The following is a 57,671-nucleotide window of genomic DNA, read 5'->3' as shown; positions in this document are numbered from 1 at the left end:
AGCTCGAACGGACCGAAGCGATTGTTCATGTTGGGCAGATCGATCGCTTGCTGCAGGCTCAATCCCCAGTCGAGGTGAGCGATCAGGGTTTTGGCGACATAACCGATGATCTGACTGCCACCTGGCGAGCCTATCGCCAGCACCGGCTGGTCATCTTTCAGCACTATGGTCGGCGCCATGGATGAACGCGGACGTTTGCCGGGTTCGACCCGGTTGGCAATCGGCATGCCATTGTCGTGGGTGCTGAATGAGAAGTCGGTCAGCTCATTGTTGAGCAGGAAACCGCGCACCATCAGGCGGGAGCCAAAACCGTTCTCTATGGTGGTGGTCATCGACAGCACGTTTCTGTCTTTATCGACAATCACCAGATGGCTGGTGGAAGGCAGTTCAAGCGCATTATCCTGACCGTAATTTACGGCGTGTGACCAGGGCGGCAGCCCCGCGCTGACTTCTTGCAATGCCTGACTGCTTTTCAGCAGGCCGGCACGCTGGCTGAGGTAATCTTTGTCTAGCAGCCCCGCGGTCGGCATAGGGACATAGTCGCTGTCCGCCATATAGCGGCCACGGTCAGCAAACGCCAACCGGGACGCATCGCCGATCAAATGCCAGCTCAGCGCTTTTTGCGGCCCCAGCTCTTTCATCGGAAAATGGCTCAGCATGCCCAGGATCTGACCCAGTGTCAGCGCCCCGGAACTGGGCGGCCCCATGCCACAGACTTCATACTGGCGATACGGCGCGCAGACTGCCGGACGTTCTTTGACCTGATAGGTAGCCAGATCCATGGTGTTGAGCACCCCGGGATTACCTTCGGCGCTGCGCACGGTTTTGACTATGTCTTTGGCAATATCACCGTGATAAAAGGCACTGGCGCCGCGCTCAGCAATTTGCTGCAGGGTATCGGTATAGGCCGGGTTTTTCAGCGTATCCCCGGCTTTCAGCGCCTGCCCGTTGGGGAAAAAGTAGGCTTTGGTGGCCGGCCAGCGCTGCAGGCGTTCGCTGTCTTGCTGAACCAGTTGCGCCAGTCGCGGACTGACGGTAAAGCCGTCGCGTGCCAGCGTTATCGCGGGTGCAAACAGATCTTTCCAGGGGAGCTTGCCCAAACGCTGGTGGGTATGCCACATCAGTTTGACCGTGCCCGGAGTGCCGACAGAGCGGCCACCGACCACGGCATCATAGAAAGACAAAGGCGTGCCTTTGTCGTCCTGGAATAATTGCGGCGTGACTTCGGCCGGGGCCGTTTCACGACCGTCGAAGGTGGTCAGGGCTGCTTCTTTGCTGTCCCAGTACACCAGAAATGCGCCCCCTCCCAAACCGGATGATTGCGGCTCGGTCAGGCCCAGCACCAGCTGCGCGGCAATCATGGCATCAATGGCATTACCGCCTTTGGCCAGAATGGCGGCCCCGGCATCACTGGCATACGGATTGGCGGTGGCAATCATCCACTCTTTGCCTGTGACCTGCGCGTTCCGCTGAAAGCCCGTTGCCCCTTCCGGGGCGATGAGATCTGTGGCTTGTTCGCTGTAGGCCGAGACGGAGAGCAATGCGCAGGTCAGAGCCAGCGCAAGGGAGGTCCTTTTCATGGCTTATCCTTCTGAAAATTGTTTTGAATCAGTCAATAAGATTAGGTGTTTTTAACACAGATTGCCCGCGAGTGTGAGCAATCTGTGTGCTGAGTAGCAAGGGGCGGGCAGTGTCAGGCGATTTGGGCTTTCTTGCGGCTCTGGCGGTGTCCCTTGATGCCATCGTAGCTGAACAACACCAGCGCGACCCAAATGCAGGCAAACGTCAGGCTCTTATCGGCACTGAATTCTTCACCGTACACGGCGACGGCCAGCAGGAACATCAGGCTGGGACCTATGTACTGGAAAAAGCCCAGCGTCGACAGCTTGAGTTTGGTGGCCGCGCCGGTAAAGCACAGCAAGGGCAAGGTGGTGACTATCCCTGCCGCCATCAGCAGTAAGTTGGTGTCTATGCTGTTCAGCGTCCAGTCTGAGGTCGGGCTGCTGGCGAACAGCCACACATAACCCAGTGCCAATGGCAGCAGAATACTGGTTTCCATCAACAGGCCGGTCTGGGCATCCAGATTGACTTTTTTACGCAGCAGGCCGTAGACGCCAAAACTGGCGGCCAGTACCAGCGCGACCCAGGGCAGAGAGCCGAAATGAATTAACTGCACCAGTACGCCGCCAGCGGCCAGTGCCACGGCCAGCCACTGCAGCGGGCGCAGGCGCTCGCCCAGAAACACCATGCCCAGCAGCACGTTCAGCAGCGGATTGATGAAATAGCCCAGGCTGGCATCCAGCATGTAGTTGCTGTTGACCGCCCAGATAAAGATCAGCCAGTTAGCACCTATGATGACAGAGCTGGCCAGCAGCATCAGCAGAACTTTAGGCTGTTTGAGTACCTGTCGGACTTTGCCCCAGCCCTTGCCAATAAAGATTAATCCCGCCAGAAAAAAGAAAGACCAAATAATGCGGTGGCTGAGGATTTCCATCGGACTGACGCTTTGCAGCATCTTAAAATAAATTGGTGCAATACCCCACATGGTGTAGGCGGCGATAGCCAGTATGACCCCACGTTGGATCGTTTTTGCTTGCTCGTCCATGCTATTCCAGTACGTTATGGTAAATATTGAGAGGAAGGTATGGGCATTGCGCTAGATATGCCCGAATGGGCAGTATAATGCCAGCCTGTTCAAAATGACCAGCGACTTCTTTTGCTGATCCGGTTGCGGTGAGGCTGGCGCTCCCATCCGGGATCTGAATGGTATAGAATAGCCGGCTGTGTCAATCAAGAGTGAAGTCATGTCCGCCTCAACCCCTGATCTCAGCCGTGCCGTTTCATCCGCCAACAGTGAGCAGATTCTGCAGCAAGTGTTTGGCTATCAATCTTTCCGGCCCGGCCAACAGGCGGTTATCGAAGCTGTGGCGTCAGGTCGTGATTGCCTGGTGATTTTACCGACCGGTGGCGGCAAGTCGCTCTGTTATCAGATTCCCGCTCTCGTACGCGAAGGGCTGACACTGGTCATTTCCCCGTTGATCTCACTGATGAAAGATCAGGTCGACCAATTGCAAGCCAATGGGGTAGCGGCAGGTTGCCTCAATTCAACCATGCCACCGGAAGCGATACAGGCTACCTGGCAGGGGATGGCAGACGGAACCTTGAAGCTGGTTTACGTGTCGCCGGAGCGGGTGGTGAGCCGGGATTTCATTGACCGGCTCAGTGGTTTGCCGGTCAGCCTGCTGGCCGTGGATGAAGCGCACTGTGTGTCCCAGTGGGGGCACGATTTTCGGCCTGAGTATGCGTCTTTGGGTATGCTCAAGCAACACTTCCCCGCCATGCCTGTCATTGCTCTGACCGCCACGGCCGATGACACCACCCGGCAGGACATCATAAGCCGGCTGGCGCTGGATGACCCTTTTACCCACCTGGGCAGCTTTGACCGCCCCAATATCCGCTATACCCTGCAGGAAAAGTACAAGCCGATGGCGCAACTGGTGCGCTTTTTAGCCAGCGTGCGGGGCCAGAGCGGTATTATTTACTGCAACAGCCGCAAAAAAGTGGAGCAGGTGGCGGAGAAGCTCGCTGAGCAGGGGGTACGTGCGGCGGCCTACCATGCCGGGCTGGAACACGACGAGCGAATCCGGGTGCAGGAAGGGTTCCAGCGCGATGACATTCAGGTTGTTGCCGCTACTGTGGCCTTCGGTATGGGGATCAACAAACCCAATGTCCGCTTCGTGGTGCATTTTGATATTCCGCGCAATATCGAATCTTATTACCAGGAAACCGGCCGTGCCGGGCGTGATGGCCTGCCTGCCGAAGCCGTGATGTTTTACGATCCGGCGGATCTGGCCTGGTTGCGCCGCTGTCTGGATGAGAAAGAGGAAGGCCCGCAAAAGCAGGTCGAAAGCCATAAGCTCAATGCCATGGGGGCGTTTGCCGAGGCGCAGACCTGTCGCCGCCAGGTGCTGTTGCATTACTTTGGCGAGCACAGTGAACACGCCTGCGGCAACTGCGATATCTGTATTGATCCGCCTCAGCATTTTGAGGCACTGGAAATGGCGCAGAAGGCGCTGTCCTGTGTCTACCGGGTGAATCAGCGCTTTGGGGTTCACCATGTGGTTGATGTACTGCGCGGCCTGCAAAACGCCAAAGTCAGGGAGCAGGGGCATGACAAGCTCAGCACCTACGGTATTGGCCGTGAGCACAGCCATGAATTCTGGGTCAGTATTGTGCGCCAGCTGATCCACCGCGGCTTCCTGACTCAGAACATAGTCAACAGTTCCACCCTGCAGCTGACCGAGAAAGCGCGCTCTGTGCTGCGCGGTGAGATCAGCCTCCAGCTCGCGGTACCGCGGATTGACAGCAGCTCGCGCGGCAATGCCCGTCAGGACAACCGGCTTAAACGCCAGTACGACAAGAAGCTGTTTTCTAAACTGCGGATGGTACGTAAAGCGATTGCCGACGAAGAATCGCTGCCGCCTTATGTGGTGTTCAATGATGCCAGCCTGATGGAAATGGCCGAGCGTTTACCGACTTCTGAAGGTGAATTGCTGGCCGTCAACGGTGTGGGTCAGCGGAAGCTGGAAAAATACGGCAAGGTCTTTTTATCGGTGATCGAAGAGCATTTGCTGGCTGCTGCTGAGTATCAAGCGGGCTGAGCCGGAGGCAAAAAAATACCGGACAATCGTCGATTATCCGGCAGAGAGTGTAGCAGAAACAAAATCCAGGATTTTGTTTACTACAAAACAGCTTGCGTATTGGGGTGAGAATGCAATTCATCACCTCAGTGTTACCCGGCTAGGCCTCCTGGCCGTCAAGGCAACCGGGCGATAAGACCACGAATCCCCGTTCATTGCTATGCCTTGCTTATGCTTTGATACGTTAATACACACTTACTTACACCATAACTGCCCGGCAGCACCGGAGACTGGAAGGACACCCAATGACTTATCCGACTGACATCCGTTTTGGCGTTCGCGAACTGGACAACGCGCAAGGCTGTTTGCATCTGCAGACCCCGGATTTTGACTACGACAGCTTTGCCGATGTCGCGCAGGCACTGGTCACTGTGCTGGGGGCGAGCGTGGTAGAAAAAGAGGCCAATGCCGATTTACATATCTGGCTGATCGATTTTGAAGGCTGCCGGATGATGCTGAAAGGCGAGCATTACAGTTCAGCGATGTGGCTGGAATTACTCAGCCGGGATGACGGCGACACGCTGGCTTTTCTGGCTGGTTGGCTCAAAAACTTGACTCAGTAATCAATTTTTAACAGCAAACGTTTGCCAAACCCTGTGGTGTCTTGGCAGTCGGATTGGTTACTGTATAATCAGCGCCTTTGGTGACAGCACTGTACATAAAATGTGCTGTTGGTGTGTTTGGGTTCCCTCGCCCCCATTTGACAAAAAGGTCTGTTGATGACGACTTCTCCTTTCTCGCCGGCCCAGCAGCGTCAGGCTCTGTGGATTCTGGTCTTGTTCCACCTGGTGATCATTGCCTCCAGCAACTATCTGGTTCAGATCCCCTTCACCCTGTTTGGTGTCCACACCACCTGGGGCGCTTTTACCTTCCCGTTTATTTTTCTGGCCACTGATCTGACGGTACGTATTTACGGCGCCGCCATGGCGCGTAAGATCATTACCCGGGTCATGCTGCCGGCTCTGGCGGTGTCTTATCTCCTCTCCGTGGTTTTCTATCAGGGCGCTTTTCAGGGGCTCGTGCCGTTGGGTGAGTTCAACCTCTTTGTGGCCCGGATCGCGATAGCCAGCTTTATGGCTTATCTGCTGGGGCAGATTCTGGATGTTTCTGTGTTTAATCGCCTGCGCCAGTGCAAGCAGTGGTGGATAGCGCCAACCTGCTCGACGGTATTCGGTAATGCCCTTGATACTATTGCTTTTTTCGCCATCGCCTTTTATCAGAGCCCGGATGCCTTCATGGCCGAACACTGGGTGGAAATTGCCCTGGTGGATTATGGCGTCAAACTGATCATCAGCCTGGGCCTGTTTGTGCCTATGTACGGCGTACTGCTCAATTATCTGGTGAAGCGTCTGACTGGTATTCGTTCCCAGCTTGAGCCCTCGCAGGGGCTGTCATAAACTCAAAGCCGGCAAGCGCCGGCTTTTTTGTCGGCGGCATCTGAGTTGGGGGCTGTGATGAAAATACGTGAAGCCAGTCTGGCTGAGGCGGCCAGCGTGCTGGCCAGAATCAAAGAATTTGATCACCCTGAGACAGAGCACAGTCTGGCAACCAGAGTGCGCGGACGTTGTCCTTTGATTCTGGTAGCGGAAAAAGAAGGAAAGCTGGTGGGCGTGAAAATTGGATACAGCCTGTCGGAAACCTGTTATTACAGCTGGCTTGGTGGCGTGGTCGCCGAAGGTCGTCACAATGGGGTGGCTCAGGCTCTGATGAGCACTCAGGAAGCCTGGGTAAAAGAGCAGGGCTATCTGGAGCTGAGAGTCAAATCCCGTAACCGTTACCCTTCGATGCTGAGATTGTTGTTGAGAAACGGTTATCAGATAGAGCATATGGAGAAGAAAGACGGCATAGAGGATTATCGGCTGCATTTCGTGAAAAGTTGGGATAAACAGGGTAAATGAAAATTATTCGCAAATAATGCTTGATCAATAAATGAGAATGGTTATTATTAACTTGCTTTCAGCGAGAAACGAACAGCAAGGCGTTTCTGGTCTGTCAGCACGACATTGCTCACATTGCTTCCAGTGTACTTTAGCGAAGGCAGATATTGAGTGTAGGGCTGAATATGTTGTCGACTTTTGCTTAGCGGTGCTTGTTTTCAAGCACCGCTTTTTCTTTTTTGTCTGCCAGAGAATGGGTAAAGCAAGCAATAAACAGGCGAAGGTATTGAATTTATTAATGAATGAAAATTATTATCAATTAACGCTTGCAAAGGTAATGAGAATGGTTATTATTAACTTGCACTCAGCGGGAAATAAGCAGTAACAGTTTCCGTATGAAGGCACGACATTGCTCACATTGCTTCCAGTAATACAGCTTGGTCAGGTTTTTGGTGTAGGGCTAAAAACAGTGACCACTTCTGCTGAGCGGCGCTTGTATAAAGCGCCGCTTTTTCTTTTTCAGGCCATTTTAACCAGTTGCTGTACCAGCTTGTTGATCCCGCTGGCAGCTTCTGAGATCGAGCCTGCCAGCATGTAAGCCGGAGTGCTTAACAGACAGCGTTCCTGATCCAGTACAAACTCATCGACAGGGCAGTCAATATGATCGCCGCCCATGGCGCGAAATGCACTGGCTACCTCTTTTTCATGCCCTATGGTGCCTTTTGCGCCCTTGCCATAAATCTGGGGGATCAATACCGGGGCAATACACAGATAAGCGGCCGGTTTCTGCGCCCGGGCAAATTCCTGGCAGGCACGCTTGACCTCGGGGTGGATCTGGCAGGATGCACCTTTGATGGCGAAGTCTGACAGGTTTTTCGCTGCCCCAAAGCCGCCCGGCAGCAGCAGGGCATCGAAGTCACGAGCGCTTAATTCAGCCACATCCTGGATCTGACCCCGGGCAATGCGCGCAGCTTCGATCAGTACATTGCGTGTTTCATTCATCGGCTCGCCGGTAATATGGTTAATCACATGGTGCTGATCCACGTTCGGGGCGAAACAGTGCCAGCTGGCACCTGCCTGCTCTATGGCATACAGCGCCAGCACAGCTTCATGGATCTCGCTGCCGTCAAAGACGCCGGAACCGCTTAATATCACTGCAACCTTTTTCATCTTGGCCTCCTTTTTGTTCAACCTTGGGGAATTTGGCATCGCTTTGACCGATTACACCGCCATCTGATAACTTTTTCCACACTTGATGATCTTTTCAGGATCAAGGGTTATTTTTGGTTATATGTTTTAAGTATATGATTTTTAAATTATTTAAATCATCTTTCTCAGGTTATTCAAAAAAAGATCATCAGGCTTATTCCAAAAACTCACAAACTTATCCACAGGTGGAGTAATCCAGGTAGGGAAAAACTTCTGTTAACACTCGGCACATCTCATGGCATCCTAAGACCCTGATCCTTTTATCTTCCAGATACAGACAATCCATTATGGCAACTATTCCAGAAAATCCACTGATCCTGATCGATGGTTCCTCGTATCTTTATCGCGCTTATCATGCCTCGCCCAATTTCACTAACTCAGATGGTGAACCAACCGGTGCTGTGTATGGCGTGGTAAATATGTTGCGTAGCATGCTGCGTCAATTTGCGACGGAACACATTGCTGTTGTCTTTGATGCCAAAGGCAAGACCTTCCGCGATGAGCTATATCCCGAGTATAAAGCGCATCGCCCGCCTATGCCGGATGATTTGCGTGCGCAGATAGAACCCTTGCACGCCATTATTAAAGCCATGGGTCTGCCACTGATATGCGAACCCGGGGTAGAGGCTGACGATGTCATCGGCACGCTGGCTTGTCAGGCTTCCCAGGCCGGGATGCCTGTGCTGATCAGCACAGGTGATAAAGACATGGCGCAGCTGGTGGATGAGAACGTTACCCTGATCAACACCATGACGGGTGTGGTGATGGATCCTGACGGGGTGCGGGAAAAGTTTGGTATCGGTCCGGAACTGATCATTGATTATCTGGCCCTGATGGGAGACAAGGTCGACAACATTCCCGGTGTGCCTGGCGTGGGTGACAAGACAGCAACGGCCCTGCTGACCGGGATTGGCGGCCTGAAAGATCTGTATGACAACCTGGATGCCATTGCGGCGCTGGGCTTTCGCGGCTCTAAAACCATGGCCAAGAAACTGGAAGAGAACCGCGAAGCGGCTTTGATGTCGTATGAGCTGGCAACCATCAAGCTGGATGTAGAACTCGAATTCGGTCCGCATGAGCTGCAAAAAGGCACCCCGGATATCGATGAGCTGACCCGGCTGTTCGGCAAACTGCAATTTCGTCGCTGGCTGGCAGAAATGCTCGACGGCAGCGATGGCCGCATTATTGCTGATGGCGCAGCCACCATTGCGACACAAGACAGTGAGCCGGCACAACCTGCAGCGCCAGCCCCTGTGATTGATCGTAGCGGTTATGAAGTGGTGCTGGATGAGGCCCGCTTTAGCGAGTGGCTGGCGATACTCAAGCAGTCTGATGTCTTTGCATTTGATACCGAAACGGACAACCTGGATTACATGGTCGCTAATTTGGTCGGGCTGTCTTTTGCGGCGGAAGAAGGCAAAGCGGCTTATGTGCCTGTGGCCCATGATTATCTGGATGCGCCGTCGCAGCTGGACCGCGACTGGGTGATCGCCCAGTTGAAACCTTTGCTGGAAGACCCGGAGCAGGCCAAAGTAGGCCAGAACCTGAAATATGACGCCAGCGTCCTGGCGCGTTATGGGGTTGCCATGCAGGGCATACGCTTCGACACCATGCTGGAGTCGTATGTGTACAACAGCGTGGTGGGCCGCCATGATATGGACAGCCTGTCTCTGCGTTATCTGGAACACAAAACCATCAGTTTCGAAGACATTGCCGGCAAAGGTAAGAAACAGCTGACTTTCAACCAGATCGATCTGGAGCAGGCCGGCCCTTATGCGGCGGAAGATGCGGATATCACCCTGCGTCTGCACAACCTGCTGATCGGCAAGCTCAATGCGGATCCTAAACTGAAAAGCGTGCTGGAAGACATCGAAATGCCGCTGGTGCCAGTACTGTCTCGCATGGAGCGCACTGGTGTGCTGCTCGATGCCGGTAAGCTGACCGCGCAGTCGCAGGAAATTGCGGTGCGGTTAGATGAGATCCAGGCGAAAGCCTACGAAGTGGCTGGTGAGGAGTTTAACCTCAGCTCGCCAAAACAGCTGCAGGCGATTCTGTTTGAGAAAATGGGCTTGCCTGTGATCAAGAAAACCCCTTCCGGTACCCCATCGACCAATGAAGAAGTGCTGCAGGAGCTGGCGCTGGATTACCCGCTGCCTAAGCTGCTGCTGGAACATCGCGGGCTGGCGAAACTCAAATCGACCTACACTGACAAACTGCCGCGCATGATTAACCCGGCCACAAAGCGGGTACATACGTCATACCATCAAGCCGTTGCGGCCACGGGACGTCTGTCGTCGACCGATCCGAATCTGCAAAACATTCCTATCCGCAACGAAGAAGGCCGCCGGATCCGCCAGGCCTTTACAGCACCGGAAGGCTACAAGATTCTGGCGGTCGACTACTCTCAGATTGAACTGAGGATTATGGCCCATCTGTCCGGCGACAAAGCGCTGCTCGATGCCTTCCGTCACGGCAAAGATATCCATGCCGCGACTGCGGCCGAGATCCTCGGCCTGCCAATTGAAGAGGTCAGCAGTGAGCAGCGCCGGCGTGCCAAAGCCATCAACTTTGGTTTGATTTACGGCATGAGTGCCTTTGGTCTGGCAAAACAGCTGGGGATGGGCCGGAACGAGGCGCAGCAATACATGAATGTGTACTTTGAGCGCTACCCGGGTGTGCTGGAATATATGGAAAGCACCCGTACCCAGGCCAGCGAGCAAGGGTATGTCGAAACTCTGTTTGGCCGTCGTCTCTATCTGCCGGACATTAAATCGCGCAATGCCATTCGCCGCAAAGCGGCGGAGCGGGCGGCGATCAATGCCCCGATGCAGGGCACGGCGGCGGATATCATCAAACGTGCCATGGTGGCCGTCGATAACTGGATTCAGACACAAGACAGCGAGCGTGTCCGTTTGCTGATGCAGGTACACGATGAGCTGGTGTTTGAAGTGAAAGAATCTGAGCTGGAGAGTGTGGCGAAATCGGTGTGCGAGCTGATGGAAGCCGCTGCCGAGCTGGATGTGCCACTTATCGCGGATGCAGGCAGCGGTGACAACTGGGATCAGGCGCATTAATCCTCCTCAGCGTGAACCGTGAAACATGTAATAAAATCGTCAAAAACCGGCCAGCAGGCCGGTTTTTTTCAATCTGAGTCAGGGTTTATCAAATTTTTGTATAATTTAATTACGTCTCATATGAAAAAAAACTACGAAAAGGGCTTTTTTTCTCTGCACACTTGATATACAGTTATCGGCGTAGGGTACAGAGGTAAGATGTTCTATCTTTCAGACCTTTTGTTTCACGTTATTGGATTTGGCTTTTTTTAGCCGCCCTGGTCATTTGGCCAGGGCGTTTTTATTTGTGGCCGGCCCAATCATTATCCGTTTTCATCTCCCGACTGTTGCTCATCCTCTCCCGCATAAGCTATCCCTCTGCTGGCAGTATTTGCTGATACTTTATGCATCTTTGCCCGGAATCGCGGCTAATCTGGCTCCTCAGCCCGGTGTCACAGATGTTGTGGTTTCTCTGCCGGATGACCCGACGGATAATAATTAGAGTAATTACTTTAATTATGTTAATGAGGCGTTTATAATGAAGCCTGCTTCTTGTTCATATTTGTCGGACTGAGTGAATACATCGCCAGCCGACCTATCCATGATCCGGCCACCCGTTTTTGGGTGGCTTTTTTTTGTCATTTTGCCATGTTTCTGTAATTTAGTTCCAAATTGAGCGGTTCAGGTAAATCAGGGGATGACTTAATTTGCAGAATGAAACAATTGGCTGAGCTTTTGGCCTGAGTCGGGCAAAAGTGAATGTTATGTCAGAGGGGAGCTATGGAAAATCAGGAATCAGAGGGGAACAAACGCCCAGATTTCGTATAAAAAACTTGCGTTGGCTGGTTAAATCATTAATCCTTTCTGAACAAATATAAAAACCTCCTATTTCTCTCCCGTTGCCCCATCGTTCCGGTGGGGACATTTTTATCTGGCGTTCGTCAATGGTCTGACCGGTGCGAAAGTGAGAAAAATGGCGGGTTGATGCCTGATCGGGCGATCAGGCATATTGATAGAGGTTATTCTGCGTCCGGCTCCATACCGTCCTGTTCAATATTCTCTGCCTCCAGCAAGGCCTGCTGACGGGCCAGTTCCGGGGCAAACCAGGTATCGAGTTTGCGGCGGACCTGATCAACACCTATGCCTTTCAGGGCAGAAAAATTCTCGACTTCCACATCGCCACCAAAGGCCAGCGCGGCTTCGCGAATTTTCAGCAACTGCGCTTTACGGGCACCGCTTTTGAGTTTGTCCGCTTTGGTCAGCAGGACCAGTACCGGCAAATGGCTTTCCACTGCCCAGTAAATCATTTGCTGGTCGAGATCTTTCATCGGATGGCGGATATCCATTAACACCACCAGTCCCTGCAGGCATTCGCGTTTTTGCAGGTATTCACCCAGTGCGGCCTGCCATTTCTTCTTCATCTCAAGCGGCACCTGAGCATAACCATAGCCTGGCAGGTCAATCAGGTTACAGCCGGTTCTGACTTCAAACATGTTGATCAACTGGGTACGACCTGGGGTCTTTGAGGTACGTGCCAGGCCTTTCTGATCAGTCAGACGATTTAAAGCACTTGATTTACCAGCATTAGATCGGCCAGCAAATGCAATCTCAACGCCTTTATCCAAAGGAAGGTGGCGGATGTCCGGAGCACTGGTAATAAAATGGGTTTGTCTGTAGTTGAGAGGGGAATTCACTGTTAACTCCGTCAAGTCTTCTGGTCGTCGACTAATTACTTTTATGCGAAAGTGTGTAAAATGTACCACTAACCCTGCTTGGTTAGTGGTGCATTGTATACCATGTTGCTAAGCAATACTTGTGGTACTGGAAGCTCAATAATTATAAACGGAATGTCATGAAGAAATTAGCATTGATATTTACACTTCTTGCCAGTTGCACAAGCTGGGCCCAGGGAGATGTTGAAGCTGGAAAAGCAAAAGCAGCGACATGTGCAGCATGCCATGGCGCTGATGGAAAAGGTATCACAGGACAATACCCCAACCTTGCGGGTCAGCACCCACGTTATCTGGAGAAGCAGCTGAAGGAATTCAAGCTGGCGATGACGACTGGTGGTGAACAAGGGCGTAATGATCCTGTGATGGGCGGCATGGCGATGCCATTGTCTGAACAAGACATGGCGGATCTGGCGGCTTACTTCAGTTCCCTGCCTGCGATTGAAGGCACTACCACTGAGAGCTCGATCGAAATCGGTCAGCAGCTTTATCGTGTGGGTGATGCCGACCGTGGAATTGCGGCCTGTACGGCGTGCCACGGTCCGCGGGGTAATGGCACCAGCCTGTCTGGTTTCCCGGATATTTCCGGACAGCCTGCGGAATACATCAAGAAACAGTTGACCATGTTCCGCGAAGGCCAGCGCAGCAATGATATGAACGCTATGATGCGTTCAGTTGCAGCGAAACTGAGTGATAAGGAAATCGACGCCTTGTCACAGTACGTTGGCGGTCTTCACTGATCACACACTCAGTATCGCAAGCTTCGCAGTGTAATAAAGGCAGCTCAGGCTGCCTTTTTTACTGGCTGGGATTCACCGCGCTGTCCGTTTCTCAATCGGCGCAGGTCTGCTATCATACGCGGCTTGATTTTGACCGCGCCGGAAATCCTGGCTCAAGGAGATGCTGATGACGGTTTGTACCTTATGCGACAGCGCAACCATTCAGGTTTATCATCAAGATAATCGGCGGGCCTATTTTCAATGCCGGGCCTGCAGTCTGGTGTTTGCGGACCCGGCCTCGCATCTGACACCTGAGCAGGAAAAAGCGGTCTACGATCAGCATGAAAACCATGTTGAAGATGAAGGGTATCGCCGTTTCCTCAGCCGGCTGGCCGCACCGCTTAGTGCGCGTTTGCCGCCAGGGCCGCTGGATGGCCTGGATTTCGGCTGCGGGCCTGGACCTGCTCTGGCAAGCATGCTTCGTGAGCAGGGACATCAGGTTGCTGTTTATGACCCCTATTTTGCCCCGGATACCGGTGCGCTGGCATCTCAGTATGACTTTGTCACCTGTACCGAGGCGATTGAACATTTTTATACCCCGGCCCGTGAATGGCAGTTGCTGCTGTCATTGGTCAAGCCGGGCGGCTGGCTGGGATTGATGACTAAGCTGGCAACCGATGCCGAGGCATTTAGCCGCTGGCATTACAAGAATGATCCCACCCACGTCAGCTTTTTCAGCCAAGAGACGTTCCGTTATCTGGCACAGCGAGATGGGCTGACGGTGGAATTTATTGGTAACGATGTAATTATGCTGAGGAAAAATCAGTCATGACCCGTAAGAAAAGAGGCCGTAAACCTGGCTCTGAAGGCCCGGCGCAGTTCGTAGAAAAGAGTGTCAGCCAGCAAGACCTGGATGGCCGTGCCCGTCAGAAAGCCCGTAAGCGTAAAGGCTTGAAAGCGGGCAGCCGCCACTCAGATGCTGATGCTCAGAATGCGCATCGTCAGGGGCAGGCGAAAGATCCTCGCCACGGCAGTAAAAAACCTGTGCCACTGATTGTTGAGCCAAAAGCCACCAAGCAGGCGCGCCGCATGAGTGCCGAGCAGGAACTGGCAATGCTGGAGAATGATCCGCAGCTGATGGCACTGTTGGACCGTCTCGATGCCGGCGAAAAACTGGGTGCCGGCCTGCAGAAGCAGGTTGACCAGAAACTGGACCGTATTGAGCAGCTGATGAAACAGCTGGGTCTGTACGAAGAAGAACAGGATGAAGCCGAGGATCAAATCGCCGCCGGGGATGCCCGCAGCGAAGAAGATCTGCTCGATGATTTTGAAAATACCCGTTGGGACGATTTCGATAAGGAGTAAGCCTTGCAGGATCTGAAACTCTGGTTGTTAGTGGCAGGAAGCCTGATTGTTGTGGCACTGGCGGCCTACGCCGGTTATCTGCTCTACCAGCTGTATTTACAAAAGCAGCGCCATAAGGCTTTTATAGCCCGCGCAGAGCAGCAACAGAGCGAGGCAATTGCGCAGCGAAATAGCAATATTCTGGAAAGTGTCTACATCATTGCGCAAGCCGGACGGCAGGAGCAGTGTGACATGTCGGAAATTGCCATTCGCCTGTACAAGCTGATGACAGTCCTGCAGGCCGAGCGCAGCGTCAACTTTTCCGCCCAGTATCCGGCTTTGTTTGAGCTGTATAAAGTGGTTGAAGAGATGCCGCGTGGTGATGAACGCAAAGCCCTGGCTAAGCAGGAGCGGATGAAAGACGATCTGCTGCGCATGAAAGCCGAGTCACGGCTGTTTGATGCGATACAGTCGGAACTGACTCAGATCCTGGCGCAAAAGGCCTGACCCAGAGCCTGCGAGTGAAATGAAAAACCCAGTGGCTGGCCACTGGGTTTTTTTGTATGCCGGTCGGCCTAATCCGAGCTGTTTTTGTTATCGATCAATAATCGGGCGGCGGCCTCATGCTAGCTTGGCGGATTGACTTGGCAGAACGTCTGTGAGGTAACGCCGCGATGACAGAGCAATCCATGATTTGGGATCAGGCACTGATCGAAAAATATAACTATTCAGGCCCCCGCTACACCTCGTATCCAACGGCCCTGGAGTTTCAGCCCGACTTTACCGCCGCGGCGTTTTCCGCCGCCTGCCAGCGTTATCCCGAGCGCCGTTTGTCGCTCTATATCCACATTCCGTTCTGTCACACCCTTTGCTATTACTGCGGCTGTAATAAAGTCATTACCCGGCATGCGCATAAGGCCGACATCTATCTGGCGGCACTGGACATTGAGATTCGCCAGCGTGCAGCGCTGATGCGTGGCCGGGAAGTCAGTCAGCTGCACCTGGGCGGCGGGACGCCCACTTTTCTGACCAAGCCGCAACTTACCCGGCTGATGGCACAGCTGCGCGCCTCCTTCACCCTGCTGCCGGATGCGGAAATCAGCATAGAAGTCGACCCGCGCCGGATAGCGCTGGATGTGCTGGATCATCTTCGGGCGGAAGGCTTTAACCGCCTGAGTATCGGTGTGCAGGATTTCGATAAAGAGGTTCAGCAGCTGGTTAACCGCGAGCAGGACAGAGATTTTATTGAAGCTTTGGTCAATCGAGCCAGGGAATTGGGTTTCCGCTCGACCAATCTGGATCTGATATACGGTTTGCCGAAACAGAACAATGCCCGTTTCGTTAACACTCTGGAGCAGGTGTTGGCGATGAAACCGGGGCGCTTGTCTGTGTTTAACTATGCCCACATGCCGTCACTGTTTGCCGCCCAGCGAAAAATCAAAGACGCCGATTTACCGGCGCCGTCAGAAAAGCTGGCGATGCTGCACAGCACCATTGAGACCCTGACCGCTGGCGGTTATCAGTTTATCGGTATGGACCATTTTGCCCTGCCGGAAGACGAACTGGCCGTGGCCCAGCGCGAAGGCAAGCTGCACCGCAATTTTCAGGGCTACACCACTCAGGGGGATTGCGATTTGCTGGGACTCGGGGTGTCTGCGATATCGATGATTGGCGACAGCTATGGCCAGAACCAGAAAGAGCTGAATGCTTACTATGCCGACATTGAATCGCACCAGCATGCTCTGTGGAAAGGGGTGAACCTGACCGCCGATGATCTGCTGCGCCGTGAGGTGATTAAAACCCTGATTTGTCAGTTTGAGTTATCGATAACGGATATTGAGCAGCGCTATGGCATTAGCTTTGCGGACTATTTTGCCCAAGACTTGTCGCTGCTGCAGATGTTTATCGATGACGGTCTGGTTGCTGTGACAGGTGAGCGGATTGCAGTCGCCGCCAAAGGACGGTTGCTGATCCGCAATATCTGTATGTGCTTTGATATCTATCTGCGCCAGCGCGCCCGCCAGCAGCAGTTTTCACGGGTGATCTGACCCTTGCGCTGATCAGGCTAACCCGAAAAAAAACGCCCTGCTTGCGATTTCAAGCGGGGCGTTTTTGTTGCGCAGGCGATGGCGGGATTAACGCTTGGCCGCCATCTCGCGCAGGGCGTTCTTCTCGCTGTCAGACAGGAAAGCCAGTTCCAGGCCGTTGATTTGCGCCTGGCGGATTTGCTCCGGCGTCAGACCTGCCTTAGGCGCAGCCACTTCGTACTCGTAAGGCAGCTCAATGCCTTCAACGGCCGGGTCATCGGTATTCAGACAGGCCAGAATGCCGTGATCGAGAAACTGCTTGAGCGGGTGACCGGCCAGGCTGGCGACAGTGCTGGTCTGGATATTCGAGGTCAGGCAGGACTCAATACCGATGTTGTGCTCAGCCAGATAATCCATCAGTCTGGCATCTTCCACCGCTTTCACACCGTGGCCGATACGCACTGCCCCCAGCTCCTCAATCGCTTGCCACATGCTTTCCGGGCCTGCGGCTTCACCGGCATGCACTGTGACCTGCAGGCCGGCATCGCGCACCTGTCTGAAGTGGCCGACAAACTGGTTACCCGGCTGGCCCAGTTCATCGCCGGCCAGATCAACGGCAACAAGGTGGTCTTTCTGGCTCAGCAGGGCGTCCAGCTCCTGCTGGCAGGCCTGGGTGCCGAAAGTCCGGCTCATGATACCGATCAGGTTCGCTTTGATACCAAAATCGCGACAACCGGCTTGAACGCCGTCGACAACGGCTTCGACCACGCCGGCGACTGGCAGGTTGTGTTTCATCGCCATGTAATAGGGTGAGAACCGCAGCTCAGCATAGTCAATTTGCGCGTTGAGGGCATCTTCGACATTTTCGTAGGCTACGCGGCGGCAGGCCTCCAGATCGCCCAGCACCGCGACGCCCCAGTCCAGTTTGGACAGGAAAGCCACCAGGCTGGGCTCGGCTTCCACGATTTGAACGTGCGGACGTAGTGACTCAAGGTCGTTGGCAGGCAGTGCCATGCCAAACTGCTGGCCCAGCTCAAGAATGGTCTGAATACGGATGTTACCGTCCAGGTGACGGTGCAAATCGGTCAGTGGCAGGTGTTTGCTAATCATGATCATGGTATCCCGGAAAAACTGTAGCCTCAGTATAAGCAAAGATATCAAGACAATCATTACACTCAGGGTGAGGATCTGGCCCGATCATCAAGATCGGGCTGATGTTTACTTCCGCTGTTGAAAAAATCACCAATCCTGCTCACCGACAGTGGCAGGGCTGTCAGTCACTGGCCATGTTGAGCTCTTTGAGTTTCCGGGTCAGGGTGTTGCGTCCCCAGCCGAGCAGCTTGGCGGCTTCCTGCTTGTGACCGTGGGTAAATTCCAGGGCGGTATCAAGCAGAATACGTTCAAATTCCGGCATGGCTTCCCCCAGCAGATTCTGGTTGCCCTGCTGCAATGCCTGGCGGGCCCAGTGCTGCAGCGATTGTTGCCAGTGCGGTTCGCTGCCGTCGCCTTTCGGCTGGCTGTCGACGGCGGTCAGTTCGGGCGGCAGATCCGACGGCAGGATTTCGTTGCCGCTGGCCATCACTGTCAGCCAGCGACAGGTATTTTCCAGCTGGCGAACATTACCCGGCCATGCCAGGCTGGTGAGCAGGGTTTCTGTGTCCGGGTGCAGGGATTTGATTTCCACTCCCAGTTCATCTGACGCCCGCTTTAAGAAATGGCGGGTCAGTTGCGGGATATCCTGTCGGCGGTCTTTCAGAGCGGGCAGATGCACCCGGATGACATTCAGGCGGTGGAACAGGTCTTCCCGGAAATCCCCTTTGGCCACCAGCCGTTCCAGATTCTGGTGCGTGGCGGCTATGATGCGGACATCGACATTGATGGGTGAATGCCCGCCAACGCGATAGAACTGACCGTCAGCCAGTACCCGTAGCAGCCGGGTCTGAATATCCAGTGGCATATCGCCGATTTCATCCAGAAACAGGGTGCCGCCATTGGCCTGCTCAAAACGGCCCTGGCGGATGTTGTTGGCGCCGGTAAACGCGCCTTTTTCATGGCCAAACAGCTCAGATTCAATCAGGTCTTTGGGAATGGCTGCCATGTTGAGGGCGATAAATTCGCTCTCCCGTCTCGGGCTGTGGCGGTGCAGTGCCTGAGCAACCAGCTCTTTACCTGTGCCGGATTCGCCATTGATCAGCACGGAAATCGAGGAACGGGACAGGCGGCCGATGGCACGAAACACTTCCTGCATTGCCGGTGCTTCGCCGATGATCTCCGGGGCCTGCTTGGTGATTTCCTCCGGCTGCTGCTGGCGCTTTTGCTCCTGGCTGTGGGTGACTGCCCGCTCCACCAGGCTCACGGCTTCGTCGATATCAAACGGCTTGGGCAGGTATTCAAACGCCCCTTCCTGATAGGCGTTAACGGCCGCATCCAGATCTGAGTGCGCCGTCATGATAATGACCGGCAGGGTGGGGTAATCATGATGCAGGTTGCGCAGCAGTGTCAGGCCATCTGTGCCCGGCATCCGGATATCAGATACCAGGACATCCGGCACGCTGCGCTCCAGTGCTTCTACGACGCTGTCGGCATCGGCGAAGGTTTCGCAGCGCAGTCCGGCTGCATTCAGGGTGCGCTCCAGTACCCAGCGTATGGAGCTGTCATCGTCGACAACCCAGATTAGTCCTTTGCTCATCGCATGCCCTCCGTTGTGTCCTTTGTGTGCATGCCGGGCGTGATGGCGGAAATGCTAACAGGCCCGGCTGCTTTGTTATTCTGTTGATTGAATCGGTAGATAAATGGAAAATTTTGTCTGCCCTGGCCAGCTCGACACTTCAATTTTGCCGTGGTGCTGATCAATTAAATTCTGGGCGATGGACAGGCCGAGTCCGTTACCGCCTTCGCGGCCCGTGACCATGGGATAAAACAGGGTGTCCTGTATGTCGGCCGGAATGCCGGGTCCGTTGTCTATGATGTCGATCTTGGCCGCGATTCTGTGTCGCTGACCGTGAATTAAAGCCTGGTGTGCGGTGCGTGTCTGCAGGGTGATTACCCCTTCGCCCGACTGCTGGCTCAGTGCCAGGGCGGCATTACTGACAATATTGAGGATGGCCTGCTCCAGCTGCTCCGGGTCCATGCTGAAATCCGGCAGACTGGGGTCATAATCGCGCTGGATGCGCAGCTGTTGCTCTCTGTGATCCAGCGACACCAGCTGGCGAACTTTTTCCAGTACCACATGGATATTGCCTACCGTTCTGATGCCGGGTTTTTGCGGCCCTAACAGGCGGTCGACCAGATTTCGCAACCGGTCGGCCTGTTCAATGATCATTTGGGTGTACTCGGTATAGCTGGGATCCGGCAGGGCTTTTTCCAGCAATTGCGCGGCCCCGCGTAATCCCCCCAGCGGGTTTTTGATCTCATGGGCCAGCCCGCGGACCAGCTCTTTGGCGGCTTGTTGCTGCGCGTGCTGGCTGATTTCCTGGCTGATCCGGCGCTGCTGATCTATGGGTTTGAGCTCGAGCAGAATCAGCACCTCTTTTTGCCAGCTTACCGGGCTGGCATTGATTTCCAGGGTATGGTGGCGGCCATCGATCACCAGGGTTACTTCGCCGTCGGTTAGTCCTTGTCCACTTTGCACTGTCGACTGAATCAGGCCCAGATCGAGCGAGCTGTGCTGGAGCAGATCCGGAAAGCGACTGCCCAGCAATCGCCGCTGGCTGCAGGACATCAATTGCTCTGCGGCCGGATTGACGTAGCGAATTTTCAGCAGCTCATCGAGCAGTATCACCGCAGTGACCAGGTTGTTCAGGATCAATGGCGTAAAAGCGGCAGTCACAGTCTCATCCTTGTGGTTATGGCCAGTGTGCCCGCTTGCGGAGCAAACACCTCTGGTGCATTGCACTGTTTTGGTGCATTACAGTGTAGCCCGTCTTTTGTTACTTGTGCAGCACTAAGTGAGCGAGTCCAGCCTTTTTAGGCTGTTGGTGACAGCAACCGCTTTGAGACTGACTTTTGGCAACGCATAAAGACGGTGAACGTTGAATAATGCAATAACCTTGCCGTCTTTTCCGGCCCAATCACCTCAGTGGGCCTGTAAAGCGTGCCGGCTGCGGGAAACGGGATGAGTCGTTTTGGTGAAAGTGGTTGCGCCAGCCTGGGTGCTGAGGTTTGCCCAGCCTTGGTGAGCCAGATAAAGAAAAGGCCTGCATGCGCAGGCCTTGAACAGTGAATCGCGGTGTTCAGACTTATACAGAGTAGTACAGGTCGAATTCCAGAGGGTGAGTCGCCATGTTGATGCGCTCAACATCTTTTGATTTCAGTGCGATGTAAGAATCGATGAAATCGTCAGAGAACACGCCGCCAGCGGTTAAGAACTCGCGGTCCTCATCCAGTGCTTTCAGTGCGATCTCCAGTGACTCTGCCACTTTTGGAATCTCTGCCGCTTCTTCTGCTGGCAGATCGTACAGGTCTTTGTCCATCGCTTCGCCTGGGTGGATCTTGTTCTTGATGCCGTCAAGACCAGCCATCAGCAGACAGGCAAATGCCAGGTACGGGTTAGCCGCTGGATCTGGGAAGCGAGCTTCGATACGGCGCGCTTTCGGGCTTGGTACCACAGGGATACGGATAGACGCAGAGCGGTTACGCGCTGAGTACGCCAGCATAACAGGGGCTTCGAAACCAGGAACCAGACGCTTGTACGAGTTGGTTGACGGGTTAGCGAACGCATTGATGGCGCGTGCGTGCTTGATGATACCGCCGATGTAGTACAGTGCCATTTCAGACAGGCCGCCGTACTTGTCGCCCGCAAACAGGTTCTGACCGTCTTTGGCCAGAGACTGGTGCACGTGCATGCCGCTGCCGTTGTCGCCAACCAGAGGCTTAGGCATGAAGGTTGCTGTTTTACCGAAAGCGTGCGCGACGTTATGAACCACGTATTTGTAGATCTGGATTTCGTCCGCTTTTGACGTCAGGGTGTTGAAACGGGTTGCGATTTCGTTCTGACCTGCAGTCGCCACTTCATGGTGGTGCGCTTCAACAACCAGACCCATTTCTTCCATGATCAGACACATGGCAGAACGGATATCTTGTGATGAGTCAACCGGTGCAACCGGGAAGTAACCGCCTTTCACGCCCGGACGGTGACCTTTGTTACCGCCTTCAACGGTAGAACCTGTGTTCCATGCCGCTTCGATATCGTCAACCTTGAAGAAAGAACCTGACATATCAGTGGCGAACTTCACGTCGTCGAACAGGAAGAACTCAGGCTCAGGACCTACCAGCACTGTGTCGGCGATGCCGGTGCTGCGCATGTACTCTTCCGCACGCTTGGCGATAGAGCGCGGGTCACGGTCATAGCCTTGCATGGTGGCAGGCTCAAGGATGTCACAGCGAATGTTCAGCGTGGCATCTTCGGTAAATGGGTCCAGCACAGCGGTAGATGCATCTGGCATCATCACCATGTCTGATTCGTTGATTCCTTTCCAGCCAGCGACCGAAGAACCATCAAACATCTTACCGTCTTCGAAGAAGTCTGCGTCAATCTGGTGAGCGGGGATAGAGATGTGTTGCTCTTTACCTTTGGTATCGGTAAAGCGTAGGTCAACAAATTTAACTTCGTTTTCCTGGATCAACGCGAGTACGTTTTCTACTGACATCTTAAGTAACCTCCGGTGTTAGATTTGGGCAACTGGCCGCAAAAAATTTTGGAAAGGAACAAGCATGTGCTCCGATACAGTAAGCTTTGCGAAATCCATGCCAACTTTTTAAATCCCCAAAATTGCCATATTTACGCCCTGTTATGGCGCTCAGTGCAAATAATCATGGGCTCCATTGCACTGATATGGTGATTTTGCGCACCACAATGGTGCAAGCGGGGATTATCTCCCTCTTTGTCACTCCGTTTCACCCGAATGCAAAGACATCGGCTATATTTAGCCCACGCTGATCAATTGTCAATCGTCTGCGCGACGGATTGCATTCACTTTATTGCACCAAAAAAAAGCCCGTTGCGCGCTCTTGTTTTTAATTGACTGTTTTTATTGGTTTTTTACGCTTTATTCTTGCTATTGCTATCAGTTTCGTTCCGACGTGATGATATAAATCACATATTTGCTGGGTTTTGACGTAAAATCTGGTAGATTATGAGCCGTTTTTTTAATCAGTGGCTGCCTGTTTTTCAGGGGGTCGCAACATCTGAGTGAATGCCAAATCCATGTCTAATCCACAGATCGATAAATTACGTAATATCGCAATCATTGCGCACGTAGACCACGGTAAAACCACCCTGGTTGATAAACTGCTGCAGCAATCAGGTACCTTGGACTCCCGTGGCGGCGTTGAAGAACGCGTGATGGACTCCAACGATATCGAGAAAGAGCGTGGCATTACCATCCTGGCGAAAAACACCGCCATCAACTGGAATGATTACCGCATCAATATCGTGGACACCCCAGGGCACGCCGACTTCGGTGGTGAAGTAGAGCGTATTATGTCGATGGTGGATTCTGTTCTGCTGATCGTTGACGCAGTTGACGGCCCGATGCCGCAAACTCGTTTCGTGACCCAGAAAGCGTTCGCTCACGGTTTGAAGCCAATTGTTGTTATCAACAAAATCGACCGTCCGGGCGCTCGTCCTGACTGGGTGATGGATCAAGTATTCGATCTGTTTGACAATCTGGGTGCGTCCGACGAACAGCTGGACTTCCAGGTGGTTTACGCATCAGCACTGAATGGCTGGGCAACACGCGAAGAAGGCGAGACTGGCGAGAACATGGAACCACTGTTCCAGGCAATCGTAGACAATGTTGCACCACCTGCGGTCGACGTTGACGGCCCGCTGCAGATGCAAATCTCTCAGCTGGACTACAGCTCTTACGTCGGCGTTATCGGTGTTGCCCGTGTGACCCGTGGTTCTGTAAAACCAAACCAGCAAGTGACCATTATTGGTGCAGACGGTAAAACCCGTAACGGTAAAGTCGGTACTGTCATGGGCTACCTGGGTCTGGAGCGCCACGATATCGATCGCGCGACTGCCGGTGATATCATCGCGATCACTGGTCTGGGTGAGCTGAAAATCTCTGACACCATCTGTGATGTCAACGCGGTTGAAGCACTGCCAGCGCTGAGCGTCGATGAGCCAACTGTAACCATGACTTTCCAGGTGAACACCTCTCCGTTTGCCGGTAAAGAAGGTAAGTTCGTGACCTCTCGTAACATTCTGGAGCGTCTGCAGAAAGAGCTGGTTCATAACGTTGCGCTGCGCGTTGAAGAAACAGAAGACCCGGACAAATTCCGCGTGTCAGGTCGTGGTGAACTGCACCTGTCGATTCTGATTGAAAACATGCGCCGTGAAGGCTTCGAGCTGGCGGTATCACGTCCTGAAGTTATCATCAAAGAAGAAAACGGCCAGTTGATGGAACCGTTTGAAACTGTGACCATTGATGTCATGGAAGAACACCAGGGCGGCATCATGGAGAAAATCGGCCTGCGTAAAGGTGAGCTGAAAGATATGGCGCCGGATGGTAAAGGTCGTGTGCGTATGGATTTCGTCATGCCATCACGTGGCCTGATCGGTTTCCAGACTGAGTTCATGACCCTGACCTCAGGCTCTGGTCTGATTTACCACACGTTTGATCATTACGGTCCGCACAAAGGTGGTGAGATCGGCCAGCGCGTCAATGGCGTGCTGATTGCAAACGCCGCGGGTAAAGCACTGACCAATGCCCTGTTTAACCTGCAGGAGCGTGGTCGTCTGTTCATCGGTCACGGTGTCGAAGTCTACGAAGGCATGGTGATCGGTATTCACAGCCGTGATAATGACCTGACGGTTAACGCCCTGAAAGGTAAGCAGCTGACCAACGTCCGTGCATCAGGAACCGATGATGCGCAGGTGCTGACCACGCCAATTAAGTACACCCTGGAGCAGGCGCTGGAATTTATCGATGACGATGAGCTGGTGGAAGTGACGCCGGAAAGCATTCGTATCCGTAAGAAACTGCTGACGGAAACGGATCGTAAGCGTGCGAGCCGTGGTGCGAAGTAACAACTGATTCTGTGCGCCCTTTGGGGGCACAGTGAAAAATCCCCCGTTCCGGTTATCCCGGCGGGGGATTTTTTTATTCAGGCCGACACCAGATTAACTGCGGTTCAGCTGGGCCACAAAGCGCTCAGACTCACTGATAGCGGCGCGCATATCGCTGATCGCCCGCTGGATATCGCGTTCAAGCGAGCGGAACTCGCCTTGCAGGGAGCCGATGGCCGCAGCATTGAGGTTGTGCTTCAGGTACAGGCTGTTATCCCGCAACGTATCCAGCACAGGTGCCATTTTGCCTTCTGCCCTGTGCATGGCAGCAATCATCTTGCTGTAAGAAGCGCGGGTGGCTTTGAGTTTGGCTTCGCTGTCGCGGCGCAGCGCTGAGCTGGAATACAGGCTCAGCTCCTCTTGCCATTCATCGAACAAGGCTTGTGAGACATTTTCAATCGCTGCGATGCGGTCGCTGACTTTATCGGCGGCATCGGCACTGGCTTCATACTGCGCATTCACCCGGTTGTAGGTCTCTTCCAGCGTACCACCTTCAAAGCGGGTTAGTGACTGTAACGCGGCCAGCGCTGAGGTAAACTGTTCCTGGGCGTCTTTCTGCGCCTCAGTGGCATCTTCGACGCGATCGATCATGATATCGCGTTTATGAACACCGACCGATTCCATGGCAGAATAGTAGGCGCTCTGGCAGCCCGACAGCAGTGTCAGGCTCAGTATCAGGGCAAAAGCATATGGCATAAAAGCTCCTGGCTGGCGACCTGGCTGGTTGTTATTCCCATCCGGACGCACTATGTTGTTGATATACCCCAATATCCATGACACGGCTGTTCAGAGCCAGAATGCGGCATATTTGAAAGGGCTGAGGTTAACTCTGTCGCGAGTAGGGTCGTTTCGTAGTTGAACGATAAACAACAAAGATTAATTCAATATGGCTGATATGAAAATAACGTCCAGGCCGGGTTTGCGCCAGGCGGTCACAGAACTTTGGCAATTCGTACAGTATTTGTACCGTCGCATCGATCATGATCGCCTGACCGTCACGGCCGGCTCTATGGCCTATGTGACGCTGCTGTCGCTGGTGCCCATGATCACTGTGGTGCTGTCAGCACTGTCGAGTTTTCCCGTGTTTGCCTCTCTGGGCGATCAGCTGCAGGCCTTTGTGTTTGAAAATTTTGTGCCGACAGCAGGGGACGTGGTGCAAAACTACCTCAATCAGTTTGTCGCTAACGCTGGCAAAATGACGGCTGTGGGGATCGGGGCCTTGTTTGTGGTCGCCATTCTGCTGATATCCGCCATTGATAAGTCACTGAATTATATTTTCCGGGTTCGCCAGCACCGCCGTGTGGTGATCTCCTTTTCGATTTACTGGATGGTACTGACCTTGGGCCCGATACTGGTCGGCTCCAGCCTGGCGATCAGCTCCTACCTGGCTTCACTGAATATCTTGGGCAGCGAAACCGTGAACGGCTTTGTACAGCAGCTGTTGCGTGGTCTGCCTGTTCTGATGTCCACCCTGGCCTTTCTGGGCCTGTATATGCTGGTGCCTAACACTAAAGTCCGGTTGCGTAATGCGCTGATAGGTGCTCTGATCGCCAGTGCCCTGTTTGAGCTGAGCAAAAAAGTCTTTGCGCTCTACATCACTAATTTCCCGTCTTACCAGCTGATATACGGCGCACTGGCTGTGGTACCTATTTTGTTTGTGTGGGTGTACCTGTGCTGGTGTATTGTGTTGCTGGGCGCAGAAATCACCGCCAGCTTGTGTGAAGAGCAGCATTGGCGTCAGCGGGCAAAAACACCGCACGGCTCAGGTGAGGGTGAAAAACAGCCTCTGGCCTCAGTGGATGCCGGGCATCAGGGAGCACAGGCATCCGGTGCTGAGCAAACGAAGAACAGCAATAAACCGTGAAGACGTACAAGGATACAAAATGATTGCGCTGATACAACGAGTGAGTGAAGCCAGTGTTGCCGTCGATGGCAAAGTGACCGGTGCTATTGGCAAGGGGTTACTGGTTTTACTCGGGGTAGAGAAAGGTGACGATGAAGCGAAAGCCCGCCGGCTGCGCGATAAAGTGCTGGGCTACCGGGTGTTTGAGGATGATGCCGGAAAAATGAACCTCAATGTGCAGCAGGCGGGGGGCAGTGTGCTGGTCGTCTCGCAGTTCACGCTGGCCGCCGATACCAACAGCGGTATGCGTCCGAGCTTTTCGACCGGGGCACACCCGGCGGACGCTGAGCGCTTGTACGATTACTTTGTGTCAGCCTGCCAGGAAAGCGCTGTCCGCACCGAAACGGGTATCTTTGCCGCCGATATGAAAGTGGCGCTTCTTAATGATGGTCCTGTCACTTTCTGGCTGCAGTGCTAGCCTTCATGCTATAGCGTGAACAAGGTGGTTATCTGAATAACCACGGCCGTTTGCGCAGGTAAGCAGACCAACAGGCGGAGCGTGTGAGTGCGCAAATGGAATTGAATGACTGGAGAAGGACGCTATGTTTCGATTGATCACCCCGCAAACTGAGGCGGAACTGGCCCGCTATTTTGACTTTCGCTGGCGGATGTTACGCCAGCCCTGGCATATGCCGGCGGGATCAGAACGCGATGCCTATGACGCCCTGAGCTGCCATCGAATGATAGTCGATGATGACGGTCAGCCGGTGGCGATTGGCCGGCTGTATATGACGCCGGAAAATGACGGTCAGATCCGCTATATGGCTGTCGATCCCAATTACCGCAATAAAGGCATGGGCGGCTTGCTGCTGATGGCGCTGGAATCGCTGGCCCGGCAGGAGGGTGCTAAGCGGCTGGTCTGTAATGCCCGCGAAGAAGCCATTCGCTTTTATCAGATCAACGGTTTTGCCAATCAGGGTGAGTTAAGCGAGGAACGCGGGCCGGTTCGTCATCAGCAGATGCTGAAATATCTGGATCCGTTAACTGAAGTGGTGCGCCATCCCGACTGGTGCCAGGAGCTGCAGGATGTCTGGCAGTCTCATATTCCGATCAGTGAAAAAATGGGCGTCAAAATCAGCCAGTACACAGGTTACCGGTTTGAAGTCAGTGCGGTACTGAACGCCAACCTCAACCCGAGGGCGACCATGTTTGCCGGCAGTATTTTTACCATGGCGACGCTGGCTGGCTGGGGATTCCTCTGGATGTTGCTGAAGGAGCGCCAGCTTCAGGCTGATATCATGCTGGTTGATAGCCGCATTCGTTACTCCGCGCCGGTGAAATCGCGCCCTCGCGCCGTCACGGGTGTGGAGACCCTTACCGGCGATCTGGACCGGATCGCCAATGGCCGTAAAGGGCGAATGGTGGTGGAAGTGCAGGTGTTCAGCGATGAATCCCATGCTGCAACCTTCACCGGAACCTATATGCTGTTTCGCTCGCAAGACAGCACGGATATGTCCTGCTGATGGTTATGCCAGCGTTTGCTGAGCTGTTGGCAGCCATTGCTGGCGTTGAGCTGGATTTCGCGTTCGGACGGGATCGCCAGATCCCACTCTCCCTGTAGCTCCGCTGTTAACTGCTGGCCTTGCAGGCTCAGCGGCTGTATGGCAATGCGTCCCCGATCAGCCCGCAACTTTAGCGGACTCAGCGTGACTGGCGAGCGGACTGGATTGTTACCACTACTGAGTGGGGTAACGGCCAGTGTTTCGCTATTCTGCCAGCTCTGCAGCAGCGAGGCTTCGCTCTGGGTCAGAGACTGTTGGCGGAATGCCGCGTTGAGATGACCATTCAAACTGTAAGCCAGCCCGCGGTGAAACTGCCCCAGACCACTTGCCTGGGCGCTGATATCCATCTTTCCCTGCAGCGGGAGCGGCAGTCCTAACCAGTGGTGCAGCATCTGTGACGGTAAACTGTCACCGGCCAGAGACAGTGTCCATGGCCAGCCTGCTTCGTTGAGCTGGATATCGGCGCTGCCTTCTAACAAACCTTCTTCAATTGGCAGATTTAACCGTGTGATTTGCCAGTGTCCTGCCTGGCTGCTCATGGTCAGCAGCGGATCGTGGATGGTGATTTGGCGAATATGGGTGAAACCGGCACTGGCATTGAGTTCACCTTGCCACAGTCCGGGTTGTCCCTGACGCAGCAACACCAGCCCTGTGCCGTCCAGATTGATATCGCTGATCTGAAAAGGCAGTGGCGCATAGGTGCCGGTCAGCTGACTGTAGCCGACAGAGAGCTGATCCACGGTCAGAGTATCCAGCTGGCGCCACCACTGATCGACCTGAGCCTGCAGAGGCGTTTGCGGGGCGCTGTCGTGCATCAGCCAGGCCTGAATGGCTTCGGGCAGTACCCAGCGAATACCCTTTAACTCCAGCTGATGCAGCAACATGGCTTCGGGCGTCAGGGTCGCCTCAGCGCGCAGGTAGCCTTCAAGCATACGGGCCGAAAAGCCGTTCAGGCTGATCTGCTCCGGGGTGAAGTGCAGCTCGGTAAGGGGAGAGTCCAGCAGCAGGTCATGCCAGCGCAGCGTATCGGCCCCCAGCGACAGACGGGCATCCTGCTGTTGCCACAGCGTGCCGGGCCAGCGCCAGTTTTCCAGGGCCAGATTCGCATGACTGGTACTGTATTCTTCGTGTTCCAGACTGCTGTCCAGGATATCCAGACGGCGTAAATCTACGCTCAGCCCGGACTCGTTCGCCTGTGCGCTCAGATCCAATAAGGTTTGGATCGGGAAATCTTGGTCTATCTTCAGGCCGCTGGCGCTGAGCTGGTGGATGATCAGGTTATGCTCGTCAGTCTGATATTCGGCCTGGCCGTGGAAGCGGGCACCTTGCCAGTTCAATGACAAACCATACACAGTCCAGGTTCGGGCATCGCGCTCCCCGTCAATAAGCACCTGCTGCAGTGAGTGATCGTGCCAGGTGGCCTGCTCGGCCGAAAGGCGGAAGTCCCCGTTGAAGTCTCCCCAGTCTTGTGCGCGGTTTTGCCAGTTGTCGAGTTCGAGGCGCGCGTTATCTAGCTGCAATCCGGGCACAGAAACAGTCAGTTTGGTCACAGCCAGCCGGCGGGCGTTGAGCTGCCCGTTTTCCAGCCCGATAACCGGTAGCCGGTCGAGATTAACGCCTTGGATTAACAGGCTGTCAAAATGCCAGCCCCGCTGGTAGAAAGAGGCGGGAGACAGCCAGAGATCAAGCTGCTCAGCGGCTAAGGCGGGCGCATCTTGCCTTTGCCAGCGTGGCTGGCTTAGTCGTAAATGCAGCGGGTCGCTCTGCAGTGAATATTGCACACCGGTAACCTGAGCGCCGCTGTAGCCGGCTCCCTTTAAAAAAGTGTTCACCAGGGCAGCGCTGTAGCGGGTATGCAGCAGGATGACAATAATGGTTGCTGCCATCAGCAGCAGAATCATCAGGGTAGCCAGTATTTTTGTGAAGAAACGCATGCCGAACTCCATATCAGCCGCCAAACCATGTTTAGGCCGCTGCCGGGCAATCGGGCGGTGATGAAAGTCTTGGGAAAAAGGCATGGTAAGGCCGGTGTCAAAAGAGTGAAGGAAATGCGACTACTTGGCAAGGAATGCGGCGGGTTTTTGTTGGCTATTTAGTGTTTAGCTAAGGTTGTTGCACGAGTGTGCGATTGGTTCAGAGACAAGGAAGCCCTGCGGTGCAGGGCTTCTTTCAGTTTCACTCAAATCAGTCCAGCTGAGGGCCAGCGGCAACCAGAGCGGCACCTTGTTCGTTATCTGTGTATTTATCGAAGTTGCTAATGAAGAGTTTGGCCAGATCGTTGGCTTTGGTTTCCCATTCCGCTTCACTGGTATAGGTATCGCGCGGATCCAGAATGTCGGGGTTCACACCCGGCAAGGCTGTCGGCACGGTCAGATTGAAAATGGGCACTTGCTTGGTTTCAGCGTTTTCGATCGAACCGTCGAGAATGGCATCAATAATGGCGCGGGTATCTTTGATTGAGATACGTTTACCGCTGCCGTTCCAGCCAGTGTTGACCAGATAGGCTTCAGCGCCTGCCGCTTCCATGCGTTTGACCAGCACTTCCGCATATTTAGTCGGGTGCAGACTCAGGAATGCATTACCAAAACAGGCCGAGAAGGTCGGTGTCGGCTCTGTGATGCCACGCTCGGTGCCAGCCAGTTTCGCCGTAAAGCCAGACAAAAAGTGGTACTTGGTCTGCTCAGGCGTCAGCTTGGACACCGGAGGCAGTACACCGAAGGCGTCAGCCGACAGGAAAATCACTTTATTGGCATGACCACCGCGGGATACCGGCTTCACTATGTTCTCAATGTGGTACAGCGGGTAGGACACACGGGTGTTTTCGGTTTTAGAACCGTCGTCAAAATCTATGGTGCCGTCATCGCGAACGGTCACGTTTTCCAGCAGGGCGTCACGACGGATCGCCTGATAGATGTCCGGTTCGGCTTCTTTCGACAGTTTAATGGTTTTGGCGTAGCAGCCCCCTTCGAAGTTGAAGACACCGTTGTCATCCCAGCCATGCTCGTCATCACCAATCAATTTACGCTTAGGATCGGTAGACAGGGTGGTTTTACCTGTGCCGGACAGGCCAAAGAACACGGCAACATCGCCATTTTCTCCCTGATTAGCTGAACAGTGCATAGAGGCAATGTCCTGCAGCGGCAGGAAGTAGTTCATCATAGAGAACATGCCCTTTTTCATCTCGCCGCCGTACCAGGTACCCCCGATCAGCTGCATGCGCTCTGTCAGGTTGAACACGGTGAAGTTTTCAGAGTGCATGCCGTGTTGCTGCCACTGGTCATTGGTGCATTTGGCACCGTTCATCACCACAAAGTCGGGTTTGAAGGTGGCCAGCTCTTCGTCACTCGGACGGATGAACATGTTCTTCACAAAGTGTGCCTGCCAGGCCACTTCAGTGATCACCCGAATACATAAGCGGGTGTCCGGGTTTGCACCACAGTAGCCGTCGATCACAAACAGACGTTTGCCGGATAGCTGATTGGCGACCAGCGCTTTCAGATCGCTCCAGACCTCTGAACTCAGTGGTTTGTTGTCGTTGCTGCCTTGATCTGACCACCACAGAGTATCGCGAGTGGTGTCGTCTTTGACTATGTACTTATCTTTTGGAGAACGACCGGTAAAAATGCCAGTGTCTACAGAGACAGCGCCCAGCTCTGTCACTACGCCTTTTTCATAACCTTCCAGACCGGGTCTGGTTTCTTCCTCAAAAAGGACTTCGTAGGAAGGATTACGAAGGACTTCTTTTACGTTATGGATACCATACTGAGACAAATTCAGCTGTTGGTTGACCTTTTTATCTTCGGCGTGCATGACTGTCATTAGCGACTCCTGGGGGGTAAGAGGTAGTTAGGCTGTCTTTTTTTACCCTGCGTACAGGGAGGTAGCTTTTGTCGTAACCACATACAAAGTGTGGTTACTTTCTAGTGTTTTTATCTGTACCTAGCCTAATTTTACCCTGTCTGGAAAGGTTTATGCCAGTGTAAGTGATTAATATTCCTTGCCAATTAAGCATGAATAAGCTGTGCTTGCATTTCAGAAAGTAGCATAAAAGTGTGGGGGAGTTAAAAAAAAAGCCAGCATGTAGCTGGCTTATGTAATTTACTTTCAGTCTTAATAATGGATGAAAATTAATGCAGCTGCGAATCGTCGGCTTCGGAGCCGGTTTCGAACAGGCTGGTAATATCAAAACTGTCGAAATCGTAGCTGGTGCCACAGTAGTCGCAATGCAGTGAGACTTTACCCTCTTCCTGCAAAATACGTTCAACTTCATTACGATCCAGTAATTTAATGGCACCGGCGCTGCGCTCGCGAGAGCAGCCGCAGTGGAAAATCACCGGTTGCGGATCAAAGAGTTTTACTTTCTCCTGGTGGTACAGGCGGTATAACACGTCCTGAGCAGGTAGACCGAACAGCTCTTCATTCTTCACTGTCTCTGTTAATTGCTCCAGGTGCTCAAAATCACTGGCATCGCCTTTACCATCTGGCAGGATCTGCAGCAGCATGCCTGCGGCTTTAGTCTGGCCGTCGGCCTCACCGGTGCGCAGCCAGATGCGGGTCGCCAATTGCTCTGAGTTAGCAAAGTAGCTTTCCAGACACGCGGCAAGCGTGTCGCCTTCCAGGCCGACCACGCCCTGGTAGCGTTCACCCTGGTTCGGTGTGATGGTAATGATCATATGGCCTTTGCCCATTAGATCGTGGATGTTGCCGTCCGCAGCCAGTTCGCCGTCCCAACGTGCGACACCACGCATCTGCTGGTTGTGATCACCATTAATCACAGCCAGTTTCACAGGACCGTCACCTTGCAGTTGTACCGTGATGGACCCCTCGAATTTCAGAGTGGCCGTCAGCAGGCTGGTGGCAACCAGCAATTCGCCCAGTAGTGTCTGCAAAGGCGCAGGGTAGTCCTTGCTGGCAATAATGTGCTGATAGGTATCGGTGAGTTGTACGAGTTCACCGCGAACAGACACATCGTCAAACAGGTAACGGTAAAGATTATCGCTGGTCATGATTTGGTTTTCTCCGGCACTCACTGTCAGTGATTGCTTTTAAACTTAAGTATATCGCGTCGCTGCTTTTTATCCGGGCGCTTGTCCGGGTGCGGATTGTGCGAATTGAGCTTACGCATCTGTGCCTGTTGCTCGCGCTGAGTCAGGCTGGCTGCTGTTTCCTGATAAAGGGTTTGGGCCTCCGGGGCGCCACGACGCGTACCGGACACTTTGAGGATAGTGACTGTTTTTTCCTCATTACCCTGCCGAAGTTTGATTTCAGCCCCCAGCTCGACAAGCTTGCTGGGTTTGGACCGCTGGCCGTTATAGTGCACTTTTCCGCCGTCGATCATGTTTCGCGCGATCGAGCGGGTTTTGTAAAAGCGGGCAGCCCACAGCCATTTGTCCAGACGCACTTCTGTTGTATCGGATTCGGAGGGTTGCCGACTCATAAAACAGGCTCCTTACCCAAATGGGCGCTAAAAATATCACAATGGAAATGCTGCGTCAGCTGCATAGCCTGATTCCCTTCCGGATTGTCTCTGAGTCAAGGTGATAGCGATCCGGGTAAGTCACAGATCACCAGCGTCACATTTTGGCTAACGACCCGAAAAGCCAAGGAAAAATACCGTTCGTTTTGGCTTGATCTGACATCCAGCATGCACAGCGTTGGGTTTTGCCGTCATGCGAAGATAGCCTTAGATCTTGTTTCGTTGCACAAAAAGTCAGCGTTACAGGTACACAGTAGTTATTAAATGGTGATGCCGGATCGCAAATTCAACAATGAATGGGAATTTCCTCACACGAAATAACACACTGCTAAATGAGTAGTATTTTTTCAGTGAGTGGGTTTGCTATATTAACCTGTCATGCAACAAGATGAGCGTCGGGATTGCGGCAAGCAAAAATCCGCTTGAAATAACTGGAACTCAATCCGGGCTTTTCTTGTCATATTATTGATTACAAAGAGTCATGAGGCAGAAAACAGCAAATGGATGTAGCTAGGGTAACAATGCACTGGCGTCAGGCAGTGACGGGGAAACGTATGCCCTCAATGCAGTCTCTGACCCGAATCGTGACCTGGTGTCTGGTGGTTGTTCTGGCCTGGATGCTGGGGCGTCTTGTGTGGTCGGCATTACAACCAGTGGAAGCGCCGCCGGCCTGGCAGGCACCCAGCATCAAGTCTGGCGGGGCTAATCAGCAGGGGCTGCAAGTCTCTGAATTGCTGACGTTGGAGCTGTTCGGCCGCTATCGGGCGGATGCCCCTAAGGCAATTCCTCAGCAACCTGTCAAACAGGATGCACCAGAGACTAAACTTAACCTGACACTGGTTGGGGTGGTGGCGAGTAACAACCCGCAAACCACTCTGGCTGTGATCACCAATCGGGGTAAGCAGAATACCTATGGTTTGAATGAAGCGATAGACGGCACGCGCGCGACCTTGCAGGGGGTGTTTGTTGATCGGGTCATTATCCGTAACAACGGGCGCGATGAGACACTGATGCTGGACGGACAAAAGTTTGGCCAGAATGGGTCTCAGGTGTCAGCCCCTTCTACTGCACCGGCTGCACGGCAGGCACCCGAGCCGACAGTGCAGCCCGATGCTGCCGAGTCCGAGGGCGCCGGTGACGAGCTGGCGCAGATCAAACAAGAGATCATGGACAAGCCGCAAAACCTCTTCTCATACATTCGTTTATCTCAGGTAAAGCAGGATGATGAGCTGATAGGTTATCGGGTTAATCCAGGGAAAAACCGTGTGCTTTTTGATGCCGTTGGGCTGCAGCCGGAAGATCTGGCAGTGAGTCTTAACGGCAATGATTTGAAGGACCCGACCGTGATGGCACGGTTGTGGACTGAGCTGTCCTCTGCCACTGAACTGACATTAACAGTAGAGCGTGACGGGCAGTTACATGACATATTGATAGAGCTGCAATAGCGGCACGAATACATTGCGTATATACGCAGGAGTTTTTTGTGAAAAAATGGATGGGTAAGGGCACCCTGTGGCTGGCGGCCAGCTTGCTGTCGACTCCCCTGATGGCAAGTGAATTCAGCGCCAGTTTCAAAGGAACTGATATTCAAGAGTTTATCAACATTGTTGGACGTAATCTGCAGAAAACTATCATTGTGGATCCCTCTGTCAGAGGGCAGGTGAATGTCCGCAGCTATGATCTGCTGAACGACGAACAGTATTACCAGTTTTTCCTCAACGTACTGGAAGTGTACGGGTTTGCCGTCGTCGAAATGGAAAACGGCATACTGAAAGTTATCCGTGATAAAGACGCGAAAATTTCTTCTATTCCTGTCGTTGACAGCAAAACCCAGGCGCAGGGTGATGAAGTGGTGACCCGGGTGGTGGCGGTACGCAATGTCTCCGTCAGAGAGCTGTCTCCTCTGCTGCGTCAGCTGAACGATAACGCAGGTGCGGGTAACGTGGTGCACTACGACCCGGCGAACATCATCATGATCACCGGCCGTGCGGCCGTCGTTAATCGTCTGGCGGATATCATTGAGCGGGTTGACCGTGCCGGTGATAAAGAGATCGACGTGGTTGAGCTCAATAATGCCTCTGCCGCAGAGATGGTGCGCATTGTCGATGCCCTGAACAAGTCGGCTGATGCCAAGTCGACGCCAGAGTTTCTGCAACCTAAATTAGTCGCGGATGAGCGCACCAATTCTGTGCTGCTGTCCGGCGATCCTAAAGTGCGTGAGCGCCTTAAACGTCTGATACGCCAGTTAGATAAAGAAATGGCGAGCTCGGGCAATAACCGTGTCGTTTACCTCAAATACGCCAATGCCGAAGAGCTGGTCGATGTACTGAAAGGGGTATCCGATAACTTGCAGGCCGAAAAACAAGGCAATGGTCAGGCCGCTGCTGTTGCTAAGAAAAATGATGTGATGATAGCCGCGCACGCCGACACCAATGCCCTGATCCTGACGGCACCGCCGGATATCATGCGCGCGCTGGAAAACATCATTGCCCAGCTCGACATCCGCCGTGCTCAGGTGCTGATTGAGGCGATGATTGTTGAATTGTCTGAAGGGGCCGGTATCAACTTCGGTATTCAGTACGGCTCGAAAGAAAACGGGATAGTGCAGTTTAACAACTCTAATGTGCCTGTCGGTCAGTACCTGATTGGTCTGGAAGAGGCGAAGGATACTACCCGGACCGAGCAGCGCTTTGACAATAATAACAATCTGGTTGACGTGGAAGTTACCGAAAGCGGCGATTTTTCGACTCTGGGCCAGGTGCTGTCAGGTGCCAATGGTGCGGTACTGGGCTTGATTATGGGTGACTGGACCATGCTGGTCAATGCGGTGGCCACAGACCGTGAATCTAACATCCTGTCTTCACCCAGTATTACCGTGATGGACAATGGCGAAGCTTCGTTTATTGTCGGTGAGGAAGTACCTGTGGTGACTGGCTCAACGGCCAGCTCTAATAACGATAACCCATTCCAGACCGTCGAACGCAAAGAAGTGGGTATCAAGCTCAAAGTGACCCCGCAAATTAACGAAGGGGATTCTGTGCAGCTCAAGATTGAGCAAGAGGTCTCTAACGTTCTGGGTGCCAACGGCGCGGTTGACGTGCGTTTCTCCAAGCGACAGCTTACCACCTCTGTGCTGATTCAGGACGGACAGATGATTGCCCTGGGCGGCCTGATCCAGGACGAGACCAACGAAAATGAATCCAAGATCCCGATTCTTGGCGATATTCCTATTCTGGGCCACCTGTTTAAATCCAACAATACCAGTAAGGGCAGAACCAACCTGATGGTATTTATTAAGCCGACCATTATCCGTGATGGCGTGACGGCAGATGGTATTACCCAGCGTAAGTACAACTATATCCGGGCTGAGCAGCTGTATAAGGCCGATGAAGGCCTGCGTCTGATGCCGGAGACCAAAACCCCGGTATTGCCGAGATATGGCGAAGATATTTCTCTGCCCCCTGAAGTACGGGCATTTGTATCCCGTCTGGAGGAGAAGTGATGGACACGCTGCGCCCGGCCGATCTGGTGCAGTTCCGTTTGCCGTTTTCTTTCGCCAAGCGTCATAAAGTGGTGCTTGAAACGGGTGAACACGGCAGGGTGCTTTATCATGACGGACCGCTAAAAGCTGTGGTGCTGGCGGAAGTGCGCCGGGTGTCTGGCCGCAGTTTTCGTGTTGAAGCGCTGGAACCGCATGCTTTTGAACAACGCCTCACCGATGCCTATCAGCGTGATTCGTCGGAAGCGCGTCAGTTGATGGAAGATCTGGGCTCTGACAGCGATGACTTTTTCTCGCTGGCTGAAGAGTTGCCTCAAACCGAAGACTTGCTGGAATCGGAAGATGACGCGCCAATCATCAAGCTGATCAATGCCATGCTGGCTGAAGCGATCAAGGAAGGAGCCTCGGATATCCATATCGAGACTTTTGAGAAAACCTTGTCGATTCGTTTTCGTGTCGATGGCGTGCTGCGCGAGGTGCTGACCCCGAGCCGCAAGCTGGCGCCGCTTCTGGTCTCCCGGATCAAAGTCATGGCCCGGCTGGATATCGCCGAGAAACGCGTGCCTCAGGATGGCCGGATCTCTCTGCGCATCGGTGGCCGGGCGGTAGACGTGCGGGTGTCAACCATGCCGTCCTCGCACGGTGAGCGTGTCGTATTGCGTTTGCTGGATAAAAATGCGACCCGGCTGGATTTACACAGCCTGGGCATGACGCCCCGTATTCACAAAAGTTTCCAGTACCTGATTGCCCGTCCGCACGGCATCATACTGGTGACAGGGCCGACCGGTTCGGGTAAATCGACCACTTTATATGCCGGCCTGCAGGAGCTGAACAGCCATGAGCGCAATATCCTGACGGTCGAAGATCCGATTGAATTTGATATCGATGGCATAGGTCAGACGCAGGTGAATACCAAAGTGGACATGACCTTTGCCCGTGGGCTGCGGGCGATTCTGCGTCAGGATCCGGATGTGGTGATGGTCGGTGAGATCCGTGACCTGGAAACCGCTTCCATTGCCGTGCAGGCCTCCCTGACCGGTCATATGGTGATGTCGACCCTGCACACCAACACAGCGATTGGTGCCGTGACCCGTTTGCGCGATATGGGCATCGAGCCTTTCCTGGTCTCTTCTTCTTTGCTGGGAGTACTGGCGCAACGTCTGGTACGGACGCTGTGTCCCCATTGCCGCGATCCCTATCAGGCTGACAGTGAGCAGAAAAAGCTGTTCGATGTACCGGAATATGAGTCCTTGACCCTCTATCATGCCGTCGGTTGCGAGCACTGCAATAACAAAGGCTATCGTGGCCGGACCGGGATTCACGAACTGCTGCTGGTGGATGAACAGGTACAGGAGCTGATCCATGCCGATGCCGGCGAGCAGGCGATAGAAAGAGTGATCCGCCAGCACACCCCGAGTATCCGTGATGATGGTCTGGCCAAAGTCCGCCAGGGTATTACCACGCTTGAAGAAGTGATGCGAGTGACCAGGGAGGGCTGATGGCAGCATTTGAATATAAGGCCCTGGATACCAAAGGACGCCAGAAAAAAGGCGTCATGGAAGCCGATACGGCCCGCCAGCTTCGCCAGCAACTGCGCGAGCAGGGATTGATCCCGGTTGAAGTCAGCCAGAGTCATGAGCGTGAAAAGCGCAAGGCGGGCGGGCGGATTGCGTTTCGCCGCGGGATCAGCACCAATGAACTGTCCCTGCTGACCCGCCAGCTGGCCACCTTGGTCCAGGCGGGGATGCCGTTAGAAGAGTGCCTGCGCGCGGTGGCCGAGCAGAGCGAAAAAGTCCGTCTGAAAAACATGATGCTGGCGGTGCGCTCTAGAGTAGTTGAAGGCTACACCCTGGCAGACAGCATGGCAGAATTCCCTCATATCTTTGACCAGCTCTTTCGGGCCATGGTCTCGGCAGGGGAAAAATCCGGCCATCTGGATACCGTGCTCAACCGTCTGGCCGATTACACTGAAAACCGGCAGAAAATGCGCAGTAAGCTGCAGCAAGCGCTGATTTACCCGACCATGCTGACTCTGGTTGCCGTGTCTGTGGTGGCTTTTTTGCTGGCCACTGTGGTGCCGAAAATTGTGGATCAGTTTGTTCATATGGGGCAGGAATTGCCGCAGATCACTCAGGTGCTGCTGGCCGCCAGTAATTTTGTTCAGCACTGGGGACTGGCCGTTGTGCTGGTCATCATACTGCTGATTGCGGGTATCCGGATGGCGTTGCGTCGTCCGGACCTGCGGCTGCGCTGGGACAGGCGGATGATGGGCGTTCCTGTTATCGGTAAAGTGGCGCGTGGCCTGAACACATCCCGTTTTGCCCGCACGCTGTCGATTTGTACCTCCAGTGCCATCCCTTTGCTTGATGGAATGAAGGTGGCCTCTCAGGTCATGACCAATACCTGGGTGAATCAGGAAATCCTTGAGGCAGCCGATAAGGTCAGGGAAGGCGCCAGTCTTCGCGTCTCACTGGAACAAACTAAGCTGTTTCCGCCCATGATGCTCCACATGATAGCCAGTGGTGAGCGCAGTGGCGAGCTGGAGCAGATGCTGACCCGGGCGGCCGATAATCAGGACAGAGATTTCGAATCTTTGGTCAACATGGCACTGGGGGTGTTTGAACCCCTTTTGATTGTAGTAATGGCTGGGGTGGTGATGTTTATCGTTATCGCGACTCTGATGCCAATCATTGCCCTGAATAACATGGTGGGCATGTAGTTTTCCCTTTTGGAGGTGTGTCAATGCAACGTCAACAACGCGGTTTTACCCTGCTGGAAGTCATGGTGGTTATCGTGATTCTGGGCGTACTGGCCAGTCTGGTCGTCCCGAACTTGCTGGGTAATAAAGAAAAGGCCGATCAGCAGAAAGTCGTGACCGATATTGGTGCGCTGGAGCAGGCATTGGATATGTATAAGCTGGATAACAGTGTTTATCCAACCACAGATCAAGGTCTGGATGCGCTGGTGACTGAGCCATCGTCAAGCCCTGAACCACGTAATTACCGTAACGGTGGCTATATCAAGCGTCTGCCTAAAGACCCTTGGGGTAACGACTATAACTACGTGATGCCTGGTGAACATGGTCCGGTGGATGTCTTCAGCCTGGGTGCTGACGGCCAGGAAGGCGGTGAAGAGGTCAATACCGATATCGGTAACTGGAATATGCTGGATTACCGTTAATTCAAACTATGAAACGTGCAGCTGCCGGATTTACGCTGATTGAACTGATGCTGGTGCTGGTATTGCTGGCCACCAGCGCCGTAGCCGTTGTGATGACACTGCCGGCGCCTAAAAATGAGGTGCTGAAAGAAGAATCACAGCGATTTTATTATCTGGTGCAGCTGCTGGGTGAAGATGCCATGCTGAATGGCCGTGATTACGGTGTCCGGGTTGACAGGCAGGGCTACCAGTTTTTTGAGCTGGACCCGAACGGCTGGCAACCCCTCAAGGATTCACGTTACTTCAGCGAAGTCACTTTGCCCGATACGCTCGGCATGGAAGTCAAGGTTGGCAGCGACGCCTGGCAGGACGAGGATCGTTTGTTCGAACCCGGTTCGCTGTTTGACGAGGATCTTTTTGCCAGTGAAGAAGATGAAAAAGCCAAACCGCCGCAGATTATCGTGATGTCCAGTGGTGAGTATACGCCTTTTACTGTGTCGTTTGATGCCAGTGGAGAAGGTGATATCTGGACAGTCGAAGCCGATGAAGTCGGACAATTGCACCTGCTTGAACCGGGAGCCACCCGAGAGGAGTCAGGCCAATGAGTTCCCGGCGGAAATTATCTTCTCACGCGGGTTTCACATTACTGGAAGTGCTGGTTGCCATGGCCATATTTGCGACGGCCGCCTTGAGTGTGATGAAGGCGGTCGGACAGCACATCAACGCTATGGGCTACCTGGAGCAGAAAACCTTTGCCACCATGGTAGCGGATAATGAGCTGGCCCGAATTCGCATTGCAGGCGAGCGGCTGACCGCCGAGAAGAAAGGCAAATCTGAGCTCGCCGGACGGCAATGGTACTGGTCAATCAAAAGCACCGCCACAGCGGATGGCTACCTCCGGGCTCTGGATATCGTTGTCGCTACCGATGAGGCACTGAAAGACAGGGTGGCGACCTTAAGGACTTACATTGAGAACTGAGCATCGTCAGCCATTATCGCGACATGCGGGATTTACACTGCTCGAAGTACTGGTGGCTATTGCGGTGTTTGCTATGTTCAGCCTGTCGGCCTATCAGGTCATGAACGGGGTGCAGCGCAGCGATGAACAGTCGCGGGAGCATAACCAACGGTTACAGGAAATTCAGCGGGCCATGCTGATGCTGGACAACGATTTTCGTCAGATTATCGGCCGTCAGGTCAGGCAGCAGGGCAATAACGAGAGTGGCCCTTTGTTGCAGAGCGGCGAATACCTGCTTGATTCCGCCAGTCACGGCATTATTTTTACCCGCGATGGCTGGCAGAACCCACAGCAAATGTTTCCCCGCAGCGAGATTCTCCGGGTGGGCTATCGCATTATTGATGACAAACTCGAGCGGGTGTGGTTTCGCTATCCCGACACTGTGGTAGGTACTGAGCCTTTGGTGCGTAAGGTGCTGCAAGGGGTGACGGCTTTGTCATTCAGCTATTATGGCCCGCAAGGCTGGCAGGAAGCCTGGTCAGATAATACCAGATTGCCCAAAGGCATTGCTGTCACCCTGACACTGGAAGATCTGGGTAAGATAGAGCGCGTTTATATGCTGCCGGAAGCGGTATTGCCGGACGCAGAAAAGCCAGATGAGGAGACCGCCTCATGAGACAGTCTCCCGCCAGACAGCAAGGGGTAGCCTTAATTGTGGCCCTGCTGCTGTTAGCCATAATGACATTGCTGGCGGTTCAGATGACAGATCGTCTGCAACTGAATTTTTATCGGGTTGAGAATCAGGTTTTTAACCAGCAGGCCTATTGGTATAGCCAGGGTATGGAGCAGTTGGCCAAAGTGGCGATAGAACAGAGTCTGGCGGACAGTGACACTGTTAACTTAAGCCAGGTCTGGGCAACCGAAGGCCAGAGCTATCCGCTGGATAATGGCGAAGTGCAGGGAAATATCTATGATCTGCAGGCGTGCTATAACCTGAATGCCTTGTCGGGTCAGGCACCTGAGCAGGATCGCAGCCAGAAGCCGTTTCGGGTACGTTTTCTGCAGGCTCTGTTAGAAGAGGCGGGAGCGGAAAGCTATGAAGCAGAAGTGGCAGCGGATTCGGTGTGGGAGTACGTCGATCCCGACGAGACAGTGTACAGCGCCTACGGTGCAGGCGACAGCAGCTATGAAGGGTTTTCACCGGCATACCTGCCGCCCAGAAATCTGATGGCAGATGTGAGTGAGTTTCGCGCGGTGAATGGCGTGAGTGCCACCATGTATCAGCAGGCTCGCCCTTTATTATGTGCCTTACCGTCGACCGATCTGCTGATCAATGTCAATACGATCCAGCCAGCTCAGGCAGCGTTGCTGGTCGGCGTATTCAGCCCGGAGCTGAGCCTGGATGATGCCCGTCAGTTGATAGAGAACCGCCCTTATGACGGCTGGCAGGATGTGGATGCCTTTCTGGCCGAAGGGGCCGTTAACCGGCTGACTGAAGCGGCGCGCAAGCAGGCGAAATCTTACCTGGCCGTAAAAAGTGATTTTTTTGAGCTCGATGCTGAAGTGACAGTGGATCGTGCGCGATTGCGAATACTAGCCCTGCTCAAACGAGACGGGGAGAACAAGGTGACTGTCGTACGTCGCCGTTATGGAGGAATGAGTGAGCGAGTTTCTGACGATAAGGCTGAGTAGCCGTCCTGACGGGCCGGTACATTGGCTGGTCTGGTCGCCACAGCAACAGGAAGTGATTGCCTCGGGTGAACTGGCTGACAGTGGTCAGCTGGGCGAGCTGGCGGCATACGGGGAAAACCGGCCTGTGTATCTGCTGGTATCAGGCAGCGATGTGCTGTTGAGCCAGGTATCGATCCCATCCGGGTCCGGGCGTCAACTGGCACAGGTACTGCCGTATCTGCTGGAAGAAGAGCTGGCTCAGGATGTTGATGATCTGCACATTCATATGCTTAAGCGGGAAGCCGATAAAGCGGATGTTGCTGTTGTCGGACATCAGCGGATGCAGCACTGGTTGTCGTTATGTGACGATGCCGGGCTGGCCGTACGAAAAATCATTCCAGACTGTCTCTGTTTGCCGGCCTTTGACAATAGTTACAGTGCCGCCGAAATTGATGGTCAGTGGCTATTGCGCCAGTCGGCGACTCAGGGCATTTGCGCCGACACCGAATGGCTGGCGAGCTGGATGATGGCACAACAGGTGCCATTAATCAGCCAGGTGCTGGAAGAGGAATCCCCTGAAGCGCAGAGCGCCGATGCGCAAACCGCGGCCGAGGCGTTGACGGACGACACAGAAGATTCGGTCAGTCAGCACCGGATTCGTCATTTCACCCCAGCACCATCCGGCATGCCGGGACACTGGCAGGCCGAAGCGCCTGAGCTTGTGATGGCCTTGTTGGCGAAAGGGGCTGATGACAGCAAAGTCAATTTACTGTCCGGTCCTTATAAACTGCAACCGACCTGGCACAAAGCGCTTAAGCCCTGGCGAAAAGTGGGCATTGCCGCTGTGCTGGTACTGGGCGTGCTGGTGGCTGAATATGTGGTGCGTGTGCAGGGTATGGAAAATCAGGCGCTGGCCTATAAAACCGAGAGTGAGCGTATCTTTCGTCAGGTACTGCCGCAATTTAACAATATTCCCACCAGCAGTTACCTGAAACGCCAGATGAATCAGGAGCTGTCACGCCTCGGCGGTGCGGAATCGGGTCAGGGGGTTTTGCCCTGGCTGATTGAGCTGCGTCCGGCGTTACTGAAAGTGCCTCAGATCTCGGTGCAGAATCTGAAATACGATCACAACCGCCATGAATTGAGATTGCAGGCGGTGGCGGCTGAATTCCAGCATTTCGAACAGCTCAGGGTTTTGCTGGTGGAAGGATTTGAAGTTGAACAGGGCCAGCTTAACCGTGACGGCCAGCAGGTAAGTGGTGCTCTGGTGCTGAGGAGACGTTCGTGAATCAGTGGTTTAAAGCATTAAGCGGGCGAGAGCAGCGTCTGGTGATTGGCGGCGCAATCGCACTGGTGATTGCCGTATTATACTGGGGCATTTGGCAGCCGATGGCACAAAGGGCTGACTCTGCCGAGCAAAACCTGCAAACAGAGCGTCAGCTACTGAGCTGGGTCAGCGAGAAGGCTGACGATATTACCGCGTTGCGGGCTAAAACCGGCGCAACTGGCAGTGTCAGCCCCCTGGGGCTGAATCAGGTCGTCAATGAAACCACGCGCCGGTTTCGCATTGAATTGATCAGAATGCAGCCGCGTGACGAAGCCGTTCAGGTTTGGGTGCAGCCTTTGCCCTTTAATACATTAGTTAACTGGCTGGCTTTTCTGCGTGAAGAACATGGTATTGAAGCGCAGTTTCTGGATGTATCAAAAACCAATCAGGCGGGGCTGGTAGAAGTGAACCGTTTACAGCTGGGACGAGGCTAAGCGTGAGGTACAACATATTGTTAGGGGTGAGTTTTGTGCTGGCCCTGATTGTAAGTCTGCTGGTGCATTTGCCGGCGAGCTGGGTGTGGCAGTATGTGCCCAAGGTGCCCGGACTGTCGGTGACCGGCATCAGCGGAACGCCCTGGCAAGGGGCCGCGAGTCAGGTGCGTTGGCAGCAGTGGAACCTGGGGCAGGTTTACTGGGAACTCAGTCCGTGGAAGCTGCTGAGTGCCAATGCTGAATTTGCGGTGCGACTGGGCCAGGGCAGTGATCTGGGGCTGAGAGGACGAGGTTTGATGGGCGCGGATCTCAGTGGTTTGTATGCGCAGAACTTGCTGTTATCCCTGCCTGCCCAGCAGGCGATTCAGTATGCACGCCTTCCGGTGCCTCTGAATCTGGGCGGTAACTTCGAACTCACCGTTCGTGACTACAGGTTTGCGGTGCCTTACTGCCAGTCGCTGGACGGCGGACTGGTGTGGAGTGGAGCCAGCATAGGCACACCGCTGGGTGACGTCGATCCCGGTCAGGTACTGGCGGAACTGAGCTGTAATGACGGGCAACTGGCGGCGACGGCCAATCAGGCTTCGGCCCAGGTAAGCAGCGAATGGCAAGCGGGCTTAACCACGGATCAGCGTTATAACCTGAATGGCTGGTTTAAACCGGGCGCCGAGCTGCCATCAGGCTTACAGGAACAGATGAAATGGCTGGGCAACCCGGATGCCGATGGCCGTTATCCTATTCGTTATACCGGTCGCCTGTAGGCCACAGGCTGCGCAGCGACACCTGGTCTGGCGGGGTGAGGAAAATCAAATCTGTCTGAATACGCATTTTTCCTTTATTTCATGACCGCCATGCCATTTAATAGCAGATAGACCAAGCGACAGGGAAATATGATGGCGGCAGAGAATAAGAAACCGACAATTCTGGCAACCGAGGTGGTGGCACAATCCCGCCTGTTTAAAATAGAGTCTTTGGATCTCCGTTTCAGTAACGGTGAAACCCGTACTTATGAGCGAATGAAACCCAGCGGCCGGCATGCTGTGATGATGGTGCCTGTGACGGCAGAGGGCGATCTCTTATTGGTGCGTGAGTATTCGGCAGGAACGGATCGCTATGAACTCGGCTTTCCCAAGGGTTTGATAGACCACGGCGAAACGGCCGACGAAGCCGCTAACCGGGAATTGAAAGAAGAAATTGGTTTTGGTGCCAGACAGTTAGTGCCAATGAAAGAAGTGGTGCTGGCGCCGTCTTATTTTTCCAGCAGGATGACGCTGTTTCTCGCGCAGGATTTATTTCCCGAGAAACTGATCGGCGATGAACCTGAGCCGCTGGATATTGTGCGCTGGCCATTGTCACAGGCTGAAGAGTTACTGAGCCATCTTGATTTTGCTGAAGCCAGAAGCATTACCGCCTTGTTCCTGGCATTGAAGTACTTATCCTAGCAGGAGTGTGAGATGGAGCTGTCGATGTTAATTCCATCCGTGATAGAAATTGCCCGGGAATCGGGACAGGTGATCCTTGATATTTATCAGCGTGGTCAGTTCGAAAAACAGATCAAGACTGACAATACGCCTGTGACCAGCGCAGATCTGGCCGCCCACAAACTGGTGCTGGAAAGGTTAACCGAGCTGACTCCGGATATTCCTGTGTTGTCTGAAGAAGATGCAACTATTCCGCTGGAAGAGCGCCAGCAGTGGGAGCGTTACTGGTTGGTCGATCCTCTCGACGGTACGCAAGAGTTCATCGCTGGCAGTGGCGACTTTGCCACAATCATCGCCCTGGTTGAGAACAATCACCCTGTGATGGGTGTGGTATATGCGCCGGTATCAGGTGTCGTTTACTACGCTAGCCGCCGGCAGGGGGCCTGGAAAATTACCCCCGAAGGTGAAACTGTCTCCATCTCGACCCATAAGCACGAAGGGCCGACCCAGTCGATAGCTGTGGCTATCAGTCGCCGCCAGGATATCCGGGCGATCACCAACCGGCTGGATCCGGCGCTGAATTACGACTTAGTCCCGCTGGGGTCAGCGGCCCTGAAATCCTGTCTGGTGGCAGAAGGGGCAGTCGATTGTTACCTGCGTTTAGGCCCCACAGGCGAGTGGGACACAGCGGCGACACAGTGCATTGTGGAAGAAGCGGGCGGACGTATTCTCAATACCCACCTGACACCTCTGTCTTACAATGAGCGCCACACGCTGGAGAACCCGAACTTTATTACGCTGGGCGATGAAAGCCTGCCCTGGGCAGATATCCTGACCCCGGACAACCGGATGATGGAAGCCAGCTAAGTGGGCTGACTTGGCCTCTTTTGACAGAAAGAGGCCGTGGTACGTTGTCAGCCGCTCGGGAAAAACCGCCTCAGACTTCATGTTCAAAGATGCGATCGCAAGTACTGATCAGTCGCTCTGCCAGGGTTTTGCTCAGCGCCGACAGCTTATCCTGGGTATGCAGGGTCACTTCCATATCCTGCACCGGCGGCAGTCCGTCATCTTCATCCAGAATTCTGTGGTGCTCGGTCACCAGCCTTCTAGGCAGCAGCGAAATACCCAGCCCGGCCTCGACGGCACAGCAAACCCCCGACAAACTGGTGCTTACGTAGGCCAGGCGCCAGCTTCTGCCCAGGCTGTCAAACGTATGGGCCATTTCATTGCGATACAGGCCGCCAATAGGAAAAGACACCAGGGGAACCGGCTGCCTGTCGAGGTTATTGCTGTGTAAGCTATCAATCCAGCACAAAGGCTCCGGCCAGCTGGCTAACCCCGGCAGGCTGCCCTGCCGCTGCTTGACCAGGGCTAAATCCAGCTCGTTACTCTGAAATTTCCGCCATATATCGCTGCATAAGCCACTTTTCACTTCCAACCGGATGCCCGGAAATTCAGTTGAGAAAGCATGCAGCGTGGGCATGATGGCGTGAGTGGCAAAGTCCTCCGGCACCCCAAGCCGGATTTTTTGCTGTTCGGCGCTGACACTGGTCTGCACGACCGCTTCATTCATCAATTGCAGGATGCGGCGGGCATAATTGAGCACCCGCTCGCCTTCCAGCGTCGCTGTGACATAGCGTCCTTTGCGGTGCAGCAGTTCGCAGCCGAGCTGAGACTCAAGTTTGCGGACCTGCTGGCTGACCGTCGACTGAGTGAGGTGAGTACTGTCGGCGGCTCGGGTAAAGCTGCCGGAATCGACCACGGCGACAAAGCTGCGCAGCAGCACCGGGTCTAACGTCTTGTTCTGATTCATAATTCGTTACCAGTGGAAATCCCACTACTTGGCATTAAGTTATTTAATTTATAAATCAAATTGCCATGATCTACAATCAACACAATTCAGAATTGAAACAGCAGCCTCGTCAAGACTCTGCTTATCCATTGGCGCAGTAATACTGCTATACATGAAAGGACATATGTAATGGCCCGGAATACTTATTATGCCCCCACAGGTGGCCTGCCACCGCAAACACAGATTCTCTCTGACCGCGCGGTTTTTACCGAAGCCTATGCCATCATTCCTAAGGGCGTGATGAGTGATATCGTGACCAGCTTTCTGCCGTTCTGGGACAATACCCGGCTGTGGGTGATTGCCCGGCCAATGAGTGGTTTTTCTGAAACTTTCTCCCATTACATCATGGAAGTCTCCCCGCAGGGCGGCAGCGACAAACCCGAACTGGATGCGGGTGCGGAAGGTGTGCTGTTTGTGGTAGAAGGCGAGATGACCCTGACGCTGGAAGGCGAGCAATATCAGATGGAAACCGGCGGTTATGCCTATCTGCCGCCATCAGCCAAGTGGAGCCTGAAAAACAATGGCGATGCGCCGGTGCGTTTCCACTGGATCCGCAAGGCCTATGAATTTGTTGAAGGTATTGAGGTGCCTGACGCCTTTGTAACCAATGAGAATGACATCGAGCCAACGCCGATGCCTGACACCAACGATGCCTGGGCAACAACCCGCTTTGTTGATTCTGAAGATATGCGTCACGACATGCAAGTGAACATAGTGACTTTCCAGCCCGGCGGGATCATTCCGTTTGATGAGACTCATGTGATGGAACATGGTCTGTACGTACTGGAAGGTAAAGCGGTTTATCATTTGAATCAGGACTGGGTGGAAGTGGAAGCCGGTGACTATATGTGGTTACGCGCTTTCTGCCCGCAGGCATGCTATGCCGGTGGTCCGGGTCGTTTCCGCTACCTGCTGTTTAAAGACATCAACCGTCACATGGTACTTAACCCATCACCGGCTTATCGCGGTAACCGCCGATAAGCAAAGCCCCAATCGCAAAAGTCCCAATCGTAAAACGGCGCCTAGAGCGCCGTTTTTTTATGGTGTGTACCGCTCCACAGCATCGGCTGCGGAGTGGTGCTTTCAAAACAGGCGGTTCAGTCCATTCAGCGCGGCCACCCGGTAGGCTTCAGCCATGGTCGGGTAATTAAAGGTGGTATTGACGAAGTAATCTATGCTGTTACCGCCGTTTTTCTGTTCCATGATCGCCTGACCAATGTGAATGATCTCAGACGCCCGCTCACCGAAGCAGTGGATCCCTAAGATCTCTTTGGTTTCGCGGTGGAACAGTATCTTCAGGCTGCCGACATCGGTACCGGCTATCTGAGCGCGGGCCAGGTGTTTGAATTGCGCCCGTCCCACCTCATAAGGGACTTTTTCCGCAGTCAGCTGCTGCTCTGTTTTACCCACAGAGCTGATTTCAGGAATGGTGTAGATACCGGTTGGGATGTGATCGATCAGCTGGCCCTGAGCCTGACCGGTTGCTATGGCCTGCGCCACGAAGCGGCCCTGATCATAGGCGGCGCTCGCCAGACTCGGATAGCCAATCACATCACCCACCGCATAAATGTTATCGGCCTCGGTACAGTAGTTTTGGTCGACGGACAGCTGGCCGCGTGAGTCTGGTGTCAGTCCGACCACCTCCAGGTTGAGGCGATCTGTGTTACCTGTCCGGCCGTTGGCGTACAGCAGGCAGTCGGCTTTCATTTTCTTGCCGGATTCCAGATGCAGGATCACACCGTCTTCTGTGCCTTCAATCTTGTTGTAGGCCTCCCCGCTGCGGATCATCACACCGTTGTTCCACAGGTGGTAAGACAGCGAGTCAGAGATCTCGTTATCGAGAAATTCCAGCAGCCGCTGGCGGGTGTTGATGAGGTCAACTTTTACCCCCAGGCCGCGGAAGATAGAGGCATATTCACTGCCGATCACCCCGGCCCCGTAAATAATAATGTGGCGCGGGTCGTGCTGCAGACGCAGCACGGAGTCACTGTCGTAGATGCGCTGGTGGGTGAAGTCGACATCTTTGGGCTGGTAAGGACGTGAGCCGGTGGCAATCACGAATTTATCGGCGGTATAGGTGTCATGACTGCCGTCAGGGTGGCGAACACGTATGGTGTGTTGGTCGACAAAACTGGCTTCACCGGCAATGATGGGGCAACTGTTGCGATCATAAAAGCCCTGGCGCATTCTCGTTTGCTTACTGACCACTGTCTGCGCGTGACCAAGAATCTGGCTGAAAGTACTGTGCAGTGTGGTGGTGTTTTTGCTGTAGAGCGGGTTTTTATTGAATTCGATAATACGGCTGACCGCGTGACGCAGTGCTTTAGAGGGGATAGTGCCCCAATGGGTACAGCCGCCGCCGACACGGCTTTCACGTTCAATAATAGCGACGCTGAAACCTGCTTTGGTCAGTCCCATGGCGGCCCCTTCGCCTCCGGGTCCGCTGCCGATAATAATCACATCATAGTGAGAAGGAGTCGTGGGGTGTTGAGTGCTCATGGGCCGCCTTATTTATCCGATTGTTTCTGTGGTGCGGAGTGTAACGCTTTCCAATCGAAGGGAAAATCGCGACTCCCCGATAGAGCGCGTAGGATCACGTTGTGGCAGAAGAAACCCCCATTTTTATCGCTGGCAGACAGCAGTTTGTGAGCCGACAGGGAAAATGACGTTTGTGATTTTGCTTCCACCTGACAGGGCCGTTAGTATTCCCACCGGCAAAGTGTGGATTGGCGCTGATCAAGTGGCTGAAAGCGGGTATAGTGAGATTCAAACTGGCAACTTAACAGAAGCAGGAACCCATGGGGATCAGGGCCCAACAAAAAGAAAAAACCCGGCGTTCACTGATTAACGCAGCCTTTAACCAGCTCAGTGCTGAGCGCAGTTTTTCCAATCTCAGTTTGCGCGAAGTTGCGCGTGAAGCTGGTATAGCACCCACATCTTTTTATCGTCACTTCAAAGATATGGATGAACTTGGACTAACATTGGTTGATGAAGGTGGCTTACTGCTTCGCCAGCTGATGCGTCAGGCTCGCCAGCGCATTGCTGAAGAAGGCAGTGTTATCCGCACTTCTGTTGAAACCTTCATGGAATTTATTGAAAGCAGCCCGAACGTTTTTCGTTTGCTGTTACGGGAACGCTCCGGCACCTCGCCGGCATTCCGTGCTGCTGTGGCGAGAGAAATTCAGCACTTCGTGGCGGAACTCACTGAGTATCTGGAAGCTAAAGGCGGGAGCCGGCACGAAGAAGCTTATATCCAGGCTGAAGCGTTAGTCACTTTGGTGTTCAGCTCAGGAGCCGATGCACTGGATCTGGACAGTCAGTCGCGGGCAGAACATGCAGAGCGCTTAATCATGCAACTGCGAATGATAGCCAAAGGAGCTTACTGGTATCGTAAAGAGCGTGAGCGCAACACGCTGGCGCATAAACCTTAATTGAGTATGTTGGTGAAGATATGGACAAGCAACAAGTTAAAGCAGAACGCAAGACCTTAATCCTGTCACTGTTAGCAGGACTGTGCGGTAACGCCACGCTGGCAGTATTTACCTCCAGTGCTGTCGCTTTTTCTATTTTTCCGGTGATTGCTTTTGTGATGACTGTGTATTGCATGTATCAGGACTACCTGACACGCCCGATGGCGGAAGGGACCCCGGCCATTGCCTTTGCTTTGTTTCTGGTCGGCGCCTTTGGCTATTCTGCCTTTCTGCGCGCGCAGGCACCGGATATGGGATCTAACTTCCTGCCGTTGATGATTTGTTTAGCGTTGCTGTTGTGGGTCGCTTACCGCATGGGTGTGATGAAGCCGAAATCGAAATCCAAAGCTCAGGATGATGCATAATCTCTCAGCATGAAAGACAGAAAAGGCGCCTGAGGCGCCTTTTTCGTTTTTGCCGTTTTCGCTTGGATTATTTACGTTCCAGCATTACACCCGCTTCCATGTGGTGGGTGTAAGGGAACTGATCAAACAGCGCAAACCGGGTAATGCGATGGGTGTGACCCAGAATCTCCAGGTTAGCTTTTAAGGTGTCCGGGTTACAGGAGATATAGACAATACGCTCATAGGCCTGAACCATGCGACAGGTATCCTCGTCCATGCCTGAGCGGGGCGGATCAACAAAAATGGTGTTGCAGTTGTAGCTGCTGAGATCAATGTTATTGTCTTTCAGGCGGCGAAACTCGCGCTGCCCTTCCATCGCCTGAGTAAATTCTTCAGCAGACATACGTATGATCTGCACATTGTCTATCTTGTTCGCTGCAATGTTGTACTGTGCCGATTCCACCGACGGCTTGGCCAGTTCTGTGGCCAGCACACGGTCAAAATTCTTTGCCAGTGCCAGCGAGAAGTTGCCGTTGCCGCAATACAGCTCCAGCAGATCGCCTTCGCTGTCCTGAGTACAGTCTACTGCCCACTCCAGCATCTTTTGCGCCACTTCGCCGTTAGGCTGGGTAAAACTGTTTTCAACCTGCTGATAGGTCAGTGTTTGATCGTGAATCGTCAGTTTCTCAATCACATAGTCCTGATCCAGCACGATTTTCTGTTTACGTGCACGACCTATCAGATTGAGGTTGAACCCTTCATCATTCAGCCTTTGCTTCAGGGCTTTGGCTTCTGCGACCCACAGATCATCCAGTTGACGGTGATATAGCAGGGAAACCAGAATCTCTCCGCTCAGTGTTGACAGGAAATCGACCTGGAACAGCTTATGACGCAGCGCACGGTTCGGCTTCATGGCATCTACCAGCAACGGCATCAAATCATTGATCAGACGGCTGGCTTGCGGAAACTGATCGACCCGGTACTTCTCGCGGGTTTCCTGATTGAACATGATGTAATACAGGTCTTCACCTTCATGCCAGACACGAAACTCAGCACGCATACGGTAGTGTTGAGCAGGAGAAGCGAACACCTCCAACTCCGGGGTGTCTACGTCAGCAAACAGCGCCTGCATACGCTCGGCCTTTTCGTCCAGTTGTGCTTGGTAGGTGGCGGGGTTGATTGGGGTTGCTGCCATGGTGTTGCCTCAAAACTGCTCAAAATAAGAGCGCAGATTTTATTGCATTGTTGACTGATGTCCAGTGAAAGGGGGGAGAAAAGTGCAGGCCAGATAGATTTGTCATGACTAATAGCAAACTAAACTAGACAATTCCGACCGGTAAAATTAGCATTCCGCTGCGCTGGTTTGCCTGTTCACAGGCGGGGAATACGGTGAGAATCCGTAACTGACGCGCAGCGGTAAGAGAGAACGAAAGACACAAGGCAGATAGCCAGACACTGTTTCATCAGGCAAGCGCAACGCCGGCCAGATGAAATGGGAAGTCGTTGTCCTAGGCGGTTGTTCAACCATGCTCTCAAGTCCGAAGACCGACCAGCGAGACAGGCAGTATGGAGACTGCCCAGATTTCAACGCGATTTAAGGTATCCATGACAATGAAAAAAACGCTTTTAGCCGTGGCGTTGGCACCTTTGTGTCTGCAATCCTCGCTCGTTTCCGCCCAGAACACCACCGATGAGACCATGGTGGTGATAGGTCGAAGTACCAATGTTAATTCTATCGAAGATATTCCTGCGAATGTCACCGTCATTAGCCAAAATGAAATAAAAGAGTCTGGCGCGCAAGATCTTACCTCTTTATTACGTGGACGAGCAGGAATTCAGGTTTCTGATACAAATAGTGGCCCTGTTTTTTCTCTTCGTGGATTCAGTGGTGGTCAGGCAGCCAGTAACACATTGATATTGGTTGATGGTCGTAAGCTCAATCGTAATGACCTTTCGTCGCCTAATTTGAATGCATTAGCGCTGAGTCAGGTTGAGAGAGTTGAAATTTTGTCAGGCAGTGCGGGTGTCTTGTATGGCGATCAGGCAGTCGGTGGCGTGATTAACATTATTACCAAGTCGCCGGATGCAACTGGCGGTAGCATAGGTGCGACAGGTGGTAGTTTTGATACATACGGTTATAGAGGCGATGTGTTTGGCCGTATTAATGAAGATTGGCACTATTATCTTGCTGGTAATCAGACAGATAGTGATAACTATCGTGAGCATAATGCCAGCGAAGATGGCTCTATTCTGGGGAAAGTACAGTTTAATAAAGGCGATAAGCGTTTTTTCTTTGAGATTAATTACTTAGATGCATATAGAGAATATGCTGGTGCCCTGACTGAAGAACAATTTAAAGATAATCCAAAACAGGCTAACCCCAGTAATCCTGACGACTATTCACACGAGATTTCAACAATTTATCGAACAGGTTATCGACAAAGCATTGCTGGAAACTGGGACATTGATGCTGAAGCCAGCTATGAGGAGATGGATGCACGGGGTATCTCTTCGAGCGCTAACAATACTAAGAAATTGGATAATCTATACGGTGCGTTGCAGCTAGAGTCAGGGTTACCATCTAAACATGGTGAAATGAATATTTTGCTCGGTGTTGATTTTGCCGATAGCGACTTTGACTACCTGAGTAGCTTTTTAGACCGGGGTAATGAGCAGAAAACCGTTAGTGCATATGGTTTAGTGAATTATCCGGTACAGGATGATCTGACGGCTTCAATCGGAGGCCGATATACCTCTGTAGAAGACACTTTACGAGATAAAACAACTTATCCTGCAGGGCAGTCCATTGATAACGATGCTCATGCGTTAGAGTTCGCTCTTAATTATCAGGTTAACGATAAGCAGCGTTTATATGCGCGGTATGATCAAAATTTTCGGTTTGCAAAGGTAGATGAGCAAGCTTATACCCCTGCAGGTGTTGTTGGCTTGAAACCGCAGACTGGTGATTCGATTGAAGCCGGATGGTCATATTCTGATAGTGATGTAACGACAAGATTGAATGTTTATCGGCTAGAGCTGAAGGATGAGATTGTCTTTGACAGTAGTGCGCCCGCACCCAATGGTGGAACTTTTCCGGGAGCGAATGTTAATGCTGATGCAACGAGTCGATTGGGGATTGATATTAGTGGTATATGGTATGTAACTGATGTGGCCTCAGTGGGTACTGAGTATCACTATGTAGATGGTGAATTTACCAAAGGTGTTAACGAAGGCAAACAACTGTCTTGGGTGGCACCGCATACTGGCCGTGTCTACGGAACCTTAGCTTTCCTGCGTGACTGGCAATTTTTTGCGGAGTCAGTATATACGGGATCAAAATATCGTGATGGTGATAACGCCAATTCGCAAGAGAAAGTGGATGATTACTGGTTGTTCAATACAGCCGTGAGCTACACCACCAATAATTGGCAGGCGTCTTTGCGAGTTGATAATTGGGCTGATAAGAGTTACGCAAGCTCTGTGAACTCCTGGGGAGCTTATTACTCAGGAGATGGTCGTAAAGCGATGCTATCAGTAGATTACCAGTTCTAACCCTCAGCCGCCTTCGGGCGGCTTTTTCGTGAGGCGACAATGAAACCAAAGAAAGTGATAGTCAGTTGGTCATCCGGTAAAGATTCAACACTGACGCTGTTGCGCTTATTAGAAAGCCCTGCCTTTGACGTTGTGGGGCTGTTTACCACTTATGTCGGTACCGAGGTGCCGTTTCAGGCAACACCAATCGCTGTGGTGCGGGCACAGGCCCGGCTGACAGGGCTCCCCTTGGTTGAGATACCGCTGCCTGACGTGTTTCCTCCGAATGACGTGTACCAGGCGCTGGTGGTGGAAGCCATTCGCAATAGCGGATTGGCCGTTGAAGCCGTGGCATTTGGCGATATGTTTTGTAATGGTATTGAAACCTATCGGCGCAGTTATATTGAGCCGGCCGGCTGGCAATGTGTTTTTCCTTTGCTGGGGGAGGACAGCCAGCTGCTGGCCGAGGAAATTTTGCAACGAGGGATAAAAACGATTCTGACCACTGTGGATACCAGCCAGCTCAGCGGTGAGTTCTGCGGTAAATGGTTTAATCACTCATTACTCGCACGGTTGCCTGATGAGGTGGACCCTTGCGGGGAAGACGGCGAATTTCATACTCTGGTGATCCATGCCCCATGTTTTTCAGGGCAGTTAGCGCTTGAACCTCTGCATATAGACAACCAAGGCCGGTTTCACCATCTTCGCTATCGGATCTCAGTACCAGAGTCACAGTAAACTGATGTGTGATAGTTGGCTTTTATCTGTCAGCCAGTATGATGAGAGCTTCTATCTTGGAGCAGTCAGAAAGACGTTGTGAAAACCATCCTTATTTTTGATTCTGGTGTGGGCGGCCTCTCCGTCTATCAGGAGATATACCGCCAGCTGCCACATTATCAATACATCTACGCATTTGATGATGCGGCTTTCCCTTATGGTGAGTTGGACGAGGCGGTATTGGTTGAGCGTACCCTGCACATTGTGTCGTCTCTGGTCACAAAACATAACGCAGATCTGGTTGTGATTGCCTGTAATACCGCCAGCACTATCGTCTTGCCTCCTCTGCGGGCTGCGCTGAGTTTGCCTGTGGTTGGGGTTGTGCCTGCTATTAAGCCTGCGGCATTACTGAGTAAAACGAAAAGCCTGGGCGTGTTAGCCACACCGGCTACGGTTAAACGCCAATATACTCAGGCTTTGATCCAGGAGTTTGCTTCAGATTGCGAGGTCCATTTGCTGGGCAACACGCGCCTGGTTGAAATGGCAGAGATGAAACTACGGGGAGCTAAGGTCGATCTGGACGAGCTGACCGGGATATTGCAGCCTTGGTTTCACACGGCAATTGATACGGTTGTACTCGGATGCACTCACTTTCCGCTGATAAAAGATGAAATCAGTAAGGTGTTTGTCCAGGCTACGAATGTGATTGACTCCGGCAGCGCGATCGCTAGCCGGGTCAATTCACTGTTGGGAGACATGGCCACAGGAAGGTCACCGCAATGGCAGAACTTGACCTATCATTCTGGTGAGAATTCCAATGTTGTGATTTTAAATCACAGTCTATTAGCCATGAACTTGGGCCGGGTAATCAGCCTTAATTATCCTCATTCTTAGGGTCGTTGGCTTCACGTACTTTTAATGTACGCTGACCAAATTCTTTCTCATTTAGCTTGCTGACAGCATAGTCAGCATCTTTGCTGCTCATAACCACAAAGCCGAAGCCCCGCCTTTTTCCTGTTCGTTTATCTTTCATCAAGCGAACAGCAAAGACCTCCCCGTACTCTGAGAATAAATCTTTAACTTCACTTTCGTTAGCACGATAGGGAAGGTTACCGACATAGAGCGTTTTACTGCTCTGGTTTTCATCGCCCATCATATTTTCATCCTGATTCGTGTTCAGGTAATGATTGGCAAATCCGGATAAGACGGCGCCCAGTGCGAAGGCTATCGCAGCGGTAGAAGAAATGAAGCTAAATATGATGGCACCAATAAGAGTTATCAGCGCAATGATCATAGTGTGTGAGTTGGAAAATTTCATAGGCAAGCTACAGTGTCATCGATTGAAAAGTTAGAAGGCGATTTATTTAACAAATTAATCACAATAATAGTACGTGCATAGTTTTACGATTACCAGAAAGTGAATGTATTGATCGTATAATGTTGACTTAAGGCGCATATTTTTACATTAGTTGAAATTATGACCGGTTAAACATTTTTTATTAAGAAAAGGGTTGTCAGTCTTTTCCAAGTCTCTATAATGCCGCCTCACCAAGACGGGAACGGATGAAAACATCAGTTCGGTTTTGATGAAAGGCGGCACAAAGAAAGCAAATAAAAAATTGTTTGACTACTTTGTTTGATTCGTTAGAATGGCCGCCCTGTCCACGACAAGCT

The 57,671-nt window shown here is 53.1% G+C and carries 53 protein-coding genes and 1 riboswitch (1 of these 54 running past the window's edge); of the genes, 36 read left to right on the top strand and 17 right to left on the bottom strand.

Features of this window, described 5'->3' with window-relative positions; translation table 11 throughout:
- Together ggt and rarD are read right to left on the bottom strand one after the other, a co-directional pair.
- On the bottom strand, nt 1-1,580 hold the 5' portion of the coding sequence (gene ggt, locus L6J37_RS15560; protein WP_237795783.1) for a gamma-glutamyltransferase. 166 nt of this gene lie to the left of the window's left edge; 1,580 of the gene's 1,746 nt are visible here — the first part of the coding sequence; the start codon lies at nt 1,578-1,580; the stop codon falls past the left edge of the window.
- Nucleotides 1,581-1,693: 113 nt separating this feature from the next.
- The gene (gene rarD, locus L6J37_RS15555; protein ID WP_192017413.1) at nt 1,694-2,605 is read right to left on the bottom strand and encodes an EamA family transporter RarD; all 912 of its coding nucleotides are present in this window, start codon (nt 2,603-2,605) and stop codon (nt 1,694-1,696) included.
- 199 nt (nt 2,606-2,804) lie between these two features.
- Here rarD and recQ point away from each other — a divergent pair, with 199 nt between their 5' ends.
- From recQ to L6J37_RS15530, 5 genes are all read left to right on the top strand, one after another.
- The gene (gene recQ / locus L6J37_RS15550; protein ID WP_218386289.1) at nt 2,805-4,661 is read left to right on the top strand and encodes an ATP-dependent DNA helicase RecQ; all 1,857 of its coding nucleotides are present in this window, start codon (nt 2,805-2,807) and stop codon (nt 4,659-4,661) included.
- A 284-nt stretch (nt 4,662-4,945) separates the two neighbouring features.
- Nucleotides 4,946-5,263 (top strand): DUF3630 family protein, encoded by a 318-nt coding sequence (locus tag L6J37_RS15545; protein ID WP_218386288.1) that lies wholly within the window; start codon nt 4,946-4,948, stop codon nt 5,261-5,263.
- A 156-nt stretch (nt 5,264-5,419) separates the two neighbouring features.
- Nucleotides 5,420-6,097, top strand: coding sequence for a 7-cyano-7-deazaguanine/7-aminomethyl-7-deazaguanine transporter (locus L6J37_RS15540; RefSeq protein WP_237795781.1), 678 nt, complete (start codon nt 5,420-5,422; stop codon nt 6,095-6,097).
- Between the two features lie 57 nt (nt 6,098-6,154).
- Entirely contained in the window at nt 6,155-6,598 is a 444-nt protein-coding gene (locus tag L6J37_RS15535) for a GNAT family N-acetyltransferase (protein WP_192017417.1), read from the top strand.
- 31 nt (nt 6,599-6,629) lie between these two features.
- Nucleotides 6,630-6,962 carry a hypothetical protein gene (locus L6J37_RS15530; RefSeq protein ID WP_218386286.1) on the top strand — a complete coding sequence of 111 codons (333 nt, stop codon included), beginning with the start codon at nt 6,630-6,632 and terminating at the stop codon, nt 6,960-6,962.
- A 134-nt stretch (nt 6,963-7,096) separates the two neighbouring features.
- On the opposite strand, the gene elbB is transcribed toward L6J37_RS15530, so the two are convergent.
- The gene (elbB, locus tag L6J37_RS15525) at nt 7,097-7,747 is read right to left on the bottom strand and encodes an isoprenoid biosynthesis glyoxalase ElbB (RefSeq protein ID WP_218386284.1); all 651 of its coding nucleotides are present in this window, start codon (nt 7,745-7,747) and stop codon (nt 7,097-7,099) included.
- A 326-nt stretch (nt 7,748-8,073) separates the two neighbouring features.
- Between elbB and polA the strand changes: the two genes are divergently transcribed.
- Nucleotides 8,074-10,860, top strand: a complete 2,787-nt coding sequence (gene polA, locus L6J37_RS15520; protein ID WP_237795780.1) for a DNA polymerase I — start codon at nt 8,074-8,076, stop codon at nt 10,858-10,860.
- A 198-nt stretch (nt 10,861-11,058) separates the two neighbouring features.
- Nucleotides 11,059-11,112 carry a hypothetical protein gene (locus tag L6J37_RS21505; protein WP_442957015.1) on the top strand — a complete coding sequence of 18 codons (54 nt, stop codon included), beginning with the start codon at nt 11,059-11,061 and terminating at the stop codon, nt 11,110-11,112.
- A 746-nt stretch (nt 11,113-11,858) separates the two neighbouring features.
- Here L6J37_RS21505 and yihA read toward each other — a convergent pair.
- Nucleotides 11,859-12,533, bottom strand: coding sequence for a ribosome biogenesis GTP-binding protein YihA/YsxC (gene yihA, locus L6J37_RS15515; protein WP_237795779.1), 675 nt, complete (start codon nt 12,531-12,533; stop codon nt 11,859-11,861).
- 158 nt (nt 12,534-12,691) lie between these two features.
- Here yihA and L6J37_RS15510 point away from each other — a divergent pair, with 158 nt between their 5' ends.
- From L6J37_RS15510 to hemN, 5 genes are all read left to right on the top strand, one after another.
- Nucleotides 12,692-13,309: a c-type cytochrome gene (locus tag L6J37_RS15510; protein ID WP_027251506.1), complete on the top strand. Its 618-nt coding sequence runs from the start codon at nt 12,692-12,694 to the stop codon at nt 13,307-13,309.
- Nucleotides 13,310-13,475: 166 nt separating this feature from the next.
- Nucleotides 13,476-14,120, top strand: a complete 645-nt coding sequence (locus L6J37_RS15505; protein ID WP_192017423.1) for a class I SAM-dependent methyltransferase — start codon at nt 13,476-13,478, stop codon at nt 14,118-14,120.
- Entirely contained in the window at nt 14,117-14,653 is a 537-nt protein-coding gene (yihI, locus tag L6J37_RS15500; RefSeq protein ID WP_192017424.1) for a Der GTPase-activating protein YihI, read from the top strand. Before L6J37_RS15505 ends, yihI begins: the two co-directional genes overlap by 4 nt.
- Before the next feature lie 3 nt (nt 14,654-14,656).
- Nucleotides 14,657-15,139 carry a DUF2489 domain-containing protein gene (locus L6J37_RS15495; RefSeq protein WP_370630703.1) on the top strand — a complete coding sequence of 161 codons (483 nt, stop codon included), beginning with the start codon at nt 14,657-14,659 and terminating at the stop codon, nt 15,137-15,139.
- Between the two features lie 167 nt (nt 15,140-15,306).
- On the top strand, nt 15,307-16,680 hold the full coding sequence (gene hemN, locus L6J37_RS15490) for an oxygen-independent coproporphyrinogen III oxidase (RefSeq protein ID WP_237795778.1): 1,374 nt from the start codon (nt 15,307-15,309) through the stop codon (nt 16,678-16,680).
- An 87-nt stretch (nt 16,681-16,767) separates the two neighbouring features.
- Here hemN and add read toward each other — a convergent pair whose 3' ends face one another.
- The 4 genes from add to glnA all read right to left on the bottom strand — a co-directional run bounded on the left by add (nt 16,768) and on the right by glnA (nt 22,307).
- A complete protein-coding gene (gene add / locus L6J37_RS15485; RefSeq protein ID WP_237795777.1) occupies nt 16,768-17,769 on the bottom strand; it encodes an adenosine deaminase in 1,002 nt (333 codons plus the stop codon).
- Nucleotides 17,770-17,932: 163 nt separating this feature from the next.
- Nucleotides 17,933-19,348, bottom strand: coding sequence for a nitrogen regulation protein NR(I) (glnG, locus tag L6J37_RS15480; protein WP_161446827.1), 1,416 nt, complete (start codon nt 19,346-19,348; stop codon nt 17,933-17,935).
- A 75-nt stretch (nt 19,349-19,423) separates the two neighbouring features.
- Nucleotides 19,424-20,488, bottom strand: a complete 1,065-nt coding sequence (gene glnL, locus L6J37_RS15475) for a nitrogen regulation protein NR(II) (RefSeq protein ID WP_192017428.1) — start codon at nt 20,486-20,488, stop codon at nt 19,424-19,426.
- 409 nt (nt 20,489-20,897) lie between these two features.
- Entirely contained in the window at nt 20,898-22,307 is a 1,410-nt protein-coding gene (gene glnA, locus L6J37_RS15470; protein ID WP_192017429.1) for a glutamate--ammonia ligase, read from the bottom strand.
- Nucleotides 22,308-22,864: 557 nt separating this feature from the next.
- Between glnA and typA the strand changes: the two genes are divergently transcribed.
- Nucleotides 22,865-24,694: a translational GTPase TypA gene (gene typA / locus L6J37_RS15465; RefSeq protein ID WP_192017430.1), complete on the top strand. Its 1,830-nt coding sequence runs from the start codon at nt 22,865-22,867 to the stop codon at nt 24,692-24,694.
- 93 nt (nt 24,695-24,787) lie between these two features.
- Here typA and L6J37_RS15460 read toward each other — a convergent pair whose 3' ends face one another.
- Nucleotides 24,788-25,429 carry a DUF2959 domain-containing protein gene (locus L6J37_RS15460; RefSeq protein WP_237795776.1) on the bottom strand — a complete coding sequence of 214 codons (642 nt, stop codon included), beginning with the start codon at nt 25,427-25,429 and terminating at the stop codon, nt 24,788-24,790.
- Between the two features lie 190 nt (nt 25,430-25,619).
- Here L6J37_RS15460 and L6J37_RS15455 point away from each other — a divergent pair, with 190 nt between their 5' ends.
- From L6J37_RS15455 to L6J37_RS15445, 3 genes are all read left to right on the top strand, one after another.
- On the top strand, nt 25,620-26,597 hold the full coding sequence (locus tag L6J37_RS15455) for a virulence factor BrkB family protein (protein WP_218386270.1): 978 nt from the start codon (nt 25,620-25,622) through the stop codon (nt 26,595-26,597).
- A 19-nt stretch (nt 26,598-26,616) separates the two neighbouring features.
- Nucleotides 26,617-27,054 (top strand): D-aminoacyl-tRNA deacylase, encoded by a 438-nt coding sequence (dtd, locus tag L6J37_RS15450; protein ID WP_192017433.1) that lies wholly within the window; start codon nt 26,617-26,619, stop codon nt 27,052-27,054.
- 124 nt (nt 27,055-27,178) lie between these two features.
- A complete protein-coding gene (locus L6J37_RS15445) occupies nt 27,179-28,099 on the top strand; it encodes a bifunctional GNAT family N-acetyltransferase/hotdog fold thioesterase (protein ID WP_218386268.1) in 921 nt (306 codons plus the stop codon).
- On the opposite strand, the gene L6J37_RS15440 is transcribed toward L6J37_RS15445, so the two are convergent.
- The 4 genes from L6J37_RS15440 to hslR all read right to left on the bottom strand — a co-directional run bounded on the left by L6J37_RS15440 (nt 28,054) and on the right by hslR (nt 33,575).
- Nucleotides 28,054-30,072, bottom strand: a complete 2,019-nt coding sequence (locus L6J37_RS15440) for an AsmA family protein (protein WP_237795774.1) — start codon at nt 30,070-30,072, stop codon at nt 28,054-28,056. The genes L6J37_RS15445 and L6J37_RS15440 overlap by 46 nt on opposite strands.
- Before the next feature lie 250 nt (nt 30,073-30,322).
- Nucleotides 30,323-31,957 carry a phosphoenolpyruvate carboxykinase (ATP) gene (gene pckA, locus L6J37_RS15435; RefSeq protein ID WP_192017436.1) on the bottom strand — a complete coding sequence of 545 codons (1,635 nt, stop codon included), beginning with the start codon at nt 31,955-31,957 and terminating at the stop codon, nt 30,323-30,325.
- A gap of 308 nt (nt 31,958-32,265) precedes the next feature.
- The gene (gene hslO / locus L6J37_RS15430) at nt 32,266-33,144 is read right to left on the bottom strand and encodes an Hsp33 family molecular chaperone HslO (protein ID WP_192017437.1); all 879 of its coding nucleotides are present in this window, start codon (nt 33,142-33,144) and stop codon (nt 32,266-32,268) included.
- Nucleotides 33,145-33,170: 26 nt separating this feature from the next.
- Nucleotides 33,171-33,575, bottom strand: a complete 405-nt coding sequence (gene hslR / locus L6J37_RS15425; protein WP_192017438.1) for a ribosome-associated heat shock protein Hsp15 — start codon at nt 33,573-33,575, stop codon at nt 33,171-33,173.
- Between the two features lie 539 nt (nt 33,576-34,114).
- Here hslR and gspC point away from each other — a divergent pair.
- The 14 genes from gspC (at nt 34,115) to cysQ (ending at nt 46,950) form a co-directional block, all read left to right on the top strand.
- The gene (gene gspC / locus L6J37_RS15420; RefSeq protein WP_237795772.1) at nt 34,115-35,059 is read left to right on the top strand and encodes a type II secretion system protein GspC; all 945 of its coding nucleotides are present in this window, start codon (nt 34,115-34,117) and stop codon (nt 35,057-35,059) included.
- A gap of 38 nt (nt 35,060-35,097) precedes the next feature.
- On the top strand, nt 35,098-37,116 hold the full coding sequence (gspD, locus tag L6J37_RS15415; RefSeq protein ID WP_192017439.1) for a type II secretion system secretin GspD: 2,019 nt from the start codon (nt 35,098-35,100) through the stop codon (nt 37,114-37,116).
- Nucleotides 37,116-38,612 carry a type II secretion system ATPase GspE gene (gene gspE / locus L6J37_RS15410; RefSeq protein ID WP_192017440.1) on the top strand — a complete coding sequence of 499 codons (1,497 nt, stop codon included), beginning with the start codon at nt 37,116-37,118 and terminating at the stop codon, nt 38,610-38,612. The genes gspD and gspE overlap by 1 nt, the downstream gene beginning before the upstream one ends.
- The gene (gene gspF / locus L6J37_RS15405) at nt 38,612-39,832 is read left to right on the top strand and encodes a type II secretion system inner membrane protein GspF (protein ID WP_192017441.1); all 1,221 of its coding nucleotides are present in this window, start codon (nt 38,612-38,614) and stop codon (nt 39,830-39,832) included. Before gspE ends, gspF begins: the two co-directional genes overlap by 1 nt.
- Nucleotides 39,833-39,855: 23 nt before the next feature.
- Nucleotides 39,856-40,293 (top strand): type II secretion system major pseudopilin GspG, encoded by a 438-nt coding sequence (gene gspG, locus L6J37_RS15400; protein ID WP_218386264.1) that lies wholly within the window; start codon nt 39,856-39,858, stop codon nt 40,291-40,293.
- 8 nt (nt 40,294-40,301) lie between these two features.
- The gene (gene gspH / locus L6J37_RS15395) at nt 40,302-40,877 is read left to right on the top strand and encodes a type II secretion system minor pseudopilin GspH (protein WP_237795770.1); all 576 of its coding nucleotides are present in this window, start codon (nt 40,302-40,304) and stop codon (nt 40,875-40,877) included.
- Nucleotides 40,874-41,251 (top strand): type II secretion system minor pseudopilin GspI, encoded by a 378-nt coding sequence (gene gspI / locus L6J37_RS15390; protein ID WP_237795768.1) that lies wholly within the window; start codon nt 40,874-40,876, stop codon nt 41,249-41,251. The genes gspH and gspI overlap by 4 nt, the downstream gene beginning before the upstream one ends.
- Nucleotides 41,241-41,906, top strand: a complete 666-nt coding sequence (gene gspJ / locus L6J37_RS15385; protein ID WP_218386259.1) for a type II secretion system minor pseudopilin GspJ — start codon at nt 41,241-41,243, stop codon at nt 41,904-41,906. The genes gspI and gspJ overlap by 11 nt, the downstream gene beginning before the upstream one ends.
- Nucleotides 41,903-42,922 (top strand): type II secretion system minor pseudopilin GspK, encoded by a 1,020-nt coding sequence (gene gspK, locus L6J37_RS15380; RefSeq protein WP_192017446.1) that lies wholly within the window; start codon nt 41,903-41,905, stop codon nt 42,920-42,922. Before gspJ ends, gspK begins: the two co-directional genes overlap by 4 nt.
- Nucleotides 42,891-44,189 (top strand): type II secretion system protein GspL, encoded by a 1,299-nt coding sequence (gene gspL, locus L6J37_RS15375; RefSeq protein WP_218386257.1) that lies wholly within the window; start codon nt 42,891-42,893, stop codon nt 44,187-44,189. Before gspK ends, gspL begins: the two co-directional genes overlap by 32 nt.
- Entirely contained in the window at nt 44,186-44,662 is a 477-nt protein-coding gene (locus L6J37_RS15370; RefSeq protein WP_192017448.1) for a type II secretion system protein M, read from the top strand. Before gspL ends, L6J37_RS15370 begins: the two co-directional genes overlap by 4 nt.
- 2 nt (nt 44,663-44,664) lie before the next feature.
- Nucleotides 44,665-45,423, top strand: a complete 759-nt coding sequence (locus L6J37_RS15365; RefSeq protein WP_237795766.1) for a type II secretion system protein N — start codon at nt 44,665-44,667, stop codon at nt 45,421-45,423.
- Between the two features lie 132 nt (nt 45,424-45,555).
- The gene (gene nudE, locus L6J37_RS15360) at nt 45,556-46,104 is read left to right on the top strand and encodes an ADP compounds hydrolase NudE (protein ID WP_218386327.1); all 549 of its coding nucleotides are present in this window, start codon (nt 45,556-45,558) and stop codon (nt 46,102-46,104) included.
- A 12-nt stretch (nt 46,105-46,116) separates the two neighbouring features.
- Complete coding sequence (gene cysQ, locus L6J37_RS15355; RefSeq protein ID WP_218386253.1) at nt 46,117-46,950, top strand: 3'(2'),5'-bisphosphate nucleotidase CysQ; 834 nt, start codon at nt 46,117-46,119, stop codon at nt 46,948-46,950.
- 70 nt (nt 46,951-47,020) lie between these two features.
- Here the strand turns inward: cysQ and L6J37_RS15350 are convergent, their stop codons facing one another.
- A complete protein-coding gene (locus tag L6J37_RS15350; RefSeq protein ID WP_237795764.1) occupies nt 47,021-47,896 on the bottom strand; it encodes a LysR substrate-binding domain-containing protein in 876 nt (291 codons plus the stop codon).
- Nucleotides 47,897-48,064: 168 nt separating this feature from the next.
- Between L6J37_RS15350 and L6J37_RS15345 the strand changes: the two genes are divergently transcribed.
- A complete protein-coding gene (locus L6J37_RS15345; protein WP_192017453.1) occupies nt 48,065-48,916 on the top strand; it encodes a bifunctional allantoicase/(S)-ureidoglycine aminohydrolase in 852 nt (283 codons plus the stop codon).
- Between the two features lie 102 nt (nt 48,917-49,018).
- On the opposite strand, the gene sthA is transcribed toward L6J37_RS15345, so the two are convergent.
- Entirely contained in the window at nt 49,019-50,434 is a 1,416-nt protein-coding gene (gene sthA, locus L6J37_RS15340; RefSeq protein ID WP_237795761.1) for a Si-specific NAD(P)(+) transhydrogenase, read from the bottom strand.
- Nucleotides 50,435-50,733: 299 nt separating this feature from the next.
- Here sthA and fabR point away from each other — a divergent pair, with 299 nt between their 5' ends.
- Together fabR and L6J37_RS15330 are read left to right on the top strand one after the other, a co-directional pair.
- Nucleotides 50,734-51,366, top strand: coding sequence for an HTH-type transcriptional repressor FabR (fabR, locus tag L6J37_RS15335; RefSeq protein ID WP_027251541.1), 633 nt, complete (start codon nt 50,734-50,736; stop codon nt 51,364-51,366).
- Between the two features lie 20 nt (nt 51,367-51,386).
- Nucleotides 51,387-51,770, top strand: coding sequence for a YijD family membrane protein (locus L6J37_RS15330; RefSeq protein ID WP_218386248.1), 384 nt, complete (start codon nt 51,387-51,389; stop codon nt 51,768-51,770).
- A 67-nt stretch (nt 51,771-51,837) separates the two neighbouring features.
- On the opposite strand, the gene trmA is transcribed toward L6J37_RS15330, so the two are convergent.
- On the bottom strand, nt 51,838-52,944 hold the full coding sequence (trmA, locus tag L6J37_RS15325) for a tRNA (uridine(54)-C5)-methyltransferase TrmA (RefSeq protein ID WP_218386245.1): 1,107 nt from the start codon (nt 52,942-52,944) through the stop codon (nt 51,838-51,840).
- A 147-nt stretch (nt 52,945-53,091) separates the two neighbouring features.
- Nucleotides 53,092-53,317: riboswitch (cobalamin riboswitch) on the top strand.
- 43 nt (nt 53,318-53,360) lie between these two features.
- On the opposite strand from trmA, the gene L6J37_RS15320 reads away from it, so the two are divergent.
- The 3 genes from L6J37_RS15320 to murI all read left to right on the top strand — a co-directional run bounded on the left by L6J37_RS15320 (nt 53,361) and on the right by murI (nt 56,891).
- Nucleotides 53,361-55,301: a TonB-dependent receptor gene (locus tag L6J37_RS15320; RefSeq protein ID WP_237795759.1), complete on the top strand. Its 1,941-nt coding sequence runs from the start codon at nt 53,361-53,363 to the stop codon at nt 55,299-55,301.
- A gap of 39 nt (nt 55,302-55,340) precedes the next feature.
- The gene (locus L6J37_RS15315; RefSeq protein ID WP_237795758.1) at nt 55,341-56,018 is read left to right on the top strand and encodes an adenine nucleotide alpha hydrolase; all 678 of its coding nucleotides are present in this window, start codon (nt 55,341-55,343) and stop codon (nt 56,016-56,018) included.
- A 78-nt stretch (nt 56,019-56,096) separates the two neighbouring features.
- Entirely contained in the window at nt 56,097-56,891 is a 795-nt protein-coding gene (gene murI, locus L6J37_RS15310; protein ID WP_237795756.1) for a glutamate racemase, read from the top strand.
- Here the strand turns inward: murI and L6J37_RS15305 are convergent.
- On the bottom strand, nt 56,872-57,315 hold the full coding sequence (locus L6J37_RS15305; RefSeq protein WP_237795753.1) for an RNA recognition motif domain-containing protein: 444 nt from the start codon (nt 57,313-57,315) through the stop codon (nt 56,872-56,874). The two genes, murI and L6J37_RS15305, sit on opposite strands and share 20 nt — an antisense overlap.
- Between the last annotated feature and the right edge of the window lie 356 nt (nt 57,316-57,671).

The organism is Photobacterium sp. WH77, assembly GCF_022014395.1.
Classification (GTDB): Bacteria; Pseudomonadota; Gammaproteobacteria; order Enterobacterales; family Vibrionaceae; genus Photobacterium; species Photobacterium arenosum.
Note: the sequence above shows the minus strand (reverse complement) of the source record. Positions and strands in the feature narration are given on the sequence as shown.

Excerpts from the sequence above, each read along its gene's own strand:
- L6J37_RS15530 (WP_218386286.1), top strand. The coding sequence starts at position 6,630 with ATGAGAATGGTTATTATTAACTTGCTTTCAGCGAGAAACGAACAGCAA.
- L6J37_RS15320 (WP_237795759.1), top strand. The coding sequence starts at position 53,361 with ATGAAAAAAACGCTTTTAGCCGTGGCGTTGGCACCTTTGTGTCTGCAA.
- glnA (WP_192017429.1), bottom strand. The coding sequence starts at position 22,307 with ATGTCAGTAGAAAACGTACTCGCGTTGATCCAGGAAAACGAAGTTAAA.
- L6J37_RS15535 (WP_192017417.1), top strand. The coding sequence starts at position 6,155 with ATGAAAATACGTGAAGCCAGTCTGGCTGAGGCGGCCAGCGTGCTGGCC.
- gspI (WP_237795768.1), top strand. The coding sequence starts at position 40,874 with ATGAGTTCCCGGCGGAAATTATCTTCTCACGCGGGTTTCACATTACTG.
- trmA (WP_218386245.1), bottom strand. The coding sequence starts at position 52,944 with ATGGCAGCAACCCCAATCAACCCCGCCACCTACCAAGCACAACTGGAC.
- L6J37_RS15510 (WP_027251506.1), top strand. The coding sequence starts at position 12,692 with ATGAAGAAATTAGCATTGATATTTACACTTCTTGCCAGTTGCACAAGC.
- gspE (WP_192017440.1), top strand. The coding sequence starts at position 37,116 with ATGGACACGCTGCGCCCGGCCGATCTGGTGCAGTTCCGTTTGCCGTTT.
- L6J37_RS15460 (WP_237795776.1), bottom strand. The coding sequence starts at position 25,429 with ATGCCATATGCTTTTGCCCTGATACTGAGCCTGACACTGCTGTCGGGC.
- recQ (WP_218386289.1), top strand. The coding sequence starts at position 2,805 with ATGTCCGCCTCAACCCCTGATCTCAGCCGTGCCGTTTCATCCGCCAAC.
- cysQ (WP_218386253.1), top strand. The coding sequence starts at position 46,117 with ATGGAGCTGTCGATGTTAATTCCATCCGTGATAGAAATTGCCCGGGAA.
- L6J37_RS15330 (WP_218386248.1), top strand. The coding sequence starts at position 51,387 with ATGGACAAGCAACAAGTTAAAGCAGAACGCAAGACCTTAATCCTGTCA.
- yihI (WP_192017424.1), top strand. The coding sequence starts at position 14,117 with ATGACCCGTAAGAAAAGAGGCCGTAAACCTGGCTCTGAAGGCCCGGCG.
- elbB (WP_218386284.1), bottom strand. The coding sequence starts at position 7,747 with ATGAAAAAGGTTGCAGTGATATTAAGCGGTTCCGGCGTCTTTGACGGC.
- L6J37_RS15545 (WP_218386288.1), top strand. The coding sequence starts at position 4,946 with ATGACTTATCCGACTGACATCCGTTTTGGCGTTCGCGAACTGGACAAC.
- sthA (WP_237795761.1), bottom strand. The coding sequence starts at position 50,434 with ATGAGCACTCAACACCCCACGACTCCTTCTCACTATGATGTGATTATT.
- L6J37_RS15440 (WP_237795774.1), bottom strand. The coding sequence starts at position 30,072 with ATGCGTTTCTTCACAAAAATACTGGCTACCCTGATGATTCTGCTGCTG.
- rarD (WP_192017413.1), bottom strand. The coding sequence starts at position 2,605 with ATGGACGAGCAAGCAAAAACGATCCAACGTGGGGTCATACTGGCTATC.
- polA (WP_237795780.1), top strand. The coding sequence starts at position 8,074 with ATGGCAACTATTCCAGAAAATCCACTGATCCTGATCGATGGTTCCTCG.
- L6J37_RS15315 (WP_237795758.1), top strand. The coding sequence starts at position 55,341 with ATGAAACCAAAGAAAGTGATAGTCAGTTGGTCATCCGGTAAAGATTCA.
- gspG (WP_218386264.1), top strand. The coding sequence starts at position 39,856 with ATGCAACGTCAACAACGCGGTTTTACCCTGCTGGAAGTCATGGTGGTT.
- L6J37_RS15445 (WP_218386268.1), top strand. The coding sequence starts at position 27,179 with ATGTTTCGATTGATCACCCCGCAAACTGAGGCGGAACTGGCCCGCTAT.
- nudE (WP_218386327.1), top strand. The coding sequence starts at position 45,556 with ATGGCGGCAGAGAATAAGAAACCGACAATTCTGGCAACCGAGGTGGTG.
- add (WP_237795777.1), bottom strand. The coding sequence starts at position 17,769 with ATGATTAGCAAACACCTGCCACTGACCGATTTGCACCGTCACCTGGAC.
- hslR (WP_192017438.1), bottom strand. The coding sequence starts at position 33,575 with ATGAGTCGGCAACCCTCCGAATCCGATACAACAGAAGTGCGTCTGGAC.
- gspC (WP_237795772.1), top strand. The coding sequence starts at position 34,115 with ATGGATGTAGCTAGGGTAACAATGCACTGGCGTCAGGCAGTGACGGGG.
- L6J37_RS15505 (WP_192017423.1), top strand. The coding sequence starts at position 13,476 with ATGACGGTTTGTACCTTATGCGACAGCGCAACCATTCAGGTTTATCAT.
- gspK (WP_192017446.1), top strand. The coding sequence starts at position 41,903 with ATGAGACAGTCTCCCGCCAGACAGCAAGGGGTAGCCTTAATTGTGGCC.
- hslO (WP_192017437.1), bottom strand. The coding sequence starts at position 33,144 with ATGACCAGCGATAATCTTTACCGTTACCTGTTTGACGATGTGTCTGTT.
- pckA (WP_192017436.1), bottom strand. The coding sequence starts at position 31,957 with ATGACAGTCATGCACGCCGAAGATAAAAAGGTCAACCAACAGCTGAAT.
- glnG (WP_161446827.1), bottom strand. The coding sequence starts at position 19,348 with ATGAGCAAAGGACTAATCTGGGTTGTCGACGATGACAGCTCCATACGC.
- typA (WP_192017430.1), top strand. The coding sequence starts at position 22,865 with ATGTCTAATCCACAGATCGATAAATTACGTAATATCGCAATCATTGCG.
- L6J37_RS15350 (WP_237795764.1), bottom strand. The coding sequence starts at position 47,896 with ATGAATCAGAACAAGACGTTAGACCCGGTGCTGCTGCGCAGCTTTGTC.
- L6J37_RS15305 (WP_237795753.1), bottom strand. The coding sequence starts at position 57,315 with ATGAAATTTTCCAACTCACACACTATGATCATTGCGCTGATAACTCTT.
- fabR (WP_027251541.1), top strand. The coding sequence starts at position 50,734 with ATGGGGATCAGGGCCCAACAAAAAGAAAAAACCCGGCGTTCACTGATT.
- L6J37_RS15345 (WP_192017453.1), top strand. The coding sequence starts at position 48,065 with ATGGCCCGGAATACTTATTATGCCCCCACAGGTGGCCTGCCACCGCAA.
- dtd (WP_192017433.1), top strand. The coding sequence starts at position 26,617 with ATGATTGCGCTGATACAACGAGTGAGTGAAGCCAGTGTTGCCGTCGAT.
- L6J37_RS15455 (WP_218386270.1), top strand. The coding sequence starts at position 25,620 with ATGGCTGATATGAAAATAACGTCCAGGCCGGGTTTGCGCCAGGCGGTC.
- gspF (WP_192017441.1), top strand. The coding sequence starts at position 38,612 with ATGGCAGCATTTGAATATAAGGCCCTGGATACCAAAGGACGCCAGAAA.
- hemN (WP_237795778.1), top strand. The coding sequence starts at position 15,307 with ATGACAGAGCAATCCATGATTTGGGATCAGGCACTGATCGAAAAATAT.
- gspH (WP_237795770.1), top strand. The coding sequence starts at position 40,302 with ATGAAACGTGCAGCTGCCGGATTTACGCTGATTGAACTGATGCTGGTG.
- L6J37_RS15540 (WP_237795781.1), top strand. The coding sequence starts at position 5,420 with ATGACGACTTCTCCTTTCTCGCCGGCCCAGCAGCGTCAGGCTCTGTGG.